This is a genomic window from Paraglaciecola aquimarina (assembly GCF_032464635.1).
In the GTDB taxonomy this organism is placed as follows: domain Bacteria; phylum Pseudomonadota; class Gammaproteobacteria; order Enterobacterales; family Alteromonadaceae; genus Paraglaciecola; species Paraglaciecola aquimarina.
Genome location: NZ_JAWDIO010000002.1, coordinates 3,921,656 through 3,979,326 on the forward strand (window position 1 = coordinate 3,921,656; position 57,671 = coordinate 3,979,326).

The following is a 57,671-nucleotide window of genomic DNA, read 5'->3' on the forward strand; positions in this document are numbered from 1 at the left end:
AATTCAGATAGTCCCGACATGAAAGTTCTCCAAGATATAATAAAAAAACAAGACAAAAAAATATCTAAACTTAATGACACTGTATCGTACTTGAGAGCAGAGAAAGATTACCTTCGCAAAAGAATTAATATGCAAGAGCAAAGGCTTATTCAGCAACTAGAGTCAAATAAATATATTGTCGAAGGCTACAAGATTGTCCTGTTTGAGGACACTTTTAAATAGAATGGTTAATGGCAAATTGACAACGAGTACCTTAGTCGTTACCTCGGTGAACCTTGGTTATAAAAAAATTAGAGTCAATGGCAGTTCTCGTAGTAAAAAACGTGTAGTGCATTTACGTGACGATTCTGAAGCACCAAGAGTTGGAGAGGCAATAATTGTTACCGGAAAACTAGAGAAACTTGACTTCGGATATGCCCTTGTTGCTGCTAATTGGATGTTAGCCCCTCTAAATGGCAAATTGATCTTCGATTTTTTACTTAAACAACCCGCAATTGCGATTCAGGTCTCGGTGATTCCAGAATTAGAAAGCTCAGCGATACATACAATTTAAATATCGGCCGCTTTTTACGTGCATTGGAAGGTTATCTTACCCATGAACTTGATGACCTCATAGGTTCCGAAGTTGCCGAGAATTTACGAGTATTTTGGAAGAAGTATAATTCAAAGAATGCAGCTATTGAATTTTTAGTTGGAATGAATGTAAGCATCAAAAATTCACGATCTGTTTATGCGTTATATGCCGATAAAACTATTGAAAAAATTACAGAAAATTTTTATCGGTTAACCCCAATTCAAGGATTTAGTAAAACAGATTTAGTTGCCAAAAAGCATGGGATAAGAAGTAACGATCCTCGTCGGCTATGCGCACTGGGTAATGAAATAGTGGTTCAGCATATGAAGCAATTTAACAGCAGTTTACTAAGGAAAAATCATTCTGTGAAATTGCAGCAACATACACTGCTGATGGAGAAGATATAATCGAGTTATGCACAAATAACAATATCCTAGTCTATGACGATGGTTATGTTACAAATGCAGCCTGTTACGAAATGGAAAGTAAAATCCGACAATATTTATGCTCCTTAGAATTGAATCCTAAAATTAGATTCTATGAGTATGAGGTATTTGAACAACTGGATTTGTATAAAACTATAAATAACGTTTTTTTGACTAGTGAACAGGCATCGGCAGTCCACTTTGCAATAAACAATAACGTGAGTTGTTTGGTGGGAGGAGTTGGAACAGGAACAACGGAAGTGATAAATGCAATCAATTGGGTTTATCAAAGTTTAACCGGTGCCAGCACAATCGTGGCAGCACTAAATAACGAAACAATAGAATGCGTTAAAGGTGCTATCGGCAATTTAGCAAAGTGCACAATAGCGATGTTGCAATCTGAGATTGCCTCTGAAAAAATAAAACTAAGAACTGTAACCATGTTGATCATTCAGGAAAGTAGCATGTTAGGCGTTCAAGATTTATATCTACTGTCAAAAATGAACTTAAACGATTTAAAAGTACTTTTTGTTGGTGATAAGAACAAATTAGCTGGGACTGGCTATGGCAATTTTTTTAAACAGGCCATTTCATATTTCCCCACATCAAAACTAACTAAAGTATACGTTGACGAGTTTAAGGGTATAGCTCAAGCTGCGAACTTTGTACTTAATGGTAATAGGCCTAAACCAAGCAATACTATAAAATTTATTAAAGCAGATTTGGATGCCATTGCTGAATATGCACACGAGAAGAATGCAATGGTGATTTGCAGCCTCAATGAGACTGTTGACAAACTGAACGCTCAAATTCAAAAGCGAAAAGTTAGAGCTGACTTAACTTTAGTTACTTTCTTCGGGAAACCGATTTACTCAAACGACCTGTTCGTCTTCACCAAGAACAATTATCAGCTTAAGATTTTTGATGGTCAGTTTGGAACATTCACCACTAAAGATTCACAAGGCATACATATGAAGTTGGATAGCGGTGCTAATGCTATTTTGTCCTATGAAGAATTTGTCAGTGTTGCACCCAAACTCAGATATGCAGTAAACGACCTTAAATACTTAAGCAAAGGATTCGATAAAATAGTTGTAGTGAATGAGGATTCGCCTGCTTGCAATGCAAATTGGCTATATACCGCCATTACACTAGCTAGAAAGAGAGTAGCTTTAGCTGAATTCGTCAGCATTGAGGCAACATTAAGTAAGGCTGAGATGCCGCGTGTAACTCAGCGCCTTGTTCCTGAGTTGAGCAACTAATAAGTGACAGCGAATAGTCGAGCACATTTAATTAATATTGATACTAGGTAAGAGTCCGGTAATCTGCATGTTTCGGTCGAAATCGATCCACCTCTTCGGTTCAATACGATCGCGAATGTCGATTTAATTGAAGTCACCAAAGTAACCAATCATTCCCATGGAACCATTGTTTTTCTGATAATTTTGCTAGGTATTCATACACGATTGGCAATGAATTCTGTTTTTCTGCCCACTCTAGGTGCTCTGTAAAACGTTGGGATTTTTCTGAGGGAGTAGCTTCCCACCAACTAGAAAGAATTAAGGGTGGCTCAGGTGCAAACTTACCGAATTCACTAAACTTATTATTTGGAATTAAATCGTGAAGCTGATTCCAATAAAACGGCTTTGGACATACTCTATTATTTATTTGCGCATATTTAAAAACGTCTTCTATTTTTACGCTCATTATATCTTCCTGATAGTGTATTAACCTTTATTTGTGCAGCTATGCGTAGTGGCTAAACTTTAGATTATTTTATCTTAAAAAGAAATATCACCCTACAAGCGACTAGTCTGGCTATAGAAATGTTTGTGCCAATTTACAGTTTGATAAGTCAGAAATAAATCAAACACAATACTCATCAACTCGATTCCACAAATGAGATGTCTGCGTTTGAAAATTCTTTTATCAATGCGTTAACTGTTTCGAGTGTTCCATGTCCCCACTGGTTCGATAGGACGTAGGTTTTGCCTTCGAAATAAAAGTATTCACCCTCTTTACAAAAAAATCGGGCTGTTCTTGGATGTCTTCCGTCAGAGTCGTCGGCCATAATGATGGCTTGTAGATCAGTTGTATTTAATTCACTGTCAAATACTTCGAACAGAATTGCAGTCCGCTCAGGCACTTTATTGACTAATTGTTGAACTTGAATAGGATTGTATCCCGCCTCAATGACTGCAGTAACCGTTTGGTGAACAAGCTTTCGTTTATTTAATGATGGAATAGTATTGCCATTAACGGTGAGGTCAAATTTTGTGAGGTCTCTAGATTGGCTTCGAGCAGCTCGTTCTTGTTGTTTCTTTTCTCTGATTTTTATTTGGTAATCAGCTGTTTCTGGGACGGGAATGACGGTTTGAATATCAATCAATATTTTGTTCTCGTCCATATACGGATGCATGCGTATGCACCTTATATCCAAGCCAAAATCGTTTAACCAAATGACCGACGTTGTTAGTTCTTTTGAAAACTCCGCTGATGCGAGAACAATTTTTACTTCTTGAGCGAAATTATCCTCGTCTGGTTCGTCCCATCCCAAAAATTCAAGTAATGTTGCTCGCCCACTGAATCCCAGTTCGCGTTTATCGATATACTTTTGATAAATTTGCACCAATTTAGAAAACGTCAACGTTGAAATCATCGATGCATAACGGAGGGCTTGAAGTTCCATATGCCCTCCATCCTCAGTTCTTTTCAGCTCAATTACAACAAGGTTACCGTCTTTATTGATACCTAGCAGGTCTATTCGACGCTTGCTGTCATCCCACTCTCCAAATTCCTCAGCAACAACCAGTGTATCTGGACTTATGATCTCTATCTGGTCACGGAGCATTGCTTGTAAATGTTGTCGCTCCATAACCCCATGTTTGTTAAACGATGTTCTCTCAACAGCTATTAACTGGTCGTGTTCTATTTTAAATATTGCCATTGTTATTCACATCCTTGGATTTACTGTACACCCAGTGCCTTATAAACAGCATCGACTGGATCTTTATAAAAACTCACTTGAAATTTTGTGAACGTTTCCGCCGGTACTGAAGGAATATCAGAAGCTGAAGCCATCGGCAGTAATATTTTGATCGCTCCTGCTTCTAAAGCAATTTGCATGCTTGATGCGAGATCTTGAACAGGGTTCACTACCCCGCCCAAAGTGATACTACCTAACACCACCATTGCTTCTTGAATTGGCTTATCGAGAAGAACTGAACAACTGGAAACCAGCGAAGCCAAACTTGCGGAACGGCTATTACCTGATGTTTGTAAATCAACATAGTGCAGGTGAAATTCATGTTCTGAAAAGCGCGAGTTTGCTGCAATCCGATTTAAGTTGCCTTTAAAATATTCAAAACCAACACGTACTTGTTCTTTAGCTGCGGTGTCAGACCCCATGCCAGATGTAGAATGCTTACCATTCCCTGGCGTCATTTGCGTTTCAATACGATACACACCTAATTTTCCAGTAGCGCCTTCACTGACAAAGTGAACAACACCTGGGTTTGGAATACCAACAGGAATCAGATTTGCACCACCTTGCTCCGGCACGTTTACAAAAAATTCTTCTAATGTTTCGTTATCAATATAACTGAAATTAACATCAAAAAATTCCATGCCTCCAATCTTTTTAAGTTGCTCTTTTACACGTCGACGAGCTTCAAGTGCGTAAGTTAAGCAGGTGCGAACTTCATCCTTACTATACTCACCATGTGGAACTAATAATTTCAACAAACCTGAAGTTGTTCGTCTAACACCTATCACATCGCGCTGGTTTAGATTGTTGCCTAGCTTGAAAAACTTATCTATCGCGTCTGAGAAGGTCGTCTTGCGCATTTCGCGCATATATTCAGCTAGGTAGTCAGTTATTAAACCAAACCTGTCTGTGAAGAACTCAGGGCGCATTTTTGGGATTTCCCAACCTGGGATATATGCATGAAAACGATCAAAAAATGCAGCGTCGATCATTTCGTCTGGGAACGGGGCGAGTAAATGGCTGGTTTTAACTAAGGTTTCAATACTGTGATCGATATTGCCGACAAATACCATTGAGGCTTTTGCTTCAATGGAGTCACGACCACGAGAGAACGAGCCAGATGCCATATAGTCCTTCATGATCTGAATGCCATCTTTGTCTTTAAACCGAATGCCTGCGACTTCATCAAAGGCAACCACATCCCACATACCGACCAATCCAATCTGACGTGAAGCCATGTTATAGAATAGGTTTGCCACTGTTGTTTGGCCGCCAGAAACCAGTAATGAATTAGGTGAACATTCTTTATAAACGTGTGACTTGCCTGTTCCTCTGGGTCCAAGTTCGCAAACATTATAGTTGTTTTCGACAAAGGGGATCATGCGGGCGATCAAATGCCATTTGGCACGATGTTCTAAGTTAGCCGGCTCCATGCCTATTGACCGAAGCAATAAATCTATCCACTGATCCAATGTGAATTTACGACGCGCGTCATAGATTTCGTCCATGTTCATTGAAGGCATTTGAATCGGTTTTAAGCTAAAAACACTAAAGGGAGATATTTTCTGGCCTTCTTCGTAGAAGTAGCTAATCGTGATAATGCACCAAATACCGCCGGTCAAAAGCTTTTCGTTTTGTTTAACAATACTGTTCGGTACTACGGCATCTTTGATACCTATATTGGATAAACTAGCTTCATAGATGTCTTTTTTCTGGTTGAGCTTAACGGTAACTTTATCAATAACTTTGTGAGTGCCTTTTTCTCGAATCATTGATTTGGCTTTTTCGGCTTCATCAGGGCGCACATAATTTTCCGTTAAGATCTTCTTAACATTTTTCATGCCTTCGTTAATTAAGTCATCTTCAGCAGCAGAGCAGTACATACCTAATAAATATTCCAAAACATAAACAGGGACGTTAGCGCCTTCCTTTAATTGTTTTGTTAGGTCTTTTCGAACAATGCGGCCTTTGAACTCGTTTATCATTAAGTCATCAAGATCGGCACTTCGCAGCTCTCCACGCTCGTCAACTTCTAGCATTTCTTCGTCATTGCGTCCGTATTCACTACTCATCTCAACCTTCCCCTAGAAAAAATCATCTTCAAATGCCAAATCAATTATCACTGAGTGTGTCGTTTTTGTTTTGCTTTCAGTGTCTTCCATAATCAATTTGTAGCTAAGGGTGCGATCAAAGCCGCTGCCCTCTAACTTTATTTGTATGTTGCGTTTACGTTCATCCATTTTATCTGACGCAGAATCGAACAAAACTTTGTCTTTTGAACTGATTGTTTTGCCATCAGGATCTTCGATCCAAAGTTCAAGTTCACGAGGTTTGAATTTCTCGCCGACTGGATCAGTTTGTAAAAATTGAATGCGGTCAATGTTGGCAACAATTTTCACTGGGTTGTTGAGTGGCACAACACCAACCCTTTGCTTAGCATGTTTGGTTTGAGCTTTGGTATCTAATTCACGCACATGCAAAACGGGTACACAAATCTCTTGAGGCATAATGCCACCATGGATGAATTTAGCACCGCCAACAAAGTTAAAGCGATTGCTACCACGTGGGATCATGAATTCTGCGTCGTCACCGTTATTTGCATCAACACCAGCCGTGTTAGCTAGTTTGCCTGTCCAATAGTAGGAATCTGTTGGCAAGTTAGCACCGATTAAATAGCGTTTCTTAGCTTCAATAGTGCCAGCAGGTTTTGACTTAAGAGCTGTTTTGTCCGAATCAGTCACATCCGTCATTTTAAACAAAAAGCCGTGATCAGCGGTTACGATAACGCGACTGCCATTTAGACGGTTGATAATACGGCCAACAAGCTGCTTGATCTCATCTACAGCATTTCGTGCTGCTTCAAAAGTTTGGTTTTCTGTTGCTTGCTTGTCACCGATGGCATCAATCTCATCGTGATAGATATACACAACCTGTGCATCACGCACCTTGTCTCGACCTTCCTGATTTGTCCAGTTCAGTACCTCATCAGATTTGAATGCAATTCCGCCATGTTTTTGCAAAATCTTATGGCGATTATCGTGGCCATGCACTGATAAACCGTCTGCTTTGTATTCTGGTTTGTTGCCGAGTTTAGCCGTCAGTGTCTTATGGGGTAGCAAGCTTGCCATGCCTAGTTGAGTGTAGCTTGGCACTACGCCTAATTGAGAGTGTATTTTAGATTTGAAGCGCTGTTCATCGTTGATCTGCTGATGAATATCATGAGCAACTTCATACCGTAGTGCGTCAGATATGATCACGAAAACGCGCTTAACTTGAGTTTTAGTCAATACACCTTTTACTTCTTCATTGTAGAAATGCTGTTGATTAATTACACCTGCTATTTTCCAGTTTTCTAGCAGAGTTTCTTCATCAACAAGCTTACCCTACAGGCATTTGCTAAATCATGCAGATACCAATCGACATAAAGTCGCTCAATATCTTCAACTAAGCCTGTTGCTTTTAAAATATCCGAACCGTTTTTGCTAATTACGATAGAGTTTTCACTGAACACACGATAAGCATGATCAAACTTGAAAAGTTCTTTTTCATAAGCTTCATACAGGCTTTTAGCGCTTGCAAAATCAAAGCCATCAATATACTTATCTTTTAGGTCGTAAAATTCTTTTGCGGCTTTTAATGCTTTGTATATGCATGCGTAATTGGTGTCTTCATTGCACCAATGCCCTCGGAGTCTTGCCGACACCCATTCGTTAATTTCAACCGCACTAAAGCTTGTTAGTTCAGTAGCCAATAACTTTATCAATTGCTGCTCGGACTCTACAAAAGTTTCAATATTCAGCAAGGCTTGAGGTTGTTTAAACTCAGATAGTTTTTGCTTAATCTCGATATTTTCAGCAACGTCGTGAGCAATGGCATTGTAGGAGGAAGACAATATTCGGCTTTCTCGCCACGCAGATACAAAATTAACTACAGTCGCTCGTTTAGCTGCCGCGTTACCAAGCAAGTCGGTGATGGAGTCAGGCAATTTTTCACGAAGTTTTGAGTCAATTGTCATAGGCAACAAGTGAGAAGCCAAACTACTAGAGAAATCAGATTTAGCTACTGCAACACCTGATGTTTGTAGCCCTTGATAACAGTCTGTAACTAGAAGTTTAACGATAAGATCTTGAAGCGATGGCAAAGCGTCACCTTCGAGCCATAAGTACAGGTGCAATATAACCAAACTCCTCTATGGCTAATTGCCAAAATACAGTTTCTAGATCATATTTTTCCAGTTCCTGAACTAAATTTTCCAGTATTAGACTGTCCATTACTGTAGCTGCCAATGAGTTGATTTAAAACCGCAGTAAAACTAATCGTTTCAACCTTTGTTAATACCGCTATCATCGCAAGTTCTAACGAATTCCTATCGGCATTCTCCGGTAGTATTTTCTTAATTTTGTTATATCTTTGCTGGCTTCCAAAAAATTTCTTATAACGACTAATATCCTGTCGGAACTCCATTCGCATCCCAAGTTCATTAAGGATCATGGAACTAGAATCAGCATAAAATTGCTCAGCATACAAACGAACATCGTAAAGCCAATCACGTGTTGGTTCATTCAAAGGCTTATTGCTGTACAACAGAAATTGAGTTTTTGGTTCTAACAATTCGATGCGTTGTTTAATTTCAAAGTGCGACACATGATCAAGTTCAACAAGCTCAATCTCAGTTGCATCCAACTCACTTTTAATCTCAGGCAATTGCTCCTGAAATTCTAGATCCTGGTCTTGCCAAAAAACCAATCTGCAATCATCGAATTTTGCGAGAACACCTTGTTTAATTTGTTCTAAATTCATAACTATCGTTTCATATCCAATATAGTATTGTTGAAGGCAAACTCATGGTAAATTTTTTCAAAAACCTCAGCCTCTTGAGTCATTGGTATAAAACAAGAACTAACGGACTTAAATCCCACATCTCGCACTTGGTCGTTGAATGAAAACAACTCTTTAACAACATTTTGAACTAATGATTTGAAATCGATATCATGAGCAACACCCCTAACCATTAGTTCTGAGTACTGAACCCATAGTTGGTGGTTTTTCTCATTTCTGACAGTTAAAGATGATTCCGATACATTTTGTATGATCTCTGAGACGAACCAAAGAGCGATAAGAGAGTTAAGATCTTTTACGGGATGGCGAATCAAAAAGCCTTTAAATAAACTTAGGAGAGTTATCGCATGAAGGTTCATGCTAGTTCCAGCTTGATGGAGCATTCGAAACAACAAATCAAAACAATATTTACTATCTCTATTAATTTCAAATAATCTGTCAAAAATTAGTTTGAAGCCAGTTTCATCGTATTCGATGCCATCTTTGAGATCTAAATAATATTTAAATGAGTTGGTTAAGAAGTCCATTCTCATGTTTGGTTCAAAGATTCCAAGGGCACAAAAATTGGATATTTGCTCATGGGTCTTTGCTTCATCCAAAACACCGAGTGAAGAAAGTGATTCGATTAAATTGAAAATATTACCACAAACAATGTCAGCATTTTCAGACCTAAGATACCGTCCAAGATATAAATCTTCAGATAGAAACAAAACATTTTTACGCTTAAGGGCTTTTGAGTATCTTCGAATTGCGTCATCACCAATTTCATCGATCAACACAAGCTTAACTAGGTGTTTTTGAAGAACTGACATTATCTTCTTTGGGATATTATTATATAGTGTTCCGCCAAATTGATGACTTGAATTGTTAATATGGTCGAATACAGAATTAATTAAAGAAAAGTGACTAACGTTCTCAAGAAAGCTATCAAGTAACTCCAATTCGCTTAACACAAGCAAAGTAGTCTCTTCAATCAGAACAACATTTGCCCATTGAAGTGCACTACTAAACTCTGCTTTTGACAATTGAGCTGCGTGCTTAATTCTATATTCGAGACATTCATCTGGGTAGTGCATAGAGAAAACCCAGGTTGTGAAGATATCTCTAGTATCACTTAAAAAGTGCCCTAGCATGCTATAAGGAACTGGTAACGATCCACTTCGAATAGCTCGCTTATTTCTCTCCCATTGCTCTACCCGCTCATCAGTAATTCCTGCAAGCTCATGCATGGATTTGACAAGTGCTTCAGCGCCTTCATCAATGTTGAGGTTTCCACTTTTTAAAATGTGTGAATTCGGAAACTTTTGGGTATAACTCTTTAATCGTGCTCTGGAACGCATCTATTTTGTCCTTGCTTTGTTCGTCATCTGAAGGCGTTGATAAACAATAGAGCAAGTATTGACCTTCTTGTTCGCAGTCATCTTGATCTACTAGTTCTCCATATCGGACAATTGCCAGATTTAATTCATTTGGATGATCAATACTGCTTGAATACACTGATATTAGAATTTGAAGAAAACGAATCTTTTCGTTTTGATTGGAAGTATTTGCATAGAGTTCTTTAACAACTTCAATAACATTTTCAAAAGCCCAAGCGACAAAGACAAGTTTATGTAAAACAGTTGCTGCTCTTTTCCGACATCATCATTGATAATCGTCGTTTTAATTGCATTATAAGCGGCACCAACTTTACCTAGATTCTGAAGCGCAGCAGCTTTAATCAGCGACCACTTAGTCACTTCAATATTCTTAGAAATGTTCTTATCAGCTAAATCATTGGCCTCTGACCACTTACTTGTCGTCATAAAAGCTTGTGCCAAATGAATGTAGTCAGATTTTGTAAGTTCTCTAGTTGTAAGTAATTGCTCGCCTAATTCGATTAATTGTTTTGCACTTTCAACTTCATAAGCGTCTAAATACCTAAACAATTGTTCTGCTATTACGTTAGGCTTATCGAGTTTTATAAACGTATTATAAAGTTCTTGGGTGAGTTCTTTTTTGCGTGCCGGATTAGCGTTGCCCGAACTTACAAATTTTCTTATTGCTACTAATGCTTCCCCGTCATGAAACGACTTTGCAATAGTCTCATAACGTTCTGACAGCACTGGATTTAACAATTCTTTAGCGATTTCTGCCGCAACACAGAAAATCATTTGTATATCTTTTGTTGAGCTATCTAGTAATATTTCTTCATGTTGGTCAATCAACTCTAACACTTTGCTATTTTTGCCTAAATTGTAATACGACAAAATTTTAATGCCGTAATCGCCAGCATCAGGTGCTTCGAGGTTGTCGATTAGCTCAATAACACGATGGTATTCACTTCTGTTGAATAACACTCGGCTATATTGACCTATTAAATCTGGGTGGTTTGGCCGCTCAACTAAAATTGCATCGAAATGTTCAATTAATTCAGGCAGAGCATCGAAATAACCATAAACTAAAATACTGATGTCGAGTAATATAGTAATGTCACCTGGATAACCTAGTTCTTTTGCCGCCAGCCAAGCTTTTTGTGAAAATGAATGGGCATCTTGCATCAGCCTCAAGTCATACTCGACCTTTCCTTGAATGGGTAAGATTTCCTCATTTGATATAACCCCATGAGTAGCTTGATAAAAGCATCTTCTGGCGCTTATAGCATTGAAGTGATACGAATCTTTTGCATCTTGAAATTCACGTTCTCGATTAGCATCAATGATGTTGTGCAGCTCATCGACCATTCCGGACATGGTGCACACAACCATCTGACCTACAATATTTTCGGGATAGTTGTCACGTAGTAAAGTTAATGCTTCTTCATTTTTATTTAGTAAAACCAGACATTTCGCTTTGATTATACACTTGTGATAACTATCATTATTCAACTGCTCTATAAATAGTTTCAACTCATCAGCGGATGGCATGTCGTTTAATTTGAATTTTGACTCAATGTATCCCAATCGATAACGGTCTTTCTGATCTGCCTCATAGGCCAGTTTGTATTGCATCTCAGCGAGGTCATAACTTCCAGCAAGAGTATAAATATTGGCCTTTTGGTAGTGGAATTCTGCAAGTTCATTGGCAGTAAATGAAGACATTTCTTGTTCGATATTATCTAAGATACGATTCGCCAGTTTAAGTTTATTTGCAGATAAACTTTCAGAACACCTTTTAACTCATTTGCATATGTCCCCTCTGGATTGTGCAACCATGGAACGTCTTGCTTTTCTTCAATACTCTTAAATAAAATCGGTTTTTCAACGATGGCTTCAGCAATCATTTCTAGACTTTGCGCAACGGGTTTAGTATTCGTCTTAAGTCCTTTTTTGAGTTTTGCTACTGCAAACTTTTCAGTTATTCTGTTTGAAAGAAAATCGAAAACATTTAACGAAGTTTCAAGCAATTGTACTGTCGGTATCTTCACTGAAATTGAATCTTGCTTGGTAAGCTTACTGCTGTGTTCATCGAACCATTCATCGTCTAACCAAGTGTAATATACTGGGCACTTCCAAAGGCTTTCTTCGTTATCTCTCAAATCGACTAAAGCAACCATAACTAGTTGCTCTTGGCGCATATAAAACTCTAATGTCGAGGTTTTAAAACTATGAGATATGAAGCTCCTATCGTCATTATACTTGGGAGAAGTTGTACCTTTGAGTTGAAGATAAAAACTAAACGAAACTTCATTTTTTTGAGTTTTTAGCTGAATCATGTAATCCAGCCCAAAATCAGTATCGCCAGATAGAGGCGTTTCCGACCACGTCCTTGGCAATTTAGTTGCTAAAGATCTAGCCGCAAGTTTGCCTATTTCTTGACTGAGTTCTTCCTTTGGTAAATTTGCCATACTATTTCACCGCCTGACCGTGGATCGCTTTTACATCGGCTAGTAGGTTGCCGAATTTTCCATAATTGGCTTTTACGCCGTCGTCTAGGTCGAGGGTGATGCGTTTTTCAGCGTAGTGTTTTAGTTGTTCATCAAAGGTGCGCAGTTCGGCTTGTTTTTTATCTAGTGCTTTTAGGTCTTTTTCAATAATACGAGCTTCTGTGCCTGTTGCTTGAATTAGCTGCTCAGCTAACAGAGTATGTTGGGCTTCGTATTTACCCATTAGCGGGGTAACATACTCGGTTCGCATGCGAGATAGCGTGCCTTCGTTATAGCGATGGAGGTAAACTAAACATTCAAAAGCTTTTTCTTTGCCTGTACTAAACAACCAATAGATTGGACGCTTTTTGTAGGTTTTGCAGTGGTCTTTAAAAAACTGAGTTGAGAAGTAACGGCGGAAGGTATCCATCGCGCCTTCGCCTTTTTTTGGTTTCAATGCGTGCAAACAAAGGCTGTCGGCAACGAATTCTAGATTTTCAGTTAAACGCTCTTCACCCCAAACTGTTTTCACGAATTCTTTAAAGCGAGTGGTGGCATCATCGTCAAATAACCAATCTTCTGAAGCCAATGGGATAATACCATCGTTATCGGCTGGGAAAGTTTGATAAGCTCCTTCTACAACCAACTCTTTAAAGCCTTCATTCCCTGAATGGGCATACACTAGACCTTCTTGATCTAATGAATAACGGCCCATCATGCAACCAATTGAATAACTTAATAATTCAATTAACTTATTGCCGAAAAAGTCAGGTTTTACATTCTCATGCCGACCTTTGTTAAATGGATTAATTAATAATTCAATGTCCGTATAACTAACGTTTTCAAGGACGTTAACTGCTAGTTTTTTATTTATAATATCGTTGATGCTTTGTTCTATATTTTTCAATTCGTCAACTGTTTCTACACCAAGGTGATACAGTTTTTCACAAAACAACTCAATCTCATTAATGCTTTGGTCTTTAATTGCATTAGAAAAATTCCATGACAATTCCCCTCTATCCCAATCCTTACTTGATATCTCGTATGCCCTTTTACCCAGCGGGGATAGTTTTATTTCCAACTCTGGCGCAAGATACGGAATCTTTGATACATCACCCGCCTGATAATTTACTGTTGGATTAATCACTCCTAATAATTTTTGCACCAAACTACTATTTAAATAAGCTAACATTCCCCAGTTAGGCTCTTCTAAAAGTAAGGCCGGTGAAGCGTCATCAAACCAGATATCTTCTTCGTCATATCTAAAACTAGGAGCACCCGCGGTTAACTTACCCCATACAATATGAGGCTTACCAAAATGCTTAATCGGCCCTATTCCGGCACCATCGAAGGACTTGAGTTCTTTCCCACCTTGACGCCAATCAACTACGTGAAGGGAAATACCTGCCCATTTTCGATATCCTCCAGCTTTATTATACTTTTTCCATTCACCTGCTCTAATTTTCGTTATGTCTACCTCAAACCAAAACCTTAAAAAGCGTTCATTATTGCCTGTAAACATTCCCTTTAATATTTTGATACATTGCTCTTTAACACTCTTGCCTGATTTGAAAAGAGATAATTCTGAACTATCAAGCCAATACGACAAGGGACTTCCAGGCAACAACGAGTAATTCGTTTGATCAAAATTAAACTTTCCATATGCACTTTTAAAAAACAGTTCTTTAATCAGATCAGGGCTACGAACCTCAACATGCTTTTCAAATAAGCGGCGATAACAACCGTTATAGCTGCTAAATTTGTTCAACTTCCTGCATACAAATGCAACTGAACCAAAATCTGAGCCGAATATTCCTCTCCCCAAATGTAACAGCGAATCAAACCCATTTTGGGACATAATGTTTATACGGTGTTTTTCGAATGCCCCCAAAAACATCCAAGACGGGAGATTTATCATTCCCCAAAAGCACCTAATTTACTCATTCTTTGAGAGCTTTCCATAAACACAGTCATTAAATCGGCACACGAAGAAGCATAGTGAACCTTTAACCAGCTAGACAACTCCTTATTCATGCCTTTAGCCCCCATGTAAGGCGGGTTAGCGACAATGACATCATATTGATTAGCAAGTAAAATCGCCTGATTCACTATAGGCAATAAATCACGAGCTGCTTTTTTGGCTGAAGGATCAGTTCCTTTCTCGCTTACTTGTAAAAACTCTTTTAAAGCAACTAAATTTTTCAAGTTTTGACTGTCAATTTGTATCAATGACCCAAGGGTTTTTGCTTGTAAAAATTCTGATTTAAGCGTTTGAAGTAGTTCAACATATTCTTTACAAATGCCAGTTTGCTCAACAAAGTCATCAGCTACCTCAAATAAGCTGCCTGTAGAGCCTGTTTGTTGATTACCTTCTAAATCTAATGCTTTCCAAAGTTTAGGGACATCCAAGTTCTCAGTAGATTGCACCGAATAAACATTCAGTGAGACTTGACCGTCTTCAACTCGTTGGAAAATGCGTCTGTCATCTTCACGAGCTTTCATCATGAGAGCAAAGCCGGCAAGTTGCGCAGCCCTGTCGTCAATATCCAGACCAAAGATATTTTTATTTAGTATCAATTCTGGGATTTCGCGTAAGCGATAGCCACGTTCTAAATAGATTTCGCGCAGTAGTTCATAGACTTCGACTAATATATGGCCTGAACCCGCTGCTGGGTCTAGAACTTTGATTTTTTCAGGATCTATACTAGTCGGGGTAATGGCTTGAAGCTGCTCAATCACTTCGGAAGATTGCTCAGCAGGCTCAATGTAGTATTTCATTTTACTTTTTAGCTCAGACTCAGGATAGGTTGCTAACCATTGTCTGCCGAGAGAGTTTTGTACTAAGTATTTCACTATCCAGTTTGGTGTAAAAAGCTGTGTGGCAGCGGGGATGTCTTCTGATTTAACTACCTTGCCAATAACTGAATCTTTATGTTCCGAGATATAAAACTGATACAACCAGCCTATCACTTCAATCTCTCGCCAGTCTTCCTCTGGGATGTCATTAACTAAGTCTTTTAGAATAGAGTCAGTTTTTGTCAGGTTATCCGGCAGCAATAACTCGGTGGCATCATCTAATTGTTCAAACATAAACGGCATGATTTTGTACAAGTGATGACATTGACCAAGTAAAAGCTCGCGATAAAGTTGTTCTTCCTTATCACCTGCTAATTGAAGCTCGATAATGTGGCTTTTATCTAATTTTAGTAAGTCTGCCACACCAGATGCATGACCTAGGATTTCTGGTAGGCTTTCTGAACTAGCTGGGTGGGATAGCACACGAAAACCATGGTCTAGGTAGTCATGTAATTCCATATAACGAATGGCGGCTAAACGGTTAAACCAGGTGTAGGCCATTTCTCGGATAAATACTTCATAACCGCGAGCGCTTACTCTTTTTTCTAACTGTTTCCGTTGCTCACCTTGTTTACGGGTAAATGCGCGGCCTTCGATAATTGCTGCACTGCCTTCGATACGGACTTCTTCAATCCTATCCTCATAAATACCGAACTGAGCCGCGCGATTTTTAACTGCTGCGATGAACTGACGACGGGCTTTAGGTGCATAGGCTTTTAAGTTTTTAGTGTTCACTTTTGTTAGTCCTTTAATCTATTTTTTGCATCAATTTGTGACGGCAAACCGTACTCTTTTTTTCTTGCATTGGGATTTGTTATTTTATTTTGTTCAACCAAATGTTTTAGCCACTTATCAAGGGCGGTTTTACTGATAATTTCAAACTCTGGAAAATAGGATTCGAGTAATGATTTAGACACTATTTTGTTTGATTGCTGGCTAATCAATTCGCACAGTTGGGTATAAAACTGGTTTAACAAAGGCATCTCAACAGACTGCTGCTCTTTGTCCTCTAAAGCCTTCGGAGTAACAACTTGTTCTTCTGTTTTCGTATCTCTATCTGATAAATCTTCACCTTTTTTTGACTTAATATGGGTGCATTCTTCAACCATGTCATCGTTCGAAAACAGATCACTTTGTGTTTGAACCGTTGATATTTCAGTGGAGACTTTGGGTGTTCCTGTTCCTGTTCCTGTTCCTTTCTTTTGTTCCAATATTGATTGATTCAATGTTTCAGGTGAGTCATTTAAGGTAATAGTGTTCGCGCTTGCAGCTCCTGTGGGTAGGCTCACGCCATCAATCAATGCTTGATTACCAGCTTGTAAGGGCGTTTGATGGGCTGACACAAACAAAGGTACCCAATCTTTTTTAAGGTTTTCAATTGCACCTTCCCAGGTTCCGCCTTTTTCACCAGACGTGACAACTATAGTGGCTTGAGATAGTAAATAAATATACTTGTTACGCGCCATCGCGTTGGCTGGCGTGAATCGCCCTTCAGGAAAAAATGGGCTAATAAGCACTAAACGATTATCCTTTAAAGGTTGCCTCCAGTTTTTGGATGCACTGGCTTTAAATAGCCCATCGGCCACTACCCCAATTGCATTATTATCGTTATTGAGCGAGGCAAGCATTGATTGGCTATCTACACCTTTGGCCGCTCCTGATACAACTTGATAGCCTAGCGAATTTATTATCTCAACGTAATGGTTGGTAGCTTGTTCATCGGATAGTTGGCAGTCTCTGGAGCCTACAAACCCGATGGATTTTTGCGCGAGTAATTCTGAATTACCTACTCCAAATAACAAAGCTGGGCTTCGGTGTTTTAAATGCTTTTTAAACGCTTGCGGATAGTGTGGGTGTTGACGATCGATAATCCACACACCAGCACTTTGCCATTTATCTAATGCCATGCTTAGACTGGCACCTCTAGCGACTAATCCCTTTATTCGTTCGTAAGTGATATTAGCAATGGTGTTATCTAGTCGCGAAAAATCTACTATTTTTTTCGCACTCACATGACTTAAGGCTTTGTCCCACATTTCAAAAATACTATCGAACTTTATATCATCTAATAAATCGATTGGTTTAAAGTTGTTTTGATGTAACCAGCAAGCTAAATATCCATATTCATTAATTGATAGCACTTTAAAGCTGCCCACTTCATTAGAATTGAAGTAGCTGGTAAGCAATAAAATTGTTTTGGTATTTTCACTTGTCATTTTTATCTTCTTTTAATTTTTACTACTGGTACTAGTCAGGGCAATAGGGACCACTTTTGGCACCCCGTGAAGTTTTAGCAATGCTGCTGCCACAGTAAAGGTCCATCTTGAGTCTACAGCATCATCTAATAGCCATACTGGCGCAGCATAACCTTGTGTTGTGTCAATACCAAAAGCTCCATCTAAGTTTTTACTCTGATGAAAAGTATTTTCCATTGTTTTTTGTGGCGGGCGCTCTGTGGCTACATAGATATTATCTTTACATTCTACTCCCAACGCTTTTGCCAATGCATAAGCAAAGTTCTTAACTAAGTTGGGGTGTCTGGGAGATGGTATATAAGTAAGCCAGGTAGGACGTTCTTCATATTCGATACTGTTAATCATTTTAACCATTGGAGCAATTAAATCATGACTAAATTGACCGCATTTTTTACCTTCAGCAACTAAGTCTCCCCAACCTCCGTCTTTCCATGATGACAGCGCCATTCCTGGTTCAAATTTAAGCTTACTGTTTTTGTAAGGAAAACCATATTGAGCAAAGGCAAGGCGGGCATTGTCACCCGAACTTGCGAAAGTTGCTCTTGGCTTAATTTGAATGTATCTATGCCTTAAATAATCATTCGCTTTTAACACTAGTTCATTGGATATTTGAGTGGGTAATTTGCCTTGTGGATGGCAGTTTTCACACTTTCCACATTGTCCCGATTCGGGGTCGTCCAATTCTGCGGATAAAAATGCCATTAAGCATGAGGTCTCGCTATGATATTGATTTAACCTTTCCCATTCCTGTTGTTTGACGTTGTTTAATCGCTCAATTTTTTCATGGGGCAGTTGGTAATCGAATTGGGTTCTGAAATACTGATTTCCATCTTTTAAGATGGGAGAGGGATTTTCAATACTTAAAAACTTGATGATCTCTTTTATTTTGCCTGAAGAAAAGTTGACCTCAGGCTCAAGATCAGACAGTCGGCAGCCGTCTTTTTCTTCTATTACTTGTAGAAGCTGATTGATTTGTTGTTCTTTAGGAAAGGCATTATCAATAAAATACTGCTGAATTTTTGCATCCTCTGTTCCCAACATCAATACTCCAATTGCGTGGTCAATGCCTCGACCTGCACGACCGACTTGCTGGTAATACTCAACTACGTTACTCAGGCGACTGATAATGGATCACAAAACTTAGATCAGGTTTATCAAATCCCATGCCCAATGCAGATGTTGCAACCAGCGCTTTAATATCATTTCGGATCAGGGCATTTTCTAATAATTCTTTTGTTTCGTCTGATTCAAGCTGACTATGATAGGCCTGTGCATTTATGCCACAAGTTTGTAGGGAATCCAGCCACTATCTCGCAGTCTTTAGTCGTTTTTGCGTAAATAATACCTGTGCCTGTGGATGTTTTTTAGGTTTTGTGCTAACCACGCAAGTCTTTCAGATTTATTTGAAATATTTATGTTTTGTAATCGTAGACTTTTACGGGTAAGTGATCCTCTGATGATTGCTAGTCTTTCGCCAAGTTGCGCTTTTATATCATTTACTACTCTGTTGTTTGCGGTCGCAGTAGTAGCCAATACCGGTAGGTTGTTTGGCATGTTATTTAGCACACGTACAATGCGACTATAATCAGGCCTAAAATCATGCCCCCAATCTGATATACAGTGGGCTTCGTCTACTACAAATAGGCCGATATTGTCACTAATTTGGTTGAGAATTTTCTCTGCAAAATAACTTTGACCTAGTTGCTCTGGGGACACAATAATTGCATCTACTTGTCCAGACAATATAGATTGTTCAGCAGTTCTCTTTTGACTATCGTCCATAGCTGAGTTGTAGGAAACGACTTGTAATCCTAATTTAGCTGCCGAGTCTATTTGGTTTCTGATCAGTGATAACAAGGAGAAATGATCAAGGTTGGGCCGAACCCTTGTGAACGCCTAATTTTTGTTGAAATAAAATAGACAGCACTCTTACCCCATCCTGTTCTTTGTACAACTAACAGTTGTTTTTGTTTATTGATCAGTTGATCAATCGATTCCCATTGGTCTGCATGAAAATTTGCTTCATGCACGCCAGTCATCTGTTTCAAGTGCCTAAGTGCTACATCTCTCATTATTTTCTATCCTTAGAATCTGCTTCCATCATTTTATCGTCTAGTTTTTTTAAGCCCTTTAAAAGTGTCCTACCTACAAAACGGCTTGGACGCGACATAGCAACGTTATACGCCATCTCGCTGGCATCAACTAAACCTTTAGCGGTGCCCTCTATGGCAACTCCTGCGCCTTTAAAGATTGCTTCTGCGCCGTCAACACCTTTCTCGTATTCAGCGCTAGCATGATTGATGCCTAGCATAGTAGAAAAAATACCAAGGGATCCAACGCCTGTTAGAATGGCATCTATTGACGTATCTTTTACATCGACAACACTGCCGCCCATTGCTAGACCAACAGTGTTTGAAATATCTTCATTACGAAACCCGCTATCTATAGCATCTGTGTTTAAAGCAACTTCAGATGTTGTAATTACCGGAATATCATCATCAACAGAGTTGATATAACTAATACTGTCTGTGGCTTTGATCTGCATTTCAATGCCATCGATGGTGATATCAGTTTCTGGATGATTGAAGTGTTCATGCAATATTCCACCTGTGTCGTTAGCTACAAGTTGTTCGAAATAGGCACCTTTAGTTAAACTTACTAACCCTGCATAACTCTGGGGCGACATCCACAATGTTTCCCACCATATTTCGAGGTTTGACATGGCTTCGAAGTTACTATTAACCGCTCTAAGTGAATCAAAAACTTGTTCCGCTGAAAAAAGATCGTCCGCAATGGATACTGGAATAGACATCCCAGCAATCCATGCAGCATGTAATGAGGTATTGTTAACTTCTTTAACTTGAGCATTTTCTAGCGCTTGGTCTAATTTTTTGTACGTAGTAAAAAGTCGCGATTCACTCAATTGTTTTAAATTAGTGAAATGTTGCTCTATTTTTACTATTTGCTCGCTATACATATCATTAAATGCATCTAAGGCTTTTTTGGCCTTTAAAATATGTCCATCAAGCTCAGATAAATCTAACTCTTCTGGGTACTTAATTTTATTCCACCAAGAAAAACCTAAATATGCTCGCTCCCATTCGTCTTTTAATCTTTTACGCTTTTGCGAACATTGCATATAGACCGATTGAAGTTTTGCTTGTGCTGCAATTAAAGGAACCTTATTTTTACGTGCTTCTAACTTTACCTCGTTATGAAGCACAAGCTTTCTTTTGAGCATCCCCAAATTAGCTCTATTTTCAATTAATTTACTTTTTTTACTTTTAAATAAACTTAAGAAAAAATCCATTTCATTTCCCAGTTTCTATTTAATACGAACTTTATTATTGCCATTTACAAGCGAAATTAGCTTCACTTTTAGCGCGGAGAGGTAATTATCAATATCTTGTTCGTTTTCAATAATGCCCGCGCTATTAACATCTCGCATTACACTAGCCGTATCAATTGACACTATCTTTTTAGGCGCTGGTTCTGTTACGCCCTCAGGTTTGGAAGGCGCTGGAGTGTATTCGCCGTTAATATCATTTTTAGCTTGGTCTGATCGATTTTTTGCTTTTGCTGTTTCTTCCTGCGCTTTTTTCCTGAGCAAAGCTTGTTGTGCTTCAATATGTTTGTTGATTAGCTCATAAGCGTCTTCTTCAAGATTAATTGAATCAGCTTGTTCTTGAAGAATTTCAGCAACACCGGATAGATCATCAAGTCGTTTTAACGAGAGTTGTAACGGACGCAGCACTTTATTACTCAGTTCACTGGGAACATTTGCGTCTTTGACATGCTTTTGAACCTGCTCAATACGATGTTCAATGCGCGACTTTGCATGGGCGCGTTTTTCAGACAAGATACTTTCGTTTACTTTTGCGACCTTTTCAATTAGTGGCTCTATGTCTCGAATTAGTCGATAAGGGTGGTCATTGTTGTATATGCCCTCAAGCTTTTGCATGGCCGCATTTGCATTAGTATCTTTTTCCAGCGCCGTCCGATTACGATCAAAATCGATAGTCAACGCCCTGTGCATTTTCTGCCAAGTCGAAAACTGGGATTCATAAAAGTCCTCTAAGTCTTGAAAATCTTCCTCGAAATCTAGCAGTTCACTGTCGCTTGATAAGAATTTTTCGATAAATAAGTAGCTGGATTGAGACTCAAGTAAACCAGCTAGTAACACCCTGCCATTTTCAATATCTTTCACACCTGGGTAATGACCCGTTGATGCTTTATTTGCAAAGGCATCTAATTTGGTTTTCATGTTACTCAAATTTGTATGTGCAACATTGAACAGTTCTTTTTCACTATCCGGTGCATTTTTACCAAAAATATCTTTAAACAACTTTGTAGCACGCTTGAGGTTGGCTTCAGATTGCTGCTTTATGCGGCGTATTCGCAGTTCTGCACGCTTTCTTACCTGCATTAGATTGTCGTAAGCAGCTTTGAGCTGTACGTCTTGTTGGCGCATTTGAAAACTAATTTTATTTGCCAACGCTAAGCGGCAAATGATGAGCACTATTTCTTCATCATTCCAACCAAAGGGACGTTTTGAGAAGCGTTTAACTATGTCTTCTGCTGTGATTGGCCTACCAGTGTCATCACCAAGCGTAATAAACTTTTCTACTTCAACTGTAGCAAGAGGATTTACTTCGGCAGCGCCAAGGTCTAATCCAATTTGACTAATATCATCAGCTACCAAGGTGTTTTGTATTTCGCGTCTAATATCACTCAGAAATGGTTTAACTAACTTGAGTTTGCTAAAGGTATTTTCGACTACGTACCTGTAGGTCTCGTGCAATATGACACTTATAGAGCCACCTTTAGGGTTTTGTTGTGAGCCTAAGGCGAAAAACTCTGCGTCTTTTAAAAGTCCTTCAATCTCCGTTTTAATACGACGATTTCGCTCTTGGTTTTCAGCACCTTTTTGATGTAGAAGTTGTTGTTGTTCAGGACGATTCCCCGTGTTTCGTCGAAGAAACTTGTCGGTCTTTATAAAAGTTCTGATTTCATCAAATACATGTGTGCTTTCATCTAACTTAACAATAATCGCGCCGTTATTTCCATCCTGAGATTGGTTGGCGCAAACAGTTGAGGTGTACTCAACATAATTAGGATCAATGGGAGATATTACTTTTACAACCAAATCATTTTCTTGAGCGCCATCACGTGGCGAGCCATTACAAAAACGGCTGATGGGGAAATCTTGCTTGTTTTCGGGGTAACGATAGATATTGTCACGGCGCAATATGTCATCAAAAATCAAGTCGCTTAGCTTTTTGGTTTCATCAGACAGTTCAATTTCCGTTTCCCTAATTTCATTCTCTATCTCTTTTTCTTCATTAGTTAAGAAAATGTACTCATCGCCTTGGCGTGCAATCAACAAATTTTGTTCAAGAGCGTTTAGCGCCTGTTCAATCTCACGGCGCAATGCCAAACGGTCTTCATCTACCTTACCAACGCAAAGGGTGACGAGATTATCTAGTGTAGATTTGACGACATCTACATAACGAATTAAGAACAGTGTTTTTAATAAATTTAAGGCAAAGGGTGAAATTGAATCTTTGTCAGCCGCATTGTCGATGTCGCGTTTAACAGATGTATCTAAGAAGCTCTCAATTGCTGGATAGAAATAATACAGCGGAATAAGCACACCCACTTCTTGGTCGCGAACTTCTTTGGCAGCACTTTGGAAGGCATCAAGCAATGAGCGTTCACCACGACTCAAATGCAAACCAGTAGCACCTGCTTTGCGAATAGCCTCAAAGATTTTTTGTACCAATGTGTAATGATATGGCACAAACGGATAGCTATTAACAAAGCTGGTTGCGTCTTTATAATTGGCTAACTCAGCAGTTGTTGTATTGTCAAAGGCGAGTTGATTTCTGAGGATGTCGCTTTTTTCATCGTATAAACTTTGTAGTGTTTCTCTGGCTGCGTCTTGTTTGGATAAAAGGCGTTTTTCAATAACTTCATTTGTATTTGAGCTTGATAATGACAACCTTTCAAAACGACCTTGGATTTTGGAAAAGTCATGTCCTTTTGAGCCTGCCATATGGCCTATAACAGAGTCGATGTCTTCTTGTGAAGTAACAACAACCCATGCGCGACCTTCACAAATAGTCCCTAAATTTTCGGTGATCGTTTGTAGCTTCAACATCATTTGGGTGTTGTTACCAATGAATTGGCCTACCTCATCGACGAAAAACAATACGCGTCGGTCAGCGTTGGCGTCTAAGTATTCTTTAACCCACTTACAAAAATTGGATACGTCTAATGTAAAGTTTTTCTCTAATTGCTCTACCCATTGGCGTGCAGCTTCTGTGGATTGATTAGTCACTTTCCCAAGGGCATCAGCCATATCGTCTCGATAAAAATCATACGCATCGCGCTCTTCAATCCAATCAGCCGAAGTGCGAGCGTTAAACTCTTCTTTAAATTTACTGAAGACGCCTCGTTGATCTAACTCACGCTCTAAGTGCGCGATGTGCGGATGATCGCCACTAAAGCCCATTTGCTCATTAAATACCTTTAGAAAGACCTTTAAGATAGCGTCGTCACCATCATCGGTGTTAGCGCGGCTGTCGATATTAAAAAGGATAACGGTGTTTTCTTTGGTGACTGCGGCGTCAATTTCACCTAATAAAAAGCCATCTAAGTTTTTGTCTTTAAAGAATGCAATCGCTGATTTTTCAATGGTTCCATCAGTGGCAGTGATATTTTGCAGCAAATACGAGAGTATTTTTATAAAGTGCGATTTACCTGATCCAAAAAGCCACTCACCCAAATGCCGAGTTTACCTGACGCTGCCTTTGCTTTTGGATCTCGGACTGATGGCATATATGCATCGAAGAACTCTTCAAAGTGCTTAGCTAGTTCGTTGGTGATCACATATTCATCCAGTTCGGTAAATATCGTACTGCTCTCTAATTGATCCGCTTTTACTACGCCGTTGATTGGACGATTAATATCTTTTGAAAATAAGTTTTTAATTTGCATACTACAATGTCCTTTTTATTTTTATACGTCCGTTTACGGAACTAATTTAAATGCTCGATAATAATTATTTGATGCAATGCGCCCAAAAGGTTTTAGTGCTGTGCCGTCATATTCACACAGGATAAAATAATACTGTAGGTACATTGCCTACTTTGGCGTGGAGGGCGTTTAACAAGCCATGCCCACGAATAATTGGCCAAGCGCTACCAAGGCCATGTAGTAAGATAAATTCAGTCTTGTCTAAGTTGATTTTTGAAGCGATAAATTCAGCGACTCTGTTTTGTTCAAGCGGTCCTTTAAGCGCGTTGAATAATGCTTCGTCGCCACGCTCTTTTTGAACTTTGAATGCTCGTTCGGTTAGATTTCGAGAGCTTAATAATTCGATAATGGCAGCAAATAAATTAATGCTGGTGAAGTTGCGCCCACGTTTGATTAATTTATCAGTCATAAACTCTAAATGCTCACGCACTGCTAATTCGGACTCTGGCTGATAGTCAAAAACATAAAATCCTATCTCGTTTCCTAAACCTTGGTTTTTAAGGAAGTCTTCACTTTCTATTTTAGGAAGAATTTGGTCGAGCCGTGTGCTCAGGACTTTCACTTGTTTACTCATTAATGCAACTCCATTGCAGTGATAATGTCATCACGCTCAATAGCTGATAAAAGGTTTTTTACTTCAGGCAATAAAAACACGTTCTGTAATCTTTTACTGCGCGTAGTTTCTATGTAACCCGCATCAGCAAGTGTTTTAAAAGCGACTTGAGAAATTTTGTATACTGACGACTTTGTCATGTCGGCGAACTCTGGGAACAAGCGTGAACGATCATTCCAAAAAGATTCCCAGTCGCCTGCATCTAAACTCTCGCGGAACATACGTTTTGCATCTAATACAACATTACGCATAAAATCAGCAAGCAGTGTGGAATTGATAAGCGTTGCTGCAAACATCAATTGTGTTGATAGCTCTGAGCTACCAAATGCAATTTTTTCCATGTATTCATCACTCATCCCTTCTAGTCGCTTTTTAATTGTTGAAGCGTTTCGCTTAGCAGATGCATCGGAGCGTTTTTGTAGCACATTACGATTAACGATTGCTTCTAACCATTCCTCTTGAGTCGGCTTTTTAAGCAACAACTCTGCAACAATTTGGCTCTCTTTTAACATCAGACTGCCACCAATTAAGTCACCAAGATAGTCTTTGTAGGATTTATAACTTGCTACCATTTATAACTCTTCCATTTCGGGCACATACCCTGGTGCAATAGCCAAATTTTCTGCACCAAACAACGTTTGTCGGTTCTTCAGCCACAGCTGGTATTCAGCGCCAACTAATTCTGCATCGGCAGTACAATCTACATTCCAACGTCTCAATAGATATCCAACCATGGCAGCTCTTACATTAATTGAGAGCACACCATTGTCCATGCCGTAATCCAATGCAATTGCAGTGGGATGATTTACATTGTGCGGATGGGGCACTAACTGAAGAGGCATCATACGTGTCCATTGATGATCTTCAATTTTGCCTTCACCAGCATCTATCGGTGATTCCTTTATGGTGACTTTTGTAATGCGTGTTAATACAAAGTCCCTAAAGCTACTACTCTTTCGATCAAAGGCTCTGAGATGCCAACGTAATCCGTTATCAACTATGGAATGAGGAACCATTTCTCTTGCACCTGAGCCGCTTGATAGCGATGTGTATATAACACTGACAGGCTTTTCGTTGATAATGGCTTGGATTAGCTTCGCAACGATAAAAATATCTGGAATATTTAACTGGCTAGGAGCTTCAACGGGAAAGGTAATATCGCCAATTGCATCAAACCCATCTGTTATTTGGTTCGATAATTTGACTAATGTTTTACGAGGATCATGATTGAAAAGAGGTTTAAATGCTGACGTTTGAAAATACTTCCTTTCTTTAGCATCGTATTTTAAATTGTCAGGGCACAGCTCTTTATACTGGTTTATGTCACTTGAAGCCGAGGTAAGCCCTTTTTCAAAATGACGTACCACCTCGGAACGCGTTACATGGCCAGTAAATAGCAACTTAAAATCAATATAAGCCAACCGCTGCTTTTGAGAAAAACTAATCTCTTTTAAATCCATTCATTTATACGCTTAAACTTTTGTGAACTAAGTATGTTCAAAAAGTGAATTCATGGCAAGTTTTTTAGATTGCATCATTATTCATTTCGACTAAACTTAAATAAGTTAATTAACTTACTTAAGTTATTTTGGAGTCGTTATGGGTAGAGTTGCAGAGTATTCAGTAGAACAAATTGTCGATGCTGGTAGGAGTATTGAAGCATTGGAGAAGCGAGTAACGCCCTTTGCAATCAGAGAACAATTAGGCGGTGGCAGCCCAGAACGCATCAAGGAAATTTGGGAGCAGCACTTAAATCAGCTAAAAAGCGAAAACATTACTGAGTTACCAAATGATGAGGTCGAGTTACCGACTGAAATACAAGATGCTCTTGAGAAAAATCTTAAAACCGCGTCAAAACAGCTAATAAGCCTTACCAACGGTACTTTTAAAGTAGCAATGCAAGTTGCTGAAAAGCGGGTTAAATCGACAATAGATGATTTCAACAATAAAATTGAAGAACTAAAAGAAGTTGAACAAGATGCCTTTCGCGCTATGGGGGTAAGTGACAGAAAAATTGATGACCTGCAAACCGAGATTAGTACTTTGAATCAAAGGAATGAACAACATGTGGCTGAAAACTCCAAGCTGACAGGACAACTCGAATCATTAAAAGAGCGCATAGTACAACTTGAAGCCAAAGAGGCTGAGTATTCTGCATTACAGAGAGAATTCGGCAAGCTAGAGGGACAACTTGAAATTTTGAAGTCAAGTTAGCTGGATTATTATAATTATTGAAATCAATCATAATTTTATGTGTGGACTTGCTAGGGGGCTTTTTTGCAACAATGGTAAAATAATGTCAAGTCCTAACTCAGCTATATGGAAGTATGCGAGAAATTAAATACGTAATAATCATATCTTTAGCATTAGTTAACACAATTGTGTGAGCTTCGGCATCCTCTGTTTTCAGAAAAAAATCAAAATCTGTTGTTGAAGTGGTTGCAAAAAACCACTTTAGGAATGAATTTAGTCAAGGCTCAGTTTTTTTGAGAAACTCCTTGTGATGACTAATAAACATGTAATAGAAAATTCCTTTAGCGTTGATGTTTTCCTAAATGGAGAAAAGATACCTATCACGGATATAATGTTATGTATCGATTTAGATATTGCAGCCCTTACAGTCGAATGTAAATTTTTTACTCATTATTACCTCGTTGGTTTTGGTTATGATACCTCCAACAATGTGTTTTGAATAATTAGACCATTACAAAACCGTGCAGGCCTATTCCTCTCTGTATAGCCCAACATTTGAAATTTCTCATAAAAATTAACGATTAACATAAATTTTCACTCTGATACGTTTTGTCAATCATTTTTTAAATTTAACTATTATTATCAATGACTTACAGCATTGACATTCAAAATAATTTAATTATGCTTACTTCAGTTGAATTGAATGGGACTGTATCATGTGACGATACGATCAAAACTTAAAAAGCAATCATCTAAAATTGCTAGGAGTCGAATCCAAGCTCTTTATACAAAACTTTACAGAGCAGATAGAGGCTGGTTATTACAGATAAACGAAGTTCATAAAGCAAAACGAGTATACGTAAATAACAGAGTCAACTGGCGTAAGCGGAACTTAGCTTTGGTAAAAACTCTGTTTGCTATCATTTCAAAGATTGATGCTGGTTTGTCGTTGCCCCGGGCAACAAAACGCTGGCTCATGTTTCAACTTAGTAATACTCCAACAGTTGAAAAGTATTCACATAAACTCCCGTTAACTTCAATGACTCTCTCGCGCTACGCTGAATCAATCTCTCAATATCAAATACGCAGAATTACTAATCGACATCCAAATATTACTCGGCGTTGGTTTTTACTGCACGCTTCGGGGTTAAGCGAAGAACGAATGACAAACATCATAAGGCAATTCTTGGAGGAGTTGAACGAAATGCTCACGCCCTTTGAGTTCATGTTTTCTGCTTTACCAACAGCTGACTTAAGTAAATAAATGACTAGATTAAAATTGAGAATGAAATATGATTTTTACTGATGAAATAACAGACGCAATTTATATAAGTGTAGAAAATGAGCCCAAAGCTAATTTTGTGTATGGTACGATTGTTACTGACGGAACCGACAGGATTGCTATAGTTCCTTGGATTTGTACAAGTCCTATTATCAAACTTAAAAAAATCGATAACGGATTCGCAGCGATAACGCAAAGCTCAGTTTACTTTTTGAAAAGCTTTGAAAGCGTATCGGTCACATCGGATGAAATTGATATTATAAGGATCGGGACTCCACCGAAATTGGCACTTAAATTATTGCGCATCAAATGGCCTCTCAGGTGAAACGATAGTGAGCATACTAATGGATGACAATAGTAAGATGGCAGTCACTTCAGCGGTCGTTAGACTGCTAGAACTCTGGCAGCTTAATGAGTCGCAAAAAAAACAATTCTTGGCTTTGAAGCAAAAGCTGACTATGACAAATTCGTTGACTCACCTTCAAAAGTTTATTGGTCTACGTCCCTGGAGCTTCGAATTTCACTCATTCTTAATATACATGCAGAACTAAGAACTCTTTTCTCTAATCCGAGTAACATTTACGGATTCATGGCAATGAACAATCAGAATTCACCTTTCCAGGGGCAGAAACCGATTGAGCTGGCTTCTCAAGGTATAGAAAGCTTGAAAGCAGTGTATAACGCAGTATCGTCAATTGCTTGTAGTGACGAGGGTGACCAAGAATGAGGCAGCTTTTAATAAAAAGATTAAGCCAAAGCATGCGAGTTTATCCAATCAATGACTGTTTTTTTCTGCCAAGCTTTGAACCGCTCACCTAAAATCTAAAGGTTTAGGGATACTACCTTCATCTAACATTCTGTAAATAGTGGAACGACTTACGCTGACTAACAGACAGACTCCCTTAATACGTATTAAACACTCTTAGGGCTTTTCGGTTAACTTATCAGTTGATAATGGAGTAGATATTATGGTTTATGGTACATCGGGTTTAGTTGAGCCAAATAATAAAGCGAATATTAAACCTTGATTGTAGTATAGGAGATCAAATTCAAGGTTAAGCCTTACTCAGACGCAAGAATTAAACCTTGATTATAGTATAGGAGATCAAAATCAAGGTTAAACTTTACTCAGCCGCAAGAATTAAACCTTGATTGTAGTATAGGAGATCAAAATCAAGGTTAAACCTTACTCAGCCGCAAGAATTAAACCTTGATTGTAGTGTAGGAGATCAAAATCAAGGTTAAACCTTGCTCAGACGCAAGAATTAAACCTTGATTGTAGTATAGGAGATCAAAATCAAGGTTAAACCTTGCTCAGACGCAAGAATTAAACCTTGATTGTAGTATAGGAGATCAAAATCAAGGTTTAATTGAAAATAAGCAGTACAATATAGGTTAGAGTTTTGAAGGGCTTCTCGATAACTTATCCTGATAATTAAACTTTCGTTATGAAACTCCCGAATTACCAGCTGAGATTAATTGTAATAGCTGGTCACCGTTCAGTTTCAAACAATAATCTACTCACACATGATGCTCGTATTTAATTGGCGAAATCAAGCCAGTAAGTTCTGGTTGCATACAAAGTAAGCTACTCACCACTTTCCGTTGAAAAACATTTCCATTCGAATCCTCATTATTTTTCATAATAAACTCCCTGATTTAGGGAAATCGTAACGCGCGTTCATAATCGCGGCAATATGATAAAATCAATTAATACTTAATAGCATCACGAGTTAACCCTATGGCTAAAGGCAAAGCGCTTAGAACAAGGGTTAACACTTCATCAACTCGGTGAATTATTGGAGGAACCGTACCAATTTGTCAGCAAAATAGAGCGAGGACAACGTAACCTTACGGTTTATGAATTTGTATAATATTGTAAAGCGCTTGTTACAAATGGTGCACTTTGGCTAGAATCTATTGAGAAGTAGCTTCACTAAATCCAAAAAGATCTGAGAGAAATTTATCAGCATTTGTTGGCTGCATTTTACTGACAATAAGTGAGATTTTCGTCGCTATAGCGACCGTAATATTTGGTATTATTAGCTTTATTATTCTCTTCTTTTAACCGATTAAAATGGACACCAATTAAAATGGTTTTATAGACATTGAAGGTTAACAATAAGGTTTATGTATCAAATAAACATAATACGCTCTTTGGTGCGTATTTTTAAAACACCAGAATTCCAGTTTATAAGCTACATATAACTACACACATACACAGATAAGCAATTTATAACTTTTATTAAGAGTTCGATTCCTGGTGGGGACGCCATCTTGCAATATCACCATATACTTAAGTTAATCTAAAACCACCTAAGCCTACGTTAATAAAGCCCTTAAGGGCAGTCCCGCATTTTTATCACTTTAACCAAAATTAACCAAAATATACTGTTTTTTATGTCTGCTGATACACATGTGATACACAGAATTATTGCATCATCTTAATAAATTCAGTACCTTCAGGAAGGTCACTAACTTTATTGATACACAGATGAGCGATAAAAAATTTAAATTCACCCTAAGACGAATTCAAAATCTACCAACAAGTACGACTAGAACACGTTATTACGATATTGATCATAGAGGCTTAATTCTTGAGGTGCTGCCTACCGGACGTAAGGTATTTCGTTCCATAATGCGCAATGGCCTGACTGGCATCATCAATAGCGTGACGATTGGCCCCTTTCCATCCATCACTGTAGAAATGGCAATTAAACGCCACGCAGAGAATGTGGCAGAAATAACTAAAGGCAATGATCCAAACGAGACAAAACGTGAAACAAGGCGAAAAAGCATTACCTTTGCAGAGCTTTATGAAACCTATGACAAAGACTTTAGTGCCAAAGTAAAACGAGATGAACGTAGGCTATCGAGTCAAGAACAAAACAAACGACTGTTTAATAATCATTTGGCAAATATCCTTGATTACAAAAAACGAAGGCTCTCTCAAGTTACACTTGAACAAATCGATTCAAAGTACGCCTCGCAAATAATCGATATTATTAAAGCAGATAAAACTAAGTCTATTTTTAACAAATTGCTCACCATGCTGACAAGTATGTTTAATCTAGCCATACGAAAACACCTTATAACAAGTAATCCCTTTTTAGGTGAAAAGAAGTTTCGTGATACAGAGCGTAAACGTTATTTACAAGATGATGAAATTGAACGTTTTTTTAATGCCGTAAATCAAGAAGAAGTGCTTTATCAGGATATAGTAAAAATGCTACTTTTTAGTGGCCAAAGAAAAACGTGCGTTTTATCGATGCGTTGGGAAGAACTAAATACCGGTTATACAGTTTGGACAATACCAACAACCAAAATGAAGGGTAAAGAAGAGCATACTCTACCTTTACCCCACAGTGTATTGATATTCTCACCAGAAGATCCCTTAACATGCATCCCAATGGCTTTGTGTTTCCGGCTAAAACAGATAATAGTAAACTAGGTCATATTTCTGAGAAAACCGGTGAAAACTCGTTCTGGCGCAGAATTACACGACACGCTGGACTTTATTCAGAAGATAGAAATCAAAACCTGACAATACATGATTTACGCCGCAGCCTAGCCAGTTGGCAAATCAACAACGATGTAGATCTTTACACTGTGTCCAAGACTCTTGGTCACAAAAGTATTAATACAACACAAAAAATCTACGCTCACCTCAATTCAGATAAAATAAGGGATGGTGTGTCTACTGCAGCTTCAGCATTAGAATTAGCTTCCGTGAAAAGCACAAATGACTCACCTTTTCCTAAGTTAAAGCAGTTTGCAGAGTCATTAAGTGAAGATGAAAAGATTTATTTGTTGGGCTTATTAGGTGCAAAAAATAGCCACTCCCCCTATAACTGTGAACAGGTTTAATTGAAAATGACATGCAAAACATGTTTTCTACTCAGCCTATGTAACGGCCAAACAATTACTAATCATCTTCTTCGACTTTCTCCTTTCTAAACTGCGTGTGCGGCAGCTAACAATCGCTATTCATGCCGTCTATTAGTGCCGAATTTCTAAGCTGCGTGTGCGGCAGCTAACGGGGTATTGACCATATAACTGTGACTGACGAGTTTCTAAGCTGCGTGTGCGGCAGCTAACGGTGAACACGCACACAACATATTAGGCACAGATTTCTAAGCTGCGTGTGCGGCAGCTAACATATAAAAGCCAAGTTAGATGATCGCATTGTGTTTCTAAGCTGCGTGTGCGGCAGCTAACGTTAGATCCTACCCACTGACCAACTATGTCATTTTCTAAGCTGCGTGTGCGGCAGCTAACTTGGGCTAAACCAAGTCGCGGTAACAGATAATTTTCTAAGCTGCGTGTGCGGCAGCTAACAGGTCTAGCGACCAATCCGAAGTGGTTAAAAATTTCTAAGCTGCGTGTGCGGCAGCTAACCAGCGGTTAACGGCTCTAAGTTTATGTTTAAGTTTCTAAGCTGCGTGTGCGGCAGCTAACGTCGAGTACATTTCCACTGGGTTGATGTAAATTTTCTAAGCTGCGTGTGCGGCAGCTAACAAGGCGTTCTTACTCCTCATCTCTTAAAGTAATTTCTAAGCTGCGTGTGCGGCAGCTAACAAGTCTCCCCATCATGCGTGTAAGTTTCATTATTTCTAAGCTGCGTGTGCGGCAGCTAACGACCTGTGGTTGATGATGTTGATAATGTGTAATTTCTAAGCTGCGTGTGCGGCAGCTAACACCCACTACAATGTGGAGCGCTGCTACGTTTTTTTCTAAGCTGCGTGTGCGGCAGCTAACGCGTCGGGCTTGACAGGCGCATTTACTAGCTCTTTCTAAGCTGCGTGTGCGGCAGCTAACTAGTGGGTGCCGTAGCTTCTGCCGTTGCTCGTTTTCTAAGCTGCGTGTGCGGCAGCTAACCAAAATGGTAGATGAAGATATCGAATGGTTAATTTCTAAGCTGCGTGTGCGGCAGCTAACGCAGAAAGTAAGGCTTTATTGTCTGAGGCTCATTTCTAAGCTGCGTGTGCGGCAGCTAACCTCGTCGACAGCACGTATAATAATACGACAATTTTCTAAGCTGCGTGTGCGGCAGCTAACCTGCCAACCAAGCCGATTAATGATTTTGTTAATTTCTAAGCTGCGTGTGCGGCAGCTAACCCGTTAGCAGAAACAAAGTAAAACACTTATAATTTCTAAGCTGCGTGTGCGGCAGCTAACACCTATTTCAAAGATAGTTTTACCCGCTCTAGTTTCTAAGCTGCGTGTGCGGCAGCTAACAATTCCAAACCTACCCATTTACCTTTGGGTACTTTCTAAGCTGCGTGTGCGGCAGCTAACAAATCAGAGTACTAACCGCCACTAATACAAAATTTCTAAGCTGCGTGTGCGGCAGCTAACATAAAGACGGCTATCTAGTTTACATCCTGAGCTTTCTAAGCTGCGTGTGCGGCAGCTAACTATCAGTATCACCGTTTTCAGTAGCATCATCGTTTCTAAGCTGCGTGTGCGGCAGCTAACATTTTTTGGGTACTTCATGCGTTTGTGCAGATTTTCTAAGCTGCGTGTGCGGCAGCTAACACTGTGTGGATGGGGAGTACAAGTTACATTAGTTTCTAAGCTGCGTGTGCGGCAGCTAACAATGCGGCATTGTCAGACCATGCCCACGTACTTTTCTAAGCTGCGTGTGCGGCAGCTAACAGCTGCTACCCGTATCAGTCTGATTGTTAATATTTCTAAGCTGCGTGTGCGGCAGCTAACTACTTGTCGTTATGGGCTGAAGAACTGAATAATTTCTAAGCTGCGTGTGCGGCAGCTAACTTTGTGTTATAGTTATTCCAAGTTAATTAATTTTTCTAAGCTGCGTGTGCGGCAGCTAACACACAGATATTAGCGCCGCGCTGACCCAAATATTTCTAAGCTGCGTGTGCGGCAGCTAACGTTTAGTCACTTGGCCGGATGAGTTAGCGTTATTTCTAAGCTGCGTGTGCGGCAGCTAACTATCCATGGGCGGCATGTTTGATTCTATTACTTTTCTAAGCTGCGTGTGCGGCAGCTAACAATGAAAACATACACAATAAACGGTAAAGAGTTTTCTAAGCTGCGTGTGCGGCAGCTAACTCTTTAGAATCATTTAAAGCTTGCTTGATAGTTTTCTAAGCTGCGTGTGCGGCAGCTAACGCGTTTACAATAGCAGTATCATTAAAATTAACTTTCTAAGCTGCGTGTGCGGCAGCTAACTTGTGGTTAGGGTGGGTGACGATTTGGTTTACTTTCTAAGCTGCGTGTGCGGCAGCTAACACAAAGCTTGCCGCCGTACTTCCTCACTTTTCTTTCTAAGCTGCGTGTGCGGCAGCTAACTTTGTGATGATGAACATACTGCATGTGAAGAATTTCTAAGCTGCGTGTGCGGCAGCTAACTTCAATTCACGTTCGGGAGCTTTGGCGCTTACTTTCTAAGCTGCGTGTGCGGCAGCTAACTCTCATTGCATAATGTCTGGAAAATCAATGAATTTCTAAGCTGCGTGTGCGGCAGCTAACTAGACGTTGAAAGGTTCCCTGTTCCGACAGTTTTTCTAAGCTGCGTGTGCGGCAGCTAACCACATTAAGACACTTTACGCGCTCAACCCAAATTTCTAAGCTGCGTGTGCGGCAGCTAACAATAGAATAAACGCAAAAAAATAAGTTACAACATGTAGTTAGATAAAAATTCTAATTTTTACCTTATATTTTTCTACAAATCGTAACCTAATGATTTAATTATATTTTTTAAAGAACAAAAATTAATGGTTAAAACCAAGGAATAGTTGCTGTTTTACTCAATCCAAACGTATCAAAGTCACCATTTACAGGTTCATCGTACAATTCACTCATTTGAATATATCTCCGATGATGTTTTCCTGTCGAAGTACTTTCTAACTCTAGATATGGCAAGGTCGTCATTTGAGAGACAAACATTTTAGCCTTGTATGCTTTGATCTTGTCTTGCGTTATCGAACCTCTTTTTATTAAACGCCTTAAATGCGATTCACTCATATTATGTTGCCAACGAGATACGTTGCAATATTTAACTTTCTGAGGGACTGGTAAAATCTCACCCATTCTGCAATACCCACTTAGTCCACCTAACCAGTTTTTAGATTGAAAATCACTTAACGTTTTATCTGTACCATGTAAGCGGATAACTGTGCCTAAAAGCACCTTATAATCAGGAAAACTAGCACCAATGTTAGTTGCCCTTATATCATGAAGGCCTTTGTGTAGTTTGGAATACACTTTATTTAATAATACGTTTGCACGCATTTCAGCGTCTGGTTGTATGCGAATATCAATATACGAATCCATATGTCCTCCTACACCCTAATATCGGAAACATAAGCCAGACCTTTTTTACCCAAATAAAAACTGGATACGCCTGCATTTTCAATCATTTCCAAAAGCTCTTTGCCTAGCTTTCGATCTATAGAAATATTAATATTCAGCGTTCCTCCTGCTTTTTCCATAAGAGAAGTAACTTCACCAATACCTTTTATTCTTTCTTTACGGATATAAGGGTTACCCCATATTCTCTTCTTTTCACCAGATGTGTAACGGCTCATAAAATCTTTCTTAGTAAAACCATTATTGGAAATGCCGCTTAAACCGCCGGCTTTGGTTTTGGCGGATGATACATCAAAGCTTTTTGACAATCGTTCAAGTTGTAGATACAAAGCTGAACAATAAAAACTAATAAGGGTAACCTCTCCTTTGGTATTGATCCCCTTAAATTTTTCAAACTTACTCATTAGATAATTAAAAGCATCATTTACTCTACTTTCATTTAAAACTGGCTTTAGTTTAAACAGCTCTTCAAGCCGAGCAATTATTATTAAGGGATTATGCTCAATAGTTTTGACCACCTTTCGATCATGCAGAATAAAATCACAAAGCTCATCTATGTCTAGCTGCAAAACGCCCCATAGGTACTGGGAATAATCTGAAGTAAAAATAGGGTCATCTACTTTGATCATACCCGTATAGGAATTTTGATCTTCGCTTCCTGATATATTCCTGACATAGGTCATTTCCCGGTTTACATAGCTCGGCTTATCTTCAAATGTTACTAATGGCTCCAATTGTTTAAAATAATAAGCATCGCTATTCCTTGATTGATAAAGCTTACGTTGATCACCAATCAAACGATTTAAAATACCCATCACCGTATTGTGCTCAACTTTTCTAGGTTTATAGTTGTCGCTATTTTTTAAACCTCTCATGGAAGCAACAAACTTTCGCCCAGCTTTTGGCAGAGGCTCACCATTAGAACCATCAAGAAATGAATTACGCCAGCTAGATTCGTATTTAATCTCAATCTTCATTACATTGGCCCTCTTTATTTTTGATAAAAATAGGTTGCAAATTCTTCTTCTGGTTGTGCTGAAATACTGCTTTCATCACGTTTTATACGCATCATTTTATTGCTGTCGTTGTAGTCTACTAAAACCTCATCTACATACATGTAAGATTTAGCTTGGCGAATAGATAATTCTCCAATAAGTTCTATGGTGTAATCTATTAACGCTTCTATGGCGTCTTGATCTAACAGGATACCCACTTCACCTTCTTCAAAAATAGTGCCGCTGCGAACATAGTTTTCATGGAAAGTGGCTTTTGGATTTAAGTCTGGATTAAGCGACTGAATAAAATCCTGAACCGCTTGGGCAACTTCTTCTCCTTGACCTGCCTTTATCCCCATAGATTCACGGTCAAATTTTTTATCTAAAGAGATAAATTGCAGTTGTTCAATACTGATAGAGCCATAAGAAATATACTTCGTATCACCAAACGTAGTTTTAGAAAAAATGATGAATTGTCTCTTTCTCCAGCTTGACCAAATTGCTCAAAGTTGCCATTACCTAATTGGTCAACGAAGTCTTCAAGTAATAACGGGCTTGTTCTCTTATTTTGGCTATTTGGCACAACGTAGCCACGTACTAAACCTGTAATAGAAGCAAGCATGCTCGTTAAATTATCAGTCTTGCTCTTATTCGCATAGTGAACATCAAATGCTTGGCACCTAAACAAATGATGACGTATACAATTTTGACTGATATACAAGGGCGTCTTTTTAAAATCAATATCGGTTGCCTCTTTACGATATTGGTAGCCCGTTTCTTCTTTTACCTTACCTGATAGATTCGTGTAGCCACGTAATTTTGGTAACGTGTGGTTATCTACCGTTTTACCACTGTCGCCCATTAAAGAAGTCGGGCCATTCCAATTTACAACCCCGTGCCCCAATGCTGTGATTTTAAAATCGACACTTTTAATACCCGTTACTTTTTTCATGTTTAATCCTTTTTATGAGTTAAATGTTTTATTGCAATTGCACCTATGGCTTGTTTTTCACAAACACCATAGTAGATAGCTGAATTATGCCTTGCCGATTCACCACCTACCGCAAGTAAATCATTAGAGGTATAACTTAGATAAATTGGGAATTCTGGATCTTTAGCATCGTTAAGAAGAATAAAGTCTTTATAAGGCTTTGCTCCTCCCATAATGTTGTGATGCTTCTTTACCATGTGAGTAAGCAAGTTACTTGCGCTGTCGCCATACCCTTGAATAAGCTCAGTTGATGCAGTGAGATTATCAATGTTTTCAGTTTCGCTTACAGGCTCGGAATAGGCATATTCTTCAATAAACTTGAGAGCATTTTTGTCGTCTAAATTACATACAGCCATTTGTACAAAACGGCTGTCGCCACGCAAAGAATTACTACCGATTTTAGCGCGCTGTATTTGCTGTTTTTTTCGAGTGATCATGGTTTGAGGTTCACTAACTTTTGCGGTGATCAAGGATGCGCTTTTTTCATCGCTGCAATGGCGTCTTGCTCAATCAACTCAATGGCAGAACTCGATTGATAAAAATTCTTATAAAGTTGATACATTTCAGCGATTGTAAATACTCGATTTCCACCGTCCGATTCCTCCATTAAAAATTGATACCATGCTTTTGCAGACAGTAGTGAATTCGACGAAGATAAAAAACGACTTACAGCACCAGTACCTTTGTTAGCGGCAATATTCTCTGGTATGGCGATGGTGTAATGATTAATATCATCATTTTTACCAAAGCGGTCTAAACGCCCCATTCTTTGTAAGCTATTTTCCGCAGTTGTTATTTCAGACACCATGTAATCACAACTAATATTGAGAGAGGCTTGTACTATTGGCCCACTTCGTAATAGGTCATACATCTGATTTCCATCGCGCTTAAATGCTTCAAACACACGATTAAACAGTCGTTTTTTGTCACTCTTCTTATATTTAGAGTGCAATAAAATAGCATTTTCGTCGTCTAAATTATGAATAAAGCTTTTTTGTGCTGTGGTCGCGGTATTACTTATAACAAAGGTCTTTAAGTTATGTTTTTGATAAAGTGGATTATGTTCGTCTTCGCTGCTCTCATCGTAGTCAACAAAGTCAAGTTGGTAGCTTTTTTCATTAAAGGAAGACATCTCAACAACGTCATAATCCACATCAAGATTAAGTACTTTTTCTAAATAAAAGTAATTTGGCGTTGCTGATACCAAGAGTATATTAGTGCCTCCTTTCAGCTTATTTCTTGACTTAACCAGCTCAGCAAATAGTAAATTAAATGCTGGCATATTGATGTACTCATGGTATTCATCAAACACAATGTGAGCATTGAGGTAATTAAGTAAACGATCTGCTTTAGTGTGGCTAATAATACCACTGAGTAGCTGGTCGATTGTGGTAATGACAATATCCGCGGTTAGCTGTTCTTCTTCTGGCGTTGGGGTATCAAAATCGTTCGTAAATTTATATTCACCGGTGAAAATCTCTACTGTGGCATCTTCTAAATAAGGGTTGTCGGATGCTTTTAATTCAGTAAATATTCCTTGACATATTTGTACTCGTGGACATACCCATATAACTTGCTGTACGTTCCTTAGCGCAGCCCACTCCAGTGCTATTTTGGTTTTTCCACAGCCCGCTGCACCAGCAAGAACTTTAATATACTCACTGTCTTCAGCAAGCTTATTGGCAACGTCTGATTGCTTTTGGCTACGTGAACTATCAGGAAATAAGGCAAGGCAATTTTGAATATGAGATACAAGCGAACTTTCTACAAGAATATTGTTTGCTAACTGCTCTTCTACAAAATCGCCAAGCTTCTGGTTTTCAATATATGATGCCAATTCATTCGCGGATAATGACGAGACCCATCTATCTGCTGTAATCAAGCAAGCACGGACTTCATTGTTGTGTGCATTGAATAATGCTTTATCTGAATAGTCTCTAATATTTTCTGATAGTGGATATTCTTTATACTGTGGTAGTGGGGTATGTTCATAGTTAACCAGTACTTCGCTGTCAAATTCTTGAGTATAAGATTTTTTTAGTAGACTACTTTCTTCACCACGATATGTTTGTTCAAGCTCACAGACTGTATTTAGCATCTCTACAGACTGCTCAGACAGTAACGTTTGGACATTATCCTCTAAGCTGCTTTTTAACTTGTTAAAGATCTTGCCGTAGGTTTCGAAGCCATCTCTTTCTTTGGTTCTAAATGGTTTTGCATGGTGCCAATAAATAGCGTGTTTAATCGTCAATTTAATGGATGAACTTACTGATTTTACATTGTTAGATAGGCACTGGAAAATCAATGAGGATATTTCATTGTGCCTTGGGTGCTTCTCAAAACTGAATTTAGCGTCATCAATGTGCTGGCCGTCTTCTGCTAGGTATGTTTTGTTTTTCGTTTTTATCACCCAGCTCTGAAATGACGGATCTAACTTGCCAATGTCATGTAAACACCCAGCAATAAAAGCTGCTTTAGCGTGATTTTTCTTTTCTGGGTAAAAGTGCAAATACAATTGCTCTGCAACAAAGCCCACTGCAAATAAATGATGATCTAACCGCTGTAAATGCGTATTTGCATAAATCATCCCCTTGATTGGTTTTAATGGCTTTGTATCCATAAATACCTCTTTTCCGGTTGAGTTCACTGGCACTATCCCCTCGCTATTAAATTTATGTCTATTCCCCACCACCCACAAAAACTGGCTTCTTGCTCGTGAACGGATCCAGTGACAACTCACCGCTGTGCTTCTACTGGCAGTTTGGCGGAGCATTTTTTTGACTGTGATTAAGCCGTCTTCTGTAATGACGGTTTGCCATGTGTTGTCGCCAATGCGATTAGCGAAAGCATCAAGCACTCGCCTTGTTTTTTTAAGGGCGTTTTTTTCGCACTGGCTAACAAAAAGTCACCATCATGATGTAACAGCCACTTGTTCGTTATCACTCTGTAACGCGACTTTTTTCACTTGTTCAAACATAAAATCTAGGGCTTTATGGTCGGTGAATTTTTGCAGTATTTGTTGGCGAAATTCTTGCTCTGTGGCGTTTTCTTTTGCGCAGATGAAGGCCCAAGGCAACACGATGGCGTCTTTGATTAAATCGGCAATATCAAATACCAAAGCACCACGGCGAGTTTTGCCATGTATAACGGCAAAACCATGAGGAATACCTAATACCCATAAGGTACAAGCTGCTAAACCATAAGCTAAATAATTACCATGATTTAAAAAATCATTGGCTTTGTCGATATTATGTTTTGATGAACCCCAGTGTTGCCGACTAAAGTCTTGGGTACCCGTATTATTGGCGGCAAACTTATATAACACTTTGGTTAATTGCGCCTCTGTCAGCAGTAACTCAGATGATTTAGTTGCCTCTAGGGTACGAGCTTCAAAACGTTCAAATGCTGAACTTATACTAGGGTCTTGGGTAGCAAAACCTTCTGTTTTTAGATCTCGATCGTTTTTCCAAACTTTACTTAAGTATTCAATACGAGCGTTTTGAAATTGCTTGGCTGCTTGTAAACGTTTTTCGTCTTCAAACCAAAATGACAACCAGCCTTGTATGTATTCGGTTGGGCGGTATTCACTTTGCGGCGTCATCCATTCAACCTCATTTGCCATATATAAAGGCGTACCACCACCGCCAGCAAATCCGACTAAAACCCCAGCTTGAGCTAACATACGCATGGCTGCTTGCGTGACCGAAGTACCATTTCCCAATAACAAAACGGTTGTGTTAGCGATAGGAATATTAAAATACTGATTCTCTTTATTCGCCTCTGTCAAATACAAAACTCGTCCATCTTTTGCATTACTCGACAATATTCTAGGTAGTACATATTGGCTCGCTTAGAGTGCAATATAGTTTTCAAATCTGATGGGGATAAATCGTTCATTGCTAGAAAACTGTCCTTTTTTCTTTAAGTTATGAGTTGAGTGTCAACTCTTTTTGTTTCACTGTAAATACGGTAAATAAAACCAGTAAACTTTGTTTACAGGTATTCTGCCAAGATCTTCTTTAACCACTAAATAACCAGCTTTTATATCACTTTCGTTCACTAGTACCAGTTGTTGGGCTTCGGGAGATTTATCGCGATATTTGAAATTAACTTGCATTTCTTGCAATAAATATTGGGCTAAGGCGGCGCGTGTTTCGATGACTAGCTGCCCATTTTGCATTTGGTAGTCTTGTTCTAATACTGACTTTTGAGCCGAGGATAAGCGTGGATCTGGGGCGAGTATAATATTAACAAAAGTGTTCCAACCTTGGTCTTGCTCACCCTGATGCGTAGCTTTATCGAGTAATTCAAGCTCGCCGCCAAAGCGGCTCAGCACCAGATCTCTAAACTCCCTATGCTTTTCATCAAAGGCGCGTAGATGCCAACGCAAACCTGTTTTGATAAAGATGTGGGGTTGAATAATACGCCCTTCACCATCTGGGTTAGACAAAGACACATAATCAACTTCGATCCTACATTTTTGATTAATCGCATTTACCAAGCCACGCATTACTAGCGGCGCAACTTGGCGGCTAGGTAATTGTAAAGAAGAGTAAGTCAGGCTAGTAGACTCATCTAAGTCCTGAATCGGCAATGTTGATGACTTACTGAGCCACTCTAAATATTGGGCAACATCACCATTAATATATTGATACTGAAAACTTGTTGAGGGTAAAAAGCTTTCGTACTTTTACAGTATTCAAGATTATGGGGACACTGTTCTTGATAAGCCCGAATATAATCACCGGCCTGTTTACGGCTAATGTTAAAATGCTCCATCAAATGTGAGGTATTTACTTTTCCTTGCCAATAAGCGATTAACTCAATTAACTGCCAGTGAAGTTCCTTTCCATCTCTTATCATGCAATAGGTACCTGTTAATTTTTTAATACTATGTAAAAAAATTACCCATCGGTCAAACACCGTTTTCGGAAAATGTATAACTAATTATTACCTATTAACCCATGTTGACAAGCATGGCTTCGGTTTTATTGAGTAAATGCTCCTTCGGGCAATAAATATAATCACAATTCCAGCCTAGTTTAAAAGTTGGTTCTGACTTAATTAATTGACTGGCAGGGTAACAGCATTTGCAAGTAGGACAATATGCCTCAACCACTCCATCGTCTATCTCTTGTTCAACGCATAAGACATTCGTTCCCATTGATTCGACACTTCGTAATACAGTTCAATTGTTTATATCGGCAGGATGACTATCAAATAAAAACGGAACCTATATCCTCAAACCTACGACTTAAAAGATGATTTTTTGGGCAAGAGATTGAGTTTAGACTTTGTAACCGAGGACCTTTTGTATTCTTAGAGCTAGGTTTTACCAAACTTTCAGCTTTATATATTTCATTGCACTCTGCACAGTATGCTTCACCAATTCCGGCTTTCAGTATCTTTATTGCGCAAGCAATCAGGCTGTCGTGCTCTTGTGGCACCTCAGTACAAAAATGTAACTCCTCGTCTCTACAATCTAACCATTTTTCAATGTCCTGAGTCGTTCGACAAAATGTAAATTCGTTACACGTGTCACCTTTTAAATGATGAGAAAATTCACCAGTCCTAAAAATATAAACGCATTGCTTGAATTGTTTTGAAGATTCATTCTCGCCTTTTACAAAAACATATTTTCCGCATGTTGGCAAAGTACTCCAATACAGCTTAATAGCTTCTTTCTGAGCCTTTATTTCTTCTTGCACAGCATCCATTGATTTCTGACGGATTTTTTCTGAAAACGGAAACGGAACCTCAGTGACTAAAGGCTCAATAAAACCTCTATTAATCACCATACTTACCAGGCTAAGGGGCCACAGTAAAATAGTTCCGCCCGCGCGAACGATACTTTCATTAAATGAGACGGGATTTTTAATACGGTGGCGAACCAACAAAAACCCTACAAAAACGTAAATTGCACCATAAAGGCCAATAATAAAATACCACTTTGCTATCTCTAACATCCCTGCCCCCGCTTATATAATTGATACCAAAACCTTCCGCACGATCCAAATCATAGCGCACAAAACAACCACCAAAATTAAGGTTTTAACATTACATTCTAATAATTAAAGTTTCCAATGAAAGGTGATCAAAAACACCATGTAACGCTTGCGCAATAACAGACGCAATTGTGCGCCGTAATCCCCCGCCATACCTTGATATGAGTACCTTAAAAAAATTCAAAAACTAAGAGCCCCAACAAAAAAACCTCAAAAACCGCGCAACGCGCAATAATGACAAACATCAAAACACCTGTATTTCGACCACTTTTGGCAACCTCTTTAATGTAGGTTTTCTCAAACCAATCCTAAAACCATATATGTAAAGCCATAACGCAGGAAACAATTTTCCAGAAATACTCAATCTGTACTGAAGTACTTATCAGATTAACAATAGTCATATCGAAACACAGTTATCCCAACATGGTGTTCTATAGAACGGCATCTCATAGAATAAAGAGTGGTAAATGTTCGGTTCGAACAGACAAAACTTATCAAGACAGAAAGAGGTAAACTGGCATGCCTGTTTACCTCTGTTACACTTTTACCACTTTTACCACTTTTACCACTTTTACCACTTTACCACTTTACTGCTTTACTGCTTTACCTTTTTGCTGCTTTGCATGCAAAAACCCTTTACTTTCAACAACTTGCATTAAATTAAAATATAATATATCTTCCTCATTCATTTTCAATAAAGTTAAAAGTTAAACTATGTCAAATCAATCAAAACGAGCTAAAAATGCGATCAAGAAAGCCCAAAAATCTCGATTAGCAAACAAAACTAAAGAGTCTTTACCATTGCTCCCCGCAGAAAAATGTCTCAATGATAAAAATATTCAAATTGGGTCTCCAGAAGAATTTCTAGATATCATGCAACGAGTCGACGAACTACGAGCGGTACCCAAAGTCGATATTGACTATAATAGTTTAATATCAAATTTCTCTGGAAGCATGGAGGAATGGGATCAACTGGTTTTAAAAACCCATATTAATTTTGGTCTTAGTTTCGAGTATGAAGATCTAGCAAAAGAACTAATCCAGAGAATAATTTTAGAGTTTCCTAACGCTGAATATCAGATTAAAAATAATAATTTATCCATTGCAGAATTAGTTATTAAACTGCGAAAAAGCCACACCAGTATATTTATAGAAATGCTAGCGATTACTGATGAGCAAGATGACGCGTTTTGGAGAGGTGATTTAGATGAATATCTTCCATAATGACCTTTATTAATAATTAAATGAAATAATTAAAAGAAACGTTAAATCACATCACTCTAAGTAAGAATATAAAGTTTGTCGGCTAATACCAAATTCTTTGGCTAGCGCGCTTTTGTTGATACCAACATTAACGCGCTCTTTTAGTAGAATAATATCTTCGGCGGATAGTGATTTAGCTCGTCCCTTATAGACGCCCTTTTTCTTTGCTAACTCAATACCTTCCCTCTGACGCTCTTTAATTAGTGAGCGTTCAAATTCGGCGAAAGCCCCCATCATGGACAAAAGCAAGTTAGACATTGGCGAATCAGCCTCGTTAGTAAAAGTTAGGCCTTCTTTAAAAAAACGAATACTAATGCCTCTGTTGGTTAGATCTTTTACAATTTGGCGTAAATCATCCAAATTACGAGCAAGTCTGTCCATACTATGTACAACAACTTCATCCCCTTCCCTGACAAACAAGAGTAGTTCTTTGAGTTGTGGCCGATTGGTATCTTTGCCAGAAGCTTTATCAACAAAAACTCGATCCAAAACTTCTTGGTCTAATTGCCTTTCTTCATTTTGATCGAATGAACTGACTCGCTTATACCCAATCTTTTGACCTTTCATAACTATTCTCGCCAAACTGTTAACTTAGAATCTAGACTTTACCTTACACATGTAAATAAATCAACAAACAGACTCTATATTGACACTTTTAGTTAAATTCAAAACTGTAAGGTTAAGGTATACCTTACTTTTACACCTCAAAATTCCAATAAGCAAAATTTAAGGTATAGCTTTAAATGAACTACATTTAAATATAAATTTTGGAGCAAAAGCGATGCTTAAGTCCGTTTTGGAAATTTACAACTCTGTATGGTCTACCCCATTATCGAAACTAGCTGCAGATTGGAATATCAACCCAACACTGCTTGGGAAACTGTGCGATGAGTACTCGATACCAAGACCTCCAAATGGGTACTGGGTTAAAATTGGTTTGGGACAAATTTTACCTAAGCCAAGGCTACCAAACACAGTAAAACCGGAAGATGCAATTGACCTCACTCCTCTCCTGAAAAAGAGTGCAGTGCCATCACCCTTTGAATCTTCACCAACAAATAAACTACATGTTCCAAAAGCCTTACATAGCCCACATAAACTGACTAAGGTTGCAAAGGAGCTATATAAAAAATCAAGATTCCCTCATGGCAGATTGATGGAGGGTGCCTTAGCAAGGTGAAACATATAGAATTTCGGTGTCTCCGGCGTGTTTTCAAAGAGCATTAAGAATAATGGATACTCTGGTCAAAGAATTTGAAAGAAGAGGATGGCTTTTTGAAGCAAAACGTTCAGATTATGCTAGACATCCAGAAAATACTATACGGGTTGATCACAACAATCTGACATTTAAGCTTCGAGAAAAACTTAAACAAACTAAGAGAACACTGACTGCTGAAGAAGAGATAGAAAAAGAAAAACAAGGCTATGTTTATCACGAGAAAGTAAATGAACCTACTGGTGAACTCATGCTCATTCTGGAACATCAGGTAAAGTCAGTTAGTAACCCAACTCTTAATGATAATAAAAAGTACTTTATTGAAGATAAACTGGGTTTCTTTTTCGATTGGATCATTGAGGCGTCGGAAGTTGCTAGTGAAAACAAGGTAAAAAGACGTCAAGAAGATGAATTACGCCAAAAACAAAATGGGCTTACAGCGCAATTTAACTCATTGGTAGAAGACCAAGAATCTAAAATAGAGGACCTTTTCAGCAACTTCAATCAATGGCAAAAAGTTGAACAAGGAAGACAGTTTCTAAATGCTGTTGAAACTAAAATGGCTGAACACGGAGCACTAACTCAAAATCAAAATATTTGGTTGAAGTGGGCGAATAGCATAATCACTCTGGCAGATCCAATTGAAAAAATCATCCAAGATACAGACATAGCAATCGTTACTGATGAGATTAGCGACTCTATAAATACTTTAGCCATCAGAAACAAGTTAGGAATTGATGTTGGTAAAAAGCAGTTACAAATATCCAAAGACATATTAGAAAGCGCACTTTTAAAAAGAAGGTAAACACTGGCTCTGAAAATCTAGCTATTTAAAAGCCATCGAAGCCAATGAAACCTAGTGAGGTGATCATAGTTACGTTCCCTCATTAATATGCTCTATCTCAAGAAAACCAACCACTGGCTAATGAGGAAATTAATACTATTCAGTTTTCTTTACTTAGCTCTACTACTCTGTCAGGTATTTAAAATTCAATGTCAATACATCATCAAAGGCATCATCATTCACAATCGGCTGAATGTACGAAGCAGTTACCGTAAACTGATCCGTCACCGTAAAAGTCAAACCGACATCAAATGATGCATAGAATTTTTTCAAATCCTTAATTTCCACCCCTCGGTATCAGATAATCCTCAAATAAATGCTGTACGTTATCAGTATTTGCATAATAGCCAGACAAACCTAAGCTCCCTGCAAATCTTCCTGCCCTTGTTAAACCTGTTTCATCTGATATTGGAAATTCAAATGAAAACTGCGTGGAGGCATACAAAGCTCCCATTTGCTTTGATTTTCCAGAATCCCCTAGATATTCAATTAATTTGACGCCCATCTGGGTATTAATGTAACACCCACCCTGAGATTATTATCAGAAGCACCATTAAAATCGCAAAGCCCATCTCCATTACCTGATTCACTAAACAAAGTTTTGACATCATCTGCAATTTTAAAATTTAACAAGCCACTATCAGCTCCCAGTAGCGAGCTCACACTTGAATCAACATCAACCTGTCCAGCAACTGGCGTTGTGGCCATAATATAAAACGGAATTCGCCCATTTTTACTATAATGAATATTATATCTAATTAAGGTTAATTGAACCTCCGTACCACCATTGAATGCCCCCAAAGAAAACCCTCCAAACCCCTCAGGAATCTCGCTAGACACCTCGGCACAAGGGCTAGCACTACAACTCTCATCTAACCCTAACCCACTTACGTTGCCAGTCCCATCAACAGTTGCAGCTTCATAACGCTTGTACTCTCCATCATCATCTTTAAATATTCGACTTGTGTTTGGGAGTTGCGCCATCGAAACGACAGGTACTAACAAACAAATTAAACCCATATAAACTATTTTCATTTTTTATTTCCCTATTTGTGTATATTTTTTATCATATGTGAGTTTAAGTAAAATATAGCTCCTTTTTTATAAAATGAAATTCACCTTACCTATTATTTATGTATTGACGTCTATTATATATTTTGTGGGAGTGGAAATAAGCAAATGAAGTCTATTGCTCAACTGTTTCCAATTAGTGATTACGTTTGTTCTAAGGCATACAGCACTCTTTTAAGAGTGCTGATATAAGTTTTTTGAATTAACTAAAGATAACAAGCACCGGAAGATTCATTTAGTCCCCAATGTGGTATTGATGTTTCATCTGTGTAGGGAGATTTGAAAACGGTATCTGAAAGATAGTCCATTACTACGTTAACAGGCGTCTCATTTGATACGTGCCAAAGTATTCTAGCTGTCGCGGTAACGACATCATCAACAGAGCTTATATCGCAACCTGAATCAATCGATATAGGCAATGTATCAGATTCACTATGTTTATCGCTATTCTGAGCGTTGTAATTGTAATACTGCTCTATAGCTCCACAATTGACTTTAGAGTCATTTTTACCGTTTGAAGTCGAGCATTCGCCACGCTTAGTGTGACTTTGTGAATATGAATCTTGAACTGCATGAACTATTGCCCCTAGAGCAGCGATTTGATATGTCTTAGTATCGCCAATTGGTTTGCAGTCCTTCGAACCGAGTGGATTTTCACATTTGTGGTGATATATCCACTGAAGTGAAGTTGGTGATGAGCACTGGAAGAAATTATGGTCATAGTCGGCAGGTAAAAAGCCACGGTCAATTCCTCCATACTCGCTCTTATTCCTCATGTTGATGAACGTTTTACAGTAGCCTAGTTTTAATAGTTCACTATTCAAAACTATTTCATAGTTAAAACGAAGCCAGCCAAGGATTTTATTTCTTGTTACATTATAAGGTTCAACAGCATAGGTGTTTTCATCATTAGGCTTTGATGCTTGCGAATGAAAAAATTGTAAGACTCCGAAATGGGAATTACAAAATAGTCCACCTCTAATTGTGTCCGAGAAGTTTTGGTGGCGAAATATACGCTTCCAATTTTTACATTGCATCCAAGTTAAGATTTTTGCTTTCAGGCCATAGTAAGATCCTTGTCTTGTTGGGTCATCAGACCATGATGAGGCATCTCTAAATTCATTTTCATCGATCGGATCAATTGAAACTGAGGGCAATACCAGAGTCTCGTTTCCTTTATAACTTGTTATTAAGTTGTCGACAACTTCGCACTTCGTTCTTGACGATGCCCTACCTAAATCCCCCCATTTCGTTTACACATTTCAGCGCAAGAGAAGTTATTGACTCGTGTCTCGGACCGGATTGATTTCTGAAAAGTGTTTTTTCAATTTGATATTCAAATGCAAAACAATTTCCGATAATCAAACAGCTAAATAGCATTCCAAGTGAGCATGATTTCGTAAAATATAGTGTGATTAGAGTATTTTTAATAACGAGCATAATCAGTCCTTAATTTATCTTGTTAGCCATTAGTTTTTTTGTGGAAGGTTTTTATTTAATCTTTCTAGTTTATTAAGTTAGCAGTTTTTAAAAAATCGGCCATGCACATTCTGATTTGTACTTAAAGTTTGTGCCATGTTCCTACTTTCGTAATTGGTTTTGTGATCGCAATAAATTTCGATCAATCGGACTCTGAATTAACTCGCTAGCTAATTACTTTCTACTTAAATTGACTGTATATTAAATCAAGTTTAATGAATAATGCTGCAGTCAGAAAAACTTAAATAGCCGCAAATAAAGCAATTTTATTAATATGCTGGTTCTATTTAGGTTTTTAACTAAAAGATACAGTACACAAAATTAAAAAAATTCATCATGCCACTTTTCCAATTCTTTACGGACGATATTAAATACGCTGGTGTGTATATAAGTCTGATCTAGAACGGTCATTTTATGATTCAAAATCCTCTCGACAATGTAATAGTCGACGCCCATATCCCGAAGATAAGAAGAGCCATATTTTCTCAAGTCATGCAGGCTAAATTGCTTTTGAGACAGTACTGCTACTTTTTTAGCAGCTTGAGATTCTGAAATTGATTTATAACCTCTCAATTGAGGAAATAGAAACTTTGAACGTGTTTTATATCGCTGCCACACTCTGTACTGTTTTAATGAATTAAGCATAATTGGTGTAATAGGATGAAATATCCCCTGCCCCGTTTTCGTATTTTCAGCAGGAATATGCCACAGCATTTTATTGAAATTGAAGTGTTCCCATCTAGCTAATGTTGTTTCCTGATTTCTAGTCAGGTAGCCAAGGCATAAAAGGCACATCATTTTCATCATAGGATCGAATGAACTAATTTTATGAACCAGTTTTTTAAGATCTGTAGACTGAATTTTACATGTTTTAGGTTTCACTTTACTGGCTGTCAGATCACCAAAACTAACATTAAATAAGGGATTAGGTTCAGCATACCCCAATTTACTGGCTTGGTTGAAGGCTGCTTTCAAACATTGAAAACTACTTTTCAACGTGGATATTTTATATTTTGAGTGATTTGGTATAAGCCACTTTTCAGCCAGAAAAACTTGATTCAAATCACTCAATTTCTGATTCTGCATAGACGGAAGGAGAATGTTGTTAATCTGATGTGCAATGTTACTTTTTGTTTTAATTGCAGTCCCAGCAGTCTCTAATCGAAAGTTTAAGTACCAAATCAATAGTTCACCACAGTATTCAAACGTATTCTTCTTAGTGGCTAAATTTTTGCTTTTCTGAATTGCCGAGTACTGGTTTAACGCTTCCATTCTAGCGGCATTAATATTGAGCAATGGATAACGACCAAGTATGCGACTTGTCGTTTTGCCCTTGTTAACAAAACTAATATGAAAACTTCCAACTACCCCACCTGATATTTCGATATTTTTGCAGTATCGGAAAAATAAGTAAGGTAGTTGTTTATCTTTCAATGTGACTTGTAAGTGTTTGTACTTATTAATACAAGCCTGACTGATATTTACGCGCCTTGTTTTCATTTCGATGACTGCGTTATCTCTACTGTTCGCAACTCACTAGCGAATTTTGTATTTAGAAACTCATCGGTAATAAATGGTAGTCTTTTATTACTTTTAGAACGACCGTCCCGTGATAACAATTCAACAGTATTTTGATCACCAAGGATATTTGCAGTTTCCTTTATCGTTCGACCATATTGATGTTTCAAATGGCCTAACGTTTTCTTAAGGCTACATACATATTCCAAACTTTCTCGATAAATCACAGAATGGTATTCAAATTTTCCAACTAAACGTTTATAAGCTTTTGGAAATGCATTAAAAAAATAACTTTCTAAGTTTGATAACACTTCTTTAGGAATTAAGTCCCTGCTATTTGACCTAAAACGAATCTCATGTCGAACCCAATTGGGATGTGATACACAACTTAGTTTTATTCCTTTTTCGTATATACAAGCTAGTTTATAAGCTGATTTTCCGCCTATGTACCTATGGTTCTACCTTTTTTTGGTTGACCTACATTTTCTTTGAGTGGTCTTCTTCCTGAATAACTATTAAAACCACCTCGACAATAAATTTTATCGACAAGTTGAATTGGAAAACTTCCTCTTAAATCATCGTACGCTAAATCTAAACGCTTTATAAATACTGCAGATTGATTAACGAAAACATTTAACCAATAGCAATTATCCTGTTTCGCTAACAACGCACAACCACTCCCAGAAAACTCTATTAATACACGTTCATGCAGGTGACTATATTTAATGCTGCCACACACCAAATTCTGATTATTTGTCAAACAAAGTTGATATGCTAAATCATAACTAGGTGGAACCTTAGCCAAACGGTTAGATATGGATAAACCAAACTTCTTAAGTTGATAATTAAACCAATTAAAATAAGTTGGGCAGTCATTAATTCCATCGATAGACAAGGTTATATAATCAATAAATACTGCTGACTTTTGGGGAATTACTATTCCATTATTGATTAATGATTTTTGAGTGTTAACACCTTTAATATTAAGCATCTGAACCTCCAAACTTTAAATAACGTGATCTGGTTATGATCAATGAAGATCTTTTAAGATTAATGGAGCGTAATTTCATTTACTTTCCCCCTGTTTTTAAGTGGGTATGCAAATGTTCTTGTTGTTGAAGGAAACTCTCAATAACGGAACGCTTGTAACGAACACACCGACCAACTTTAATGTATGGAATTTGACAAGCGCCATTACTTCGCCAAACAGCTAAGGTACCGCTAGAAACGCCTAATATCTCGGCAACTTGTAAAGGAGTAAGAAGATTATCTGCTAATGTTTTATCGTTCATGATGTTCACTCAAGGTTGTTTAAAATTGAGTGAGGATTAAACCGAAATATATGATGTTAAACGATGGGGTTAATACCCCGTCAATAGGATTTATTGGGGGGTATTAATTCTGCAACCTACATTGCGACTGACTTTATATCTATCTCTCAAATAGTTTGATAGATTTCTGGGAATTTATCTCCAACATGTATACTAACAACATCCAGTATTCTTTTTTTATCTCCCACGCCAAATTTAGGATAATACCCCAGCATAGTATTCAACTTATCTTTAAAAGATCTGCTCTCATAAATTTCACCTATTTTCTTGCGGCGATCACGAGGCGCGTGATGAATATTTGTTGCTATTGCAGACTTACACAGCTCTCTAATAACAACGCCACTTAAAGGCTCAGTATTCGTATCTAAATATCGATAATTTACGACTACGTTTTCTATTAAGTCAGTATCAATTTTCAAATTATATCTACCCGAAGTTACATTTATTGAAATACCTACCGGCAAACTAGCTAACTGTTCATTGTTATGTGTTTCGGGTTTAATTTCAGCCTCCGAAAACATCTCTTTCATGTACTCGTTCAGCTTTTCTTTAACTTTATTAACCCCAATTGCCAATTCATATCTACTTTCATCCGGGTTTTTGGCCTTGTTGCTTTTTTCCAGAATCGAATTGACACTTTGAAATAAACTGTTCAAAAACTCTACCATCTCAAAAATACAATCTGACTCAAATACCTCAACTTTTTCTTGTAACTTTGCTTCGAGTACCTGTACTTTTAGTTTCAATTTGGCAATTTCATTATGTATTTCAATATCGGTATTCATTTAGATTCCAACTAGATTTAAATTCTCAAACTAGATAACACAGCTGAGAAACTTCAGTGACTTTTGAAAATAAATTGAACGTAAAATAAATATTAAAAACATTCAATTTAAGGGCGAATAAAGCTTAATATGAGGTATTATACCTTTGTGATACACCACCGTCGCCAAGCCACAAAAAAACCATAAAAATCAAAATTTTACGATAAATACCATAACCACTCAGCATTGATACACATATGATACACGAGATTTTAATTTTATATTTTACCCTTTAAATTCAATTGGATACGAACATTATCGTCGAACTGGTGGGGACGCCATCTTGCAATATTGCATGCACATACTTAATATCTCATTTTGCAACGGCGAATAAAGTTGATGACTGACACCGATAAAAACGCCAAGCCCCATTCGCAATCGATGCCCTACTACACCCAAGCGTGTCACATACTAGAACAAACGCCATTGCCCGACGACGCCCCTGTACAATTTGCAACACTTGCCAAACAAGCGACAGGCATGGAAAGAAGATTCATTGATTGTGCAGCGGAAGGTTTACATGCCGCCGCAACGACCAGACAAATAGAAATGTGGGCAGGCAAAGATAAATAGCCTAGCTCAGAATTACCCAGCATCAGCCAGAAAATCCCAACCGTAAATTCCATCATTCGTTCATTCTGCCATTTTTTTCACCCCGTAACTCTGTCATTTTTTTACCCCGTCATTCCTGCATGCCGTTAGCAGGAATCCAAAAACAACATCGTCATTCCTGCATGCCGTTAGCAGGAATCCAAAATGCCGAATAAGTGACAGTAGAGACCAAAGCCAAAACAAAACCGATTCCGGCTCAAAACACTACTGGAATGACGAAGGTGAGTAACGTCATTCCTGCCCCCAACCCCGTCATTCCTGCATGCTGTTAGCAGGAATCCAAAATGCCGAATAAGTGACAGTAGAGACCAAAGCCAAAACAAAACCGATTCCGGCTCAAAACACTACTGGAATGACGAAGGTGAGTAACGTCATTCCTGCCCCCAACCCCGTCATTCCTGCATGCCGTTAGCAGGAATCCAAAATGCCGAATAAGTGACAGTAGAGACCAAAGCCAAAACAAAACCGATTCCGGCTCAAAACACTACTGGAATGACGAAGGTGAGTAACGTCATTCCTGCCCCCAACACCGTCATTCCTGCATGCCGTTAGCAGGAATCCAAAATGCCGAATAAGTGACAGTAGTGCCCAAAGCCAAAACAAAACCGATTCCGGCTCATACGTCATTCCTGCATGCCGTTAGCAGGAATCCAAAATGCCGAATAAGTGACAGTAGTGAACAAAGCCAAAACAAAACCGATTCCGGCTCAAAACACTACCGGAATGACGAAGGTGAGTAACGTCATTCCTGCCCTCAACCCCGTCACTCCTGCTTGCCGTTAGCAGGAATCCAAAAAACAACCCCGTCATTCCTGCATGCTGTTAGCAGGAATCCACACGGCCGAATAAGTGACAGTAGTGCCCAAAGCCAAAACAAAACCGATTCCGGCTCAAAACACTACCGGAATGACGAAGGTGAGTAACGTCATTCCTGCCCTCAACCCCGTCATTCCTGCATGCTGTTAGCAGGAATCCAAAATGCCGAATTAGTAACTGCAGTGCCCAAAGCCAAAAACCAATCCGATTCCGGCTCAAAACACTACCGGAATGACGAAGGTGAGTAACGTCATTCCTGCATGCTTTTAGCAGGAATCCACAGTGCCGAATTAGTGACTGCAGTGCCCAAAGCCAAAAACCAATCCGATTCCGGCTCAAAACACTACCGGAATGACGAAGGTGAGTAACGTCATTCCTGCCCCCAACCCCGTCATTCCTGCATGCCGTTAGCAGGAATCCAAAAACAACCCCGTCATTCCTGCATGCTGTTAGCAGGAATCAAAAAACAACCCCGTCATTCCTGCATGCCGTTAGCAGGAATCAAAAAACAACCCCGTCATTCCTGCATGCCGTTAACAGGAATCCAAAATGCCGAATAAGTGACTGCAGTGCCCAAAGCCAAAAACCAATCCGATTCCGGCTCAAAACACTACCGGAATGACGAAGGTGAGTAACGTCATTCCTGCCCCCAACACCGTCATTCCTGCATGCCGTTAGCAGGAATCCATTGCAAACAGTGACAATATTCAAACTGCGTGTGCGGGAATAATCAGATTCTTTAGGCGCATGCGCCGCCTGATTAGTCATTGAGCCATGGATGGCGAGATTGGGTGCCGATCATCAGGGGTTAAATCGAGGCTTTCTGGAGCATTGCTCCAGCGGTTTAACAGCTTGGCATGGATGCCAAGGTTGGGTGCCGATCATCAGGGATGTGTGATTGACTACATCAAAAGTATCACCACTTTTCTAAGCAGAAGGGTAGATCAAACCTTTGGTAACGAGCAGAGCATTTATAAATCACGGTTCAGCCCCGTGAGTACGGGGAACACGCGCAAGCAGCACAGACCCCGAGGACGATACGCGGTTCAGCCCCGTGAGTACGGGGAACACTTCAGGAGATCCAGATTTAAAGCCAAAAATATCGGTTCAGCCCCGTGATTACGGGGAACACGCAGACAGCGAAGAATAAAAGACAAAATCCAGCCGGTTCAGCCCCTGCGTGAGGGGCGACCGTACAAAGTGGGTGCAGGGTCGTGACGTATCACTGTTTCAATCCACGCCCCTGCGTGAGGGGCGACTTCGATATTATATTTTTAGACCCAGCGAGGTTGTGTTTCAATCCACGCCCCTGCGTGAGGGGCGACACAGTTAAATTAAACGTTAGTGTCTCTGTCGCTGTTTCAATCCACGCCCCTGCGTGAGGGGCGACGTTAGATAGTTTGCTGGCGATGCCTCCCGATAAAGTTTCAATCCACGCCCCTGCGTGAGGGGCGACTCTACCCGAAACAGCTCAGTTAAACTCGTCACTGAGTTTCAATCCACGCCCCTGCGTGAGGGGCGACACCATGGCTGATGAGATGGGTGTGAGTGTTCAAGTTTCAATCCACGCCCCTGCGTGAGGGGCGACTCTACTTGTGAGTGCATTTCTGTTTGACCCGTATCGTTTCAATCCACGCCCCTGCGTGAGGGGCGACATATAGGGGTTACACCGTTAAACTGTATTACGTTGTTTCAATCCACGCCCCTGCGTGAGGGGCGACTGGGTGAATGCAGTAGCTAAATAGATTTTCTTTGTTTCAATCCACGCCCCTGCGTGAGGGGCGACTTAACTGCAGAATTATTCTTTTTTGCTCTGTTGTGTTTCAATCCACGCCCCTGCGTGAGGGGCGACGACCCTAACTACCTCATCGTACAACGCTGTTGTGTTTCAATCCACGCCCCTGCGTGAGGGGCGACCCACCAAGTTGCGTTGTTTTAAGGATTTAACATGTTTCAATCCACGCCCCTGCGTGAGGGGCGACTTTTGTATTGAATTGGCTTTAGGTATAAGAGTAGTTTCAATCCACGCCCCTGCGTGAGGGGCGACTGTGAATTTGATTGAGACGATAAATTCGGTAGTTGTTTCAATCCACGCCCCTGCGTGAGGGGCGACCTACAGAGCTAAGTGAGTCGATACAGCAGATTGAAGTTTCAATCCACGCCCCTGCGTGAGGGGCGACTATCACCGCAAACAAATCAAATGGGCCCTCCAAGTTTCAATCCACGCCCCTGCGTGAGGGGCGACGCAGTCGTCACTGTGTAAGATTAGCGTATCTAAAGTTTCAATCCACGCCCCTGCGTGAGGGGCGACGGTTTAGCAGAGAAGGGGAAGTTGTAACTAAATGTTTCAATCCACGCCCCTGCGTGAGGGGCGACTGGGTGAATGCAGTAGCTAAATAGATTTTCTTTGTTTCAATCCACGCCCCTGCGTGAGGGGCGACTTAACTGCAGAATTATTCTTTT

The 57,671-nt window shown here is 39.0% G+C and carries 49 protein-coding genes, 4 pseudogenes and 2 CRISPR repeat arrays (1 of these 55 cut by a window edge); of the genes and pseudogenes, 12 read left to right on the forward strand and 41 right to left on the reverse strand.

What is annotated here, in order from left to right:
- The first annotated feature begins 223 nt into the window (after window positions 1–223).
- The 3 genes from RS130_RS19385 (at window position 224) to RS130_RS19395 (ending at window position 2,261) form a co-directional block, all read left to right on the forward strand.
- Window positions 224–553, forward strand: coding sequence for a hypothetical protein (locus tag RS130_RS19385; RefSeq protein WP_316027278.1), 330 nt, complete (start codon window positions 224–226; stop codon window positions 551–553).
- 23 nt (window positions 554–576) lie between these two features.
- Entirely contained in the window at window positions 577–981 is a 405-nt protein-coding gene (locus RS130_RS19390; RefSeq protein WP_316027279.1) for a helix-hairpin-helix domain-containing protein, read from the forward strand.
- A 71-nt stretch (window positions 982–1,052) separates the two neighbouring features.
- Complete coding sequence (locus tag RS130_RS19395) at window positions 1,053–2,261, forward strand: ATP-dependent DNA helicase (protein WP_316027280.1); 1,209 nt, start codon at window positions 1,053–1,055, stop codon at window positions 2,259–2,261.
- 133 nt (window positions 2,262–2,394) lie between these two features.
- Here RS130_RS19395 and RS130_RS19400 read toward each other — a convergent pair whose 3' ends face one another.
- From RS130_RS19400 to RS130_RS19500, 22 genes are all read right to left on the reverse strand, one after another.
- Window positions 2,395–2,706 carry a hypothetical protein gene (locus RS130_RS19400; RefSeq protein ID WP_316027281.1) on the reverse strand — a complete coding sequence of 104 codons (312 nt, stop codon included), beginning with the start codon at window positions 2,704–2,706 and terminating at the stop codon, window positions 2,395–2,397.
- Between the two features lie 175 nt (window positions 2,707–2,881).
- Complete coding sequence (locus RS130_RS19405) at window positions 2,882–3,946, reverse strand: hypothetical protein (protein WP_316027282.1); 1,065 nt, start codon at window positions 3,944–3,946, stop codon at window positions 2,882–2,884.
- A gap of 20 nt (window positions 3,947–3,966) precedes the next feature.
- Window positions 3,967–6,057 carry a protease Lon-related BREX system protein BrxL gene (brxL, locus tag RS130_RS19410; RefSeq protein WP_316027283.1) on the reverse strand — a complete coding sequence of 697 codons (2,091 nt, stop codon included), beginning with the start codon at window positions 6,055–6,057 and terminating at the stop codon, window positions 3,967–3,969.
- Between the two features lie 12 nt (window positions 6,058–6,069).
- Window positions 6,070–7,344 (reverse strand): BREX-1 system phosphatase PglZ type A, encoded by a 1,275-nt coding sequence (gene pglZ / locus RS130_RS19415; protein ID WP_316028103.1) that lies wholly within the window; start codon window positions 7,342–7,344, stop codon window positions 6,070–6,072.
- Complete coding sequence (locus RS130_RS19420) at window positions 7,338–8,126, reverse strand: hypothetical protein (protein WP_316027284.1); 789 nt, start codon at window positions 8,124–8,126, stop codon at window positions 7,338–7,340. The genes pglZ and RS130_RS19420 overlap by 7 nt, the downstream gene beginning before the upstream one ends.
- Before the next feature lie 80 nt (window positions 8,127–8,206).
- Window positions 8,207–8,785 carry a hypothetical protein gene (locus RS130_RS19425; protein WP_316027285.1) on the reverse strand — a complete coding sequence of 193 codons (579 nt, stop codon included), beginning with the start codon at window positions 8,783–8,785 and terminating at the stop codon, window positions 8,207–8,209.
- Between the two features lie 2 nt (window positions 8,786–8,787).
- On the reverse strand, window positions 8,788–10,164 hold the full coding sequence (locus RS130_RS19430; protein WP_316027286.1) for a hypothetical protein: 1,377 nt from the start codon (window positions 10,162–10,164) through the stop codon (window positions 8,788–8,790).
- Window positions 10,165–10,326: 162 nt separating this feature from the next.
- A complete protein-coding gene (locus RS130_RS19435) occupies window positions 10,327–11,904 on the reverse strand; it encodes a hypothetical protein (RefSeq protein ID WP_316027287.1) in 1,578 nt (525 codons plus the stop codon).
- Between the two features lie 17 nt (window positions 11,905–11,921).
- Entirely contained in the window at window positions 11,922–12,650 is a 729-nt protein-coding gene (locus RS130_RS19440; protein WP_316027288.1) for a DUF4365 domain-containing protein, read from the reverse strand.
- Between the two features lies 1 nt (window position 12,651).
- On the reverse strand, window positions 12,652–14,586 hold the full coding sequence (gene pglX, locus RS130_RS19445; protein WP_316027289.1) for a BREX-1 system adenine-specific DNA-methyltransferase PglX: 1,935 nt from the start codon (window positions 14,584–14,586) through the stop codon (window positions 12,652–12,654).
- Window positions 14,583–16,259: a BREX-1 system adenine-specific DNA-methyltransferase PglX gene (gene pglX, locus RS130_RS19450; protein WP_316027290.1), complete on the reverse strand. Its 1,677-nt coding sequence runs from the start codon at window positions 16,257–16,259 to the stop codon at window positions 14,583–14,585. The genes pglX (RS130_RS19445) and pglX (RS130_RS19450) overlap by 4 nt, the downstream gene beginning before the upstream one ends.
- A gap of 5 nt (window positions 16,260–16,264) precedes the next feature.
- A complete protein-coding gene (locus RS130_RS19455) occupies window positions 16,265–17,740 on the reverse strand; it encodes a DNA-processing protein DprA (protein ID WP_316027291.1) in 1,476 nt (491 codons plus the stop codon).
- 12 nt (window positions 17,741–17,752) lie between these two features.
- On the reverse strand, window positions 17,753–18,820 hold the full coding sequence (locus RS130_RS19460; protein WP_316027292.1) for a hypothetical protein: 1,068 nt from the start codon (window positions 18,818–18,820) through the stop codon (window positions 17,753–17,755).
- 67 nt (window positions 18,821–18,887) lie between these two features.
- Window positions 18,888–19,082 carry a helicase-related protein gene (locus RS130_RS23950; RefSeq protein WP_428982873.1) on the reverse strand — a complete coding sequence of 65 codons (195 nt, stop codon included), beginning with the start codon at window positions 19,080–19,082 and terminating at the stop codon, window positions 18,888–18,890.
- Window positions 19,083–19,099: 17 nt separating this feature from the next.
- Window positions 19,100–19,636: a DEAD/DEAH box helicase gene (locus RS130_RS19465; RefSeq protein WP_316027293.1), complete on the reverse strand. Its 537-nt coding sequence runs from the start codon at window positions 19,634–19,636 to the stop codon at window positions 19,100–19,102.
- Window positions 19,624–19,851, reverse strand: a complete 228-nt coding sequence (locus RS130_RS19470; protein ID WP_316027294.1) for a hypothetical protein — start codon at window positions 19,849–19,851, stop codon at window positions 19,624–19,626. Before RS130_RS19470 ends, RS130_RS19465 begins: the two co-directional genes overlap by 13 nt.
- Window positions 19,851–21,089 (reverse strand): hypothetical protein, encoded by a 1,239-nt coding sequence (locus RS130_RS19475; protein WP_316027295.1) that lies wholly within the window; start codon window positions 21,087–21,089, stop codon window positions 19,851–19,853. Before RS130_RS19475 ends, RS130_RS19470 begins: the two co-directional genes overlap by 1 nt.
- A gap of 15 nt (window positions 21,090–21,104) precedes the next feature.
- The gene (brxC, locus tag RS130_RS19480) at window positions 21,105–24,509 is read right to left on the reverse strand and encodes a BREX system P-loop protein BrxC (RefSeq protein WP_316027296.1); all 3,405 of its coding nucleotides are present in this window, start codon (window positions 24,507–24,509) and stop codon (window positions 21,105–21,107) included.
- Between the two features lie 14 nt (window positions 24,510–24,523).
- Window positions 24,524–24,778, reverse strand: a complete 255-nt coding sequence (locus tag RS130_RS19485; RefSeq protein ID WP_316027297.1) for a hypothetical protein — start codon at window positions 24,776–24,778, stop codon at window positions 24,524–24,526.
- A gap of 112 nt (window positions 24,779–24,890) precedes the next feature.
- Window positions 24,891–25,391, reverse strand: coding sequence for a DUF1788 domain-containing protein (locus RS130_RS19490; RefSeq protein WP_316027298.1), 501 nt, complete (start codon window positions 25,389–25,391; stop codon window positions 24,891–24,893).
- On the reverse strand, window positions 25,391–26,002 hold the full coding sequence (locus RS130_RS19495; RefSeq protein ID WP_316027299.1) for a DUF1819 family protein: 612 nt from the start codon (window positions 26,000–26,002) through the stop codon (window positions 25,391–25,393). Before RS130_RS19495 ends, RS130_RS19490 begins: the two co-directional genes overlap by 1 nt.
- Complete coding sequence (locus RS130_RS19500) at window positions 26,003–26,890, reverse strand: WYL domain-containing protein (protein WP_316027300.1); 888 nt, start codon at window positions 26,888–26,890, stop codon at window positions 26,003–26,005.
- Window positions 26,891–27,029: 139 nt separating this feature from the next.
- Between RS130_RS19500 and RS130_RS19505 the strand changes: the two genes are divergently transcribed.
- The 3 genes from RS130_RS19505 (at window position 27,030) to RS130_RS19515 (ending at window position 29,632) form a co-directional block, all read left to right on the forward strand.
- Window positions 27,030–27,644, forward strand: coding sequence for a DNA-binding protein (locus RS130_RS19505; protein WP_316027301.1), 615 nt, complete (start codon window positions 27,030–27,032; stop codon window positions 27,642–27,644).
- 697 nt (window positions 27,645–28,341) lie between these two features.
- A complete protein-coding gene (locus RS130_RS19510; RefSeq protein WP_316027302.1) occupies window positions 28,342–28,887 on the forward strand; it encodes a TnsD family Tn7-like transposition protein in 546 nt (181 codons plus the stop codon).
- Window positions 28,888–29,500: 613 nt separating this feature from the next.
- Window positions 29,501–29,632, forward strand: coding sequence for a hypothetical protein (locus tag RS130_RS19515; RefSeq protein ID WP_316027303.1), 132 nt, complete (start codon window positions 29,501–29,503; stop codon window positions 29,630–29,632).
- 84 nt (window positions 29,633–29,716) lie between these two features.
- On the opposite strand, the gene RS130_RS23955 is transcribed toward RS130_RS19515, so the two are convergent.
- Together RS130_RS23955 and RS130_RS19520 are read right to left on the reverse strand one after the other, a co-directional pair.
- Window positions 29,717–29,818, reverse strand: coding sequence for a helix-turn-helix transcriptional regulator (locus RS130_RS23955; RefSeq protein WP_428982874.1), 102 nt, complete (start codon window positions 29,816–29,818; stop codon window positions 29,717–29,719).
- Between the two features lie 608 nt (window positions 29,819–30,426).
- Complete coding sequence (locus tag RS130_RS19520; RefSeq protein WP_316027304.1) at window positions 30,427–30,549, reverse strand: hypothetical protein; 123 nt, start codon at window positions 30,547–30,549, stop codon at window positions 30,427–30,429.
- Window positions 30,550–30,662: 113 nt separating this feature from the next.
- On the opposite strand from RS130_RS19520, the pseudogene RS130_RS19525 reads away from it, so the two are divergent.
- The 3 genes and pseudogenes from RS130_RS19525 to RS130_RS19535 all read left to right on the forward strand — a co-directional run.
- Window positions 30,663–30,779: pseudogene (locus RS130_RS19525) on the forward strand (helix-turn-helix domain-containing protein); the annotation flags it as partial.
- A 620-nt stretch (window positions 30,780–31,399) separates the two neighbouring features.
- Entirely contained in the window at window positions 31,400–32,356 is a 957-nt protein-coding gene (locus RS130_RS19530) for a tyrosine-type recombinase/integrase (RefSeq protein WP_316027305.1), read from the forward strand.
- Window positions 32,305–32,772 (forward strand): tyrosine-type recombinase/integrase, encoded by a 468-nt coding sequence (locus RS130_RS19535; RefSeq protein WP_316027306.1) that lies wholly within the window; start codon window positions 32,305–32,307, stop codon window positions 32,770–32,772. The genes RS130_RS19530 and RS130_RS19535 overlap by 52 nt, the downstream gene beginning before the upstream one ends.
- 83 nt (window positions 32,773–32,855) lie before the next feature.
- Window positions 32,856–35,523: a CRISPR direct-repeat array (repeat unit 28 nt; unit sequence TTTCTAAGCTGCGTGTGCGGCAGCTAAC).
- Between the two features lie 129 nt (window positions 35,524–35,652).
- Here RS130_RS19535 and cas6f read toward each other — a convergent pair.
- From cas6f to RS130_RS19585, 9 genes and pseudogenes are all read right to left on the reverse strand, one after another.
- Window positions 35,653–36,207, reverse strand: coding sequence for a type I-F CRISPR-associated endoribonuclease Cas6/Csy4 (gene cas6f, locus RS130_RS19540; protein WP_316027307.1), 555 nt, complete (start codon window positions 36,205–36,207; stop codon window positions 35,653–35,655).
- 8 nt (window positions 36,208–36,215) lie between these two features.
- Entirely contained in the window at window positions 36,216–37,220 is a 1,005-nt protein-coding gene (gene cas5fv, locus RS130_RS19545) for a type I-Fv CRISPR-associated protein Cas5fv (protein WP_316027308.1), read from the reverse strand.
- Window positions 37,221–37,234: 14 nt separating this feature from the next.
- Window positions 37,235–38,190: pseudogene (gene cas7fv, locus RS130_RS23960) on the reverse strand (type I-Fv CRISPR-associated protein Cas7fv).
- A 2-nt stretch (window positions 38,191–38,192) separates the two neighbouring features.
- On the reverse strand, window positions 38,193–38,699 hold the full coding sequence (locus RS130_RS19560) for a hypothetical protein (protein ID WP_316027310.1): 507 nt from the start codon (window positions 38,697–38,699) through the stop codon (window positions 38,193–38,195).
- Window positions 38,696–41,144, reverse strand: a pseudogene (locus RS130_RS19565) (CRISPR-associated endonuclease Cas3''). The gene RS130_RS19560 and the pseudogene RS130_RS19565 overlap by 4 nt, the downstream one beginning before the upstream one ends.
- Window positions 41,141–42,126: pseudogene (gene cas1f, locus RS130_RS19570) on the reverse strand (type I-F CRISPR-associated endonuclease Cas1f). Before cas1f ends, RS130_RS19565 begins: the two co-directional pseudogenes overlap by 4 nt.
- 58 nt (window positions 42,127–42,184) lie before the next feature.
- Window positions 42,185–42,823: a BrxR family transcriptional regulator gene (locus RS130_RS19575; protein ID WP_316027312.1), complete on the reverse strand. Its 639-nt coding sequence runs from the start codon at window positions 42,821–42,823 to the stop codon at window positions 42,185–42,187.
- Between the two features lie 23 nt (window positions 42,824–42,846).
- Window positions 42,847–43,092: a helix-turn-helix domain-containing protein gene (locus RS130_RS19580; protein WP_316027313.1), complete on the reverse strand. Its 246-nt coding sequence runs from the start codon at window positions 43,090–43,092 to the stop codon at window positions 42,847–42,849.
- Window positions 43,093–43,445: 353 nt separating this feature from the next.
- Window positions 43,446–44,195: a hypothetical protein gene (locus RS130_RS19585; protein ID WP_316027314.1), complete on the reverse strand. Its 750-nt coding sequence runs from the start codon at window positions 44,193–44,195 to the stop codon at window positions 43,446–43,448.
- Window positions 44,196–44,948: 753 nt separating this feature from the next.
- On the opposite strand from RS130_RS19585, the gene RS130_RS19590 reads away from it, so the two are divergent.
- Window positions 44,949–45,458 carry a hypothetical protein gene (locus tag RS130_RS19590; RefSeq protein ID WP_316027315.1) on the forward strand — a complete coding sequence of 170 codons (510 nt, stop codon included), beginning with the start codon at window positions 44,949–44,951 and terminating at the stop codon, window positions 45,456–45,458.
- A gap of 51 nt (window positions 45,459–45,509) precedes the next feature.
- Here the strand turns inward: RS130_RS19590 and RS130_RS19595 are convergent, their stop codons facing one another.
- Window positions 45,510–46,064, reverse strand: coding sequence for a recombinase family protein (locus RS130_RS19595; RefSeq protein WP_316027316.1), 555 nt, complete (start codon window positions 46,062–46,064; stop codon window positions 45,510–45,512).
- Window positions 46,065–46,729: 665 nt separating this feature from the next.
- Between RS130_RS19595 and RS130_RS19600 the strand changes: the two genes are divergently transcribed.
- Window positions 46,730–47,518 (forward strand): hypothetical protein, encoded by a 789-nt coding sequence (locus RS130_RS19600; RefSeq protein ID WP_316027317.1) that lies wholly within the window; start codon window positions 46,730–46,732, stop codon window positions 47,516–47,518.
- Window positions 47,519–47,680: 162 nt separating this feature from the next.
- Here RS130_RS19600 and RS130_RS19605 read toward each other — a convergent pair whose 3' ends face one another.
- From RS130_RS19605 to RS130_RS19635, 7 genes are all read right to left on the reverse strand, one after another.
- Complete coding sequence (locus tag RS130_RS19605) at window positions 47,681–47,830, reverse strand: hypothetical protein (protein WP_316027318.1); 150 nt, start codon at window positions 47,828–47,830, stop codon at window positions 47,681–47,683.
- 216 nt (window positions 47,831–48,046) lie between these two features.
- On the reverse strand, window positions 48,047–48,592 hold the full coding sequence (locus tag RS130_RS19610; RefSeq protein WP_316027319.1) for a hypothetical protein: 546 nt from the start codon (window positions 48,590–48,592) through the stop codon (window positions 48,047–48,049).
- A 242-nt stretch (window positions 48,593–48,834) separates the two neighbouring features.
- Window positions 48,835–49,785: a hypothetical protein gene (locus tag RS130_RS19615; RefSeq protein ID WP_316027320.1), complete on the reverse strand. Its 951-nt coding sequence runs from the start codon at window positions 49,783–49,785 to the stop codon at window positions 48,835–48,837.
- Window positions 49,786–50,428: 643 nt separating this feature from the next.
- Window positions 50,429–51,541 (reverse strand): tyrosine-type recombinase/integrase, encoded by a 1,113-nt coding sequence (locus RS130_RS19620; RefSeq protein ID WP_316027321.1) that lies wholly within the window; start codon window positions 51,539–51,541, stop codon window positions 50,429–50,431.
- A gap of 526 nt (window positions 51,542–52,067) precedes the next feature.
- Window positions 52,068–52,616 carry a hypothetical protein gene (locus RS130_RS19625; RefSeq protein WP_316027322.1) on the reverse strand — a complete coding sequence of 183 codons (549 nt, stop codon included), beginning with the start codon at window positions 52,614–52,616 and terminating at the stop codon, window positions 52,068–52,070.
- Window positions 52,617–52,695: 79 nt separating this feature from the next.
- Window positions 52,696–52,917, reverse strand: coding sequence for a helix-turn-helix domain-containing protein (locus RS130_RS19630; protein ID WP_316027323.1), 222 nt, complete (start codon window positions 52,915–52,917; stop codon window positions 52,696–52,698).
- Between the two features lie 146 nt (window positions 52,918–53,063).
- Entirely contained in the window at window positions 53,064–53,741 is a 678-nt protein-coding gene (locus RS130_RS19635) for a hypothetical protein (protein ID WP_316027324.1), read from the reverse strand.
- A gap of 378 nt (window positions 53,742–54,119) precedes the next feature.
- On the opposite strand from RS130_RS19635, the gene RS130_RS19640 reads away from it, so the two are divergent.
- A complete protein-coding gene (locus RS130_RS19640; protein WP_316027325.1) occupies window positions 54,120–54,353 on the forward strand; it encodes a hypothetical protein in 234 nt (77 codons plus the stop codon).
- 2,082 nt (window positions 54,354–56,435) lie between these two features.
- Window positions 56,436–57,671: a CRISPR direct-repeat array (repeat unit 32 nt; unit sequence GTTTCAATCCACGCCCCTGCGTGAGGGGCGAC) (it continues 3,203 nt past the right edge of the window).

Excerpts from the sequence above, each read along its gene's own strand:
- RS130_RS19385 (WP_316027278.1), top strand. The coding sequence starts at position 224 with ATGGTTAATGGCAAATTGACAACGAGTACCTTAGTCGTTACCTCGGTG.
- RS130_RS19395 (WP_316027280.1), top strand. The coding sequence starts at position 1,053 with ATGGAAAGTAAAATCCGACAATATTTATGCTCCTTAGAATTGAATCCT.
- RS130_RS19400 (WP_316027281.1), bottom strand. The coding sequence starts at position 2,706 with ATGAGCGTAAAAATAGAAGACGTTTTTAAATATGCGCAAATAAATAAT.
- RS130_RS19405 (WP_316027282.1), bottom strand. The coding sequence starts at position 3,946 with ATGGCAATATTTAAAATAGAACACGACCAGTTAATAGCTGTTGAGAGA.
- brxL (WP_316027283.1), bottom strand. The coding sequence starts at position 6,057 with ATGAGTAGTGAATACGGACGCAATGACGAAGAAATGCTAGAAGTTGAC.
- RS130_RS19425 (WP_316027285.1), bottom strand. The coding sequence starts at position 8,785 with ATGAATTTAGAACAAATTAAACAAGGTGTTCTCGCAAAATTCGATGAT.
- RS130_RS19430 (WP_316027286.1), bottom strand. The coding sequence starts at position 10,164 with ATGCGTTCCAGAGCACGATTAAAGAGTTATACCCAAAAGTTTCCGAAT.
- RS130_RS19435 (WP_316027287.1), bottom strand. The coding sequence starts at position 11,904 with ATGTCTTCATTTACTGCCAATGAACTTGCAGAATTCCACTACCAAAAG.
- RS130_RS19440 (WP_316027288.1), bottom strand. The coding sequence starts at position 12,650 with ATGGCAAATTTACCAAAGGAAGAACTCAGTCAAGAAATAGGCAAACTT.
- pglX (WP_316027289.1), bottom strand. The coding sequence starts at position 14,586 with ATGATAAATCTCCCGTCTTGGATGTTTTTGGGGGCATTCGAAAAACAC.
- RS130_RS19455 (WP_316027291.1), bottom strand. The coding sequence starts at position 17,740 with ATGACAAGTGAAAATACCAAAACAATTTTATTGCTTACCAGCTACTTC.
- RS130_RS19460 (WP_316027292.1), bottom strand. The coding sequence starts at position 18,820 with ATGTTGGGAACAGAGGATGCAAAAATTCAGCAGTATTTTATTGATAAT.
- RS130_RS19470 (WP_316027294.1), bottom strand. The coding sequence starts at position 19,851 with ATGAGAGATGTAGCACTTAGGCACTTGAAACAGATGACTGGCGTGCAT.
- RS130_RS19475 (WP_316027295.1), bottom strand. The coding sequence starts at position 21,089 with ATGGATTTTTTCTTAAGTTTATTTAAAAGTAAAAAAAGTAAATTAATT.
- RS130_RS19485 (WP_316027297.1), bottom strand. The coding sequence starts at position 24,778 with ATGCAAATTAAAAACTTATTTTCAAAAGATATTAATCGTCCAATCAAC.
- RS130_RS19490 (WP_316027298.1), bottom strand. The coding sequence starts at position 25,391 with ATGAGTAAACAAGTGAAAGTCCTGAGCACACGGCTCGACCAAATTCTT.
- RS130_RS19495 (WP_316027299.1), bottom strand. The coding sequence starts at position 26,002 with ATGGTAGCAAGTTATAAATCCTACAAAGACTATCTTGGTGACTTAATT.
- RS130_RS19500 (WP_316027300.1), bottom strand. The coding sequence starts at position 26,890 with ATGGATTTAAAAGAGATTAGTTTTTCTCAAAAGCAGCGGTTGGCTTAT.
- RS130_RS19505 (WP_316027301.1), top strand. The coding sequence starts at position 27,030 with ATGGGTAGAGTTGCAGAGTATTCAGTAGAACAAATTGTCGATGCTGGT.
- RS130_RS19515 (WP_316027303.1), top strand. The coding sequence starts at position 29,501 with ATGAACAATCAGAATTCACCTTTCCAGGGGCAGAAACCGATTGAGCTG.
- RS130_RS19520 (WP_316027304.1), bottom strand. The coding sequence starts at position 30,549 with ATGAAAAATAATGAGGATTCGAATGGAAATGTTTTTCAACGGAAAGTG.
- RS130_RS19530 (WP_316027305.1), top strand. The coding sequence starts at position 31,400 with ATGAGCGATAAAAAATTTAAATTCACCCTAAGACGAATTCAAAATCTA.
- RS130_RS19535 (WP_316027306.1), top strand. The coding sequence starts at position 32,305 with ATGCATCCCAATGGCTTTGTGTTTCCGGCTAAAACAGATAATAGTAAA.
- cas6f (WP_316027307.1), bottom strand. The coding sequence starts at position 36,207 with ATGGATTCGTATATTGATATTCGCATACAACCAGACGCTGAAATGCGT.
- cas5fv (WP_316027308.1), bottom strand. The coding sequence starts at position 37,220 with ATGAAGATTGAGATTAAATACGAATCTAGCTGGCGTAATTCATTTCTT.
- RS130_RS19580 (WP_316027313.1), bottom strand. The coding sequence starts at position 43,092 with ATGATAAGAGATGGAAAGGAACTTCACTGGCAGTTAATTGAGTTAATC.
- RS130_RS19585 (WP_316027314.1), bottom strand. The coding sequence starts at position 44,195 with ATGTTAGAGATAGCAAAGTGGTATTTTATTATTGGCCTTTATGGTGCA.
- RS130_RS19590 (WP_316027315.1), top strand. The coding sequence starts at position 44,949 with ATGTCAAATCAATCAAAACGAGCTAAAAATGCGATCAAGAAAGCCCAA.
- RS130_RS19595 (WP_316027316.1), bottom strand. The coding sequence starts at position 46,064 with ATGAAAGGTCAAAAGATTGGGTATAAGCGAGTCAGTTCATTCGATCAA.
- RS130_RS19600 (WP_316027317.1), top strand. The coding sequence starts at position 46,730 with ATGGATACTCTGGTCAAAGAATTTGAAAGAAGAGGATGGCTTTTTGAA.
- RS130_RS19610 (WP_316027319.1), bottom strand. The coding sequence starts at position 48,592 with ATGAAAATAGTTTATATGGGTTTAATTTGTTTGTTAGTACCTGTCGTT.
- RS130_RS19625 (WP_316027322.1), bottom strand. The coding sequence starts at position 52,616 with ATGCTTAATATTAAAGGTGTTAACACTCAAAAATCATTAATCAATAAT.
- RS130_RS19630 (WP_316027323.1), bottom strand. The coding sequence starts at position 52,917 with ATGAACGATAAAACATTAGCAGATAATCTTCTTACTCCTTTACAAGTT.
- RS130_RS19635 (WP_316027324.1), bottom strand. The coding sequence starts at position 53,741 with ATGAATACCGATATTGAAATACATAATGAAATTGCCAAATTGAAACTA.
- RS130_RS19640 (WP_316027325.1), top strand. The coding sequence starts at position 54,120 with ATGACTGACACCGATAAAAACGCCAAGCCCCATTCGCAATCGATGCCC.